Genomic DNA, 57,671 nt, shown 5'->3' with positions numbered 1-57,671 from the left:
GAGTCGTGCGATGCCCTGGGCGAGTACCCCCTCGCCCGCACGCGCGCCGGTCGCGAACATCGAGGGCCGCACGGGAGCAACGGATGACGTCTCGAGGCGCTGCCTCGTGTATCCCGGCGTGGTGGCGTTCGCGATGTTCTGCCCCGTTACCTCCAGGCCGGCACGCGCTGCGGCAAGACCGGAATGGGCTGTGGTGATTCCGCTGAAGGTGCTCATCGTTCGGCTACAGATCCTTGTCGAGGAGGGTCGGATGCCCTCCGCCCAGGGCGGAGGCGCCGTCGGCTGCGTAGGTTCCGGCACCCACGTCGATCCCCGCCAGGGTTTCCTGGGTGGAGCGGCTGGCCGCCTTCAGGAAGAGCTGGTTACTGTCCCGCAGGGCGACGATCTGCGCCACGAGGGCCGTCATGGCCTGCAGGTGTGCGCCGAGGAGTTCCCCCCACGGCCCCTCGGGAGCGGAGAGCACCAGTTCGCGCAGCGTGGCGCCCTCGTCGACTCCCCACTCGGTGGCTACGGCGGAGCCGTGGACGGCTCGGGCGAGACCGGTGTCCCGGAGGCGTTGGAGTACCTGTTCCACCTCCCGGGTGGCATGGTGGAGCCACCGCGTAGTGCCGGAGGTCAGCAGGAGCTGTTCCTCCTCGAGTTTGAAGACGAGGAGTTCGAGGAGTTCGCGCTCCTGCCAGAGCAGCGTCGACAGGTCCTGGGCGCTCACGGTGCCACCTCCTCTCCGGAACGACGAATGGGTGGAATCGGATGAACTATCGGCACCGGGACGCGCAATGTAAGTGATGCTCTGATTCCAGCGACGCGGTATCCCCAGATACTGTCCTAAGGACAGCATCTGGGCTAGGCTGGTGGTTCAAGGACGAAGGGGGTGACCAGCGATGGACTCCGCAGCGGATCCGGTTACGGGTGCTCCGCTCGGTTATCGCTCTGCGGGCCTCGCCGCAATGCTCGAGGTGTTCGCCCTGTGGGGCTCGAGTGACTTCATCACGACGATCACCCGCGACACCGCCCCGGGCCTCGACGCCACATCGGTCACGGCGTTGACGCTGCTCGGCAGGCACGGGGCCATGCGCCCGTCAGTGCTGGCCCAGAAGCTCCGCGTGGGCGCCTCCAACGTCAGCAAGGTCACCAGGCGGCTGAGTGAGGACGGCTTCGTCGAGCGGGGTACGGACACCGCCGACGGACGCGCCGGACTCCTCCAGCTGACAGGCAGAGGGAACGAGGTCGTGGCCGGGTTCGTCGACGCCGGGGATCGCATGATGCGTGCCATCCAGGCGGACTGGACCCAGGCGGACCGCGACCGGTTCACCGAGCTGCTCACCACATTCCACACCGACGCCCTGCACTTCAGCATGGCGCAGTATCGCAAGGGAGAATCATCATGACCCGCACCTATGTAGTCACCGGAGCCGGCTCAGGCATCGGCGAGGCCACCGCCACCCGTCTGCGCGAGGACGGTCACACCGTCATCGGCGTCGATCTCCGCGGCGCGGACATCACCGCCGATCTCAGTACCGAGGAAGGCCGTGCCACCATGGCGCAGGAGGTCGAGGAGCGCAGCAACGGCTCCATCGACGCAGTCCTCGCCGTGGCCGGGATGAATGCACCCGTTCCCGCGACGGTCCTGGTGAACTACTTCGGCGCTGTCGCGACACTGGAATCCCTCCGACCCCTGATGAAGGGTTCTCCCGCGCCCCGCGCCGTGGCGGTAGCGTCCATGGCATCGCTGCAGCCCCACGACAGTGCCCTGCTCGAGGCCTGCCTCACCGGAGACGAAGCGGCCGCGTTGACCCGCGCCCAGGAACTCGCCGACGACGACAACGGCTACCAGATCTACTCCACCAGCAAGCAGGCCCTTGCCCGGTGGATCCGCCTCAACGCCCCGACCGATGAGTGGGCCGGCGCGGACATCCCTCTGAACGCGATTGCGCCGGCGGTGGTCCTGACCCCCATGACGGCAGAGCTGGTCAGTACCGAGGCCGGACGCGAACAGCTCAACAAGCAGGTGCCCATGCCGCTCAACGGTCCCTTCCCGGCGGAGACCGCGGCGTCACTGCTCACCTGGCTGACCGGTGAGGAGAACACCCACCTGTGCGGGCAGGTCATCTTCCTCGACGGCGGGTACGACGCCGTCACGCGTCAGGACAGCACCTGGTGAGGCTCCACCGATGAAGGAAGGGCGCGTCGATCGTACCGATCGGCGCGCCCTTCCCGTCCCGTCGTCACGAGTGAGCAGGGTTCCTCCGGAAAAACTTTCACCGATTCCTAACACCCACTCCGAGAACTCCGATAGCTCCTGGTGCCGGCCCATGGATGGACCGGCGCAAGCAGCCCTTTCACGGAGGAATACATCATGGGTTTCCAGATCAACACCAACACCGCGGCCAACACCGCGTACCGCAACCTCTCCAACACCCAGAACGACATCTCGAAGTCCCTCGAGAAGCTCTCCAGCGGCCTGCGCATCAACCGCGCAGCCGACGACGCCGCCGGCCTGGCGATCTCCGAGGGTCTGCGCTCGCAGATCGGCGGTCTGGGCGTTGCAGCACGCAACGCCCAGGACGGCATCAGCGTGGTGCAGACCGCGGAAGGATCGCTGACCGAGGTCCACAATATCCTGCAGCGCGTCCGTGATTTGGCGGTCCAGTCGGGCAACGACTCGAACAACGCCGAGGCCCGTTCGGCCATCAAGACCGAGGTCACGGCGCTTGCCACCGAGCTCACCCGCATCGGCAATTCGACCAACTTCAATGGCACGAAGCTCCTGGACGGCAGCGCGAACCTCACGTTCCAGGTCGGCGCAGGGAGCGATGTGGACAACGACCAGATCGCTGTGGACCTCACGGCGGCAGACATCGCCGGCCTCGGAGCCACGGTCGCGGCAATGAGCTTCGGATCGGCTGGGGACGCTCTGACGACCATCGCGGCGGTGGACGGTCAGATCTCCGCGGTCTCCCAGGCGCGCTCGGCGCTCGGTGCCGTGCAGAACCGCTTCGAGTCGGCGATCAACAGCATCAACGTCTCGCAGGAGAATCTCTCGGCGGCCAAGTCCCGCATCTCGGACACCGACATGGCGAAGGAGATGGCGGACTTCACCCGTTCGAACATCCTCTCGCAGGCCGGTACCGCGATGCTCGCCCAGGCCAACCAGATGAACCAGGGTGTCCTTCAGCTCCTCCGCTAGACGGTGAGTATGTAGGCGAAAGGTGCACGGTGGCGGGATTGATCCTGGACCGACGGTCCCGCCACCGCGCATTCGCCCATCCATGACACCCCCGCTGATCAGCCCGATCCGAGAGGTAGTTCCATGGCATTCTCCATCGACGGCATCGCCAGCGGGCTGAAGACCAAGGAGCTGATCAGCCAGCTCATGCAGGTCGAGGCCCGGCCGCAGACCCTGCTCAAGGCCAAGGCCGCCACCACCCAGGGCTTCATCACCTCGCTCCAGCAGCTCAACACCCGCCTCGGCTCCCTCACCGAGCTCGCCACGAAGACCGCGAAGCCGCAGGCGCTCGACCTCTTCACCGCCACGAGCAGCAGCGACGCCGCGAGCGTAACCGCCGCCTCCTCCGCCAGGGCAGGATCCCTCGACTTCACGGTACGCCGGCTCGCGCAGTCGCAGAGCTCGGTCACCGGTAGCATGACCAGCTTCTCCACCGAAGCCTCCACGATCACCCTGCAAGCCGCTGACGGCAGCACCACCGAGGTGCGGACCACCGGCACCCTCGACGACGTCGTCGCGGCCGTCAACAGGGCCGACGCCGGCATCACGGCCACGAAGGTGGCTGCCGGCAAGGACGCCGACGGCGCGCAGCAGTACCGCCTGCAGTTCACAGCCAGGGAATCCGGCGCGGAGAACGGCTTCAGCGTCTTCCGCGGAACAGCAGCCGAGGCAGTGGCGGGTACTGCGACGGATCTCTTCGCCGAACCGGGCGCCGCGACGGTGCGCACCGGCCAGGACGCCGAGCTCGTGCTCTGGGGTGGATCGAACGCCGAGCAGGTCGTGACGTCGTCGTCCAACACCTTCGCCGACCTCCTTCCCGGCGTGAGCGTGACCGCAGCGAAGGTGAGTGCGGAGCCGGTCTCGATCACTGTCGGTTCGGACGCCGAGGGCACCACGAAAGTGGCCAGGGAGCTCGTGGACTCGCTGCAGAGCGTGCTCTCCTTCGTGGCCGCCAATACGAAGGTGACCCCCGGTGCCACGGCGAGCGCTGCGCCCACCCCGGGCAGATTCACCGGTGACAGTGCAGTGCGAGGTATTGCACAGTCCGTGGTGACCGCCGCGACGGGGCCGATCAACGGCCGGTCCACCGCCGAGCTGGGCATCAATCTCACCCGCTCAGGCGCGGTCGAGTTCGACGAGAAGAAGTTCACGGCCGCTCTCGCCGCGGCTCCGGCGCAGGTCAGGGACTCACTGACCCAGCTCTCGGCACGCGTCGCGGACGCCGGCAGGGCTGCCTCCGACAAGTTCGACGGCGATCTCACGCGCCGTATCCAGAGCCAGGAATCGAGCGTCCGTTCCATGAACGACCGCGTGGCCTCGTGGGAGCTGTCCCTCGACAAGCGCCGCGCCACCCTCGAGCGCACCTATGCCGCGCTCGAGGTGCAGTTGTCCAGGCTGCAGTCCCAGGGCGACTGGCTGTCCTCCCAACTCGCGAACATCCCGTCCAGGAGCAACTGATACTGCAGATGAACAACGATCACCAGGCCAAGCGGTCCCACTACATGCAGGATGCGGTGCTCTCGGCCACCCCGGCGGGCCTGCTCACCATGCTCTACGATCGGCTGATGCTCGATCTGGCGCGGGCCGGGACAGCGCAGGAGGTGAGGGAGTGGGCGGTGGCATCGGAGAATCTGCTGCACGCCCAGGAGATCCTCGGCGAACTCATGTCATCGCTCAGAACAGACGTGTGGGACGGCGCCGACGGGCTCATGTCGCTCTACGCCTACGTGCGCCAGGGACTCGTCGAGGCGAACATCGGACATGATCGGTCCAGGACCGCCGAGTGTGCCGAGATTCTCGAGCCGTTGCGCCAGGCGTGGCACGAGGCCGCCCGCGTCGGCCAGCTCCGACCAGCCGGGCCGGTGGGGTCACCGGAGCAGGGTGAATCCCGGTCCCTGGGAGTGCTCGGCGTTGGCTGAACACGTGGTTGCCGTCTGGACCTCGGCGCTGGACGCGCTCGAGGCGGCTCTCGACGAGGGAGAGTCGGCGTCCCCCGGCAGCTGGACCCCGCCACCGGTCGACGCTCCCATCCCGGCAGAGCTCGTGGCGCGGGCACGGTCCATCCAGGGGCGTCAGCGCAGTGCTCTGGCGCTCGTGGGCGCCGAACTCGGCGCGCTCCGTCGCCACCGCTCTGCCGTCGGCTCGGTACGTGCTGCGACACTCCCTGCGCAGGCGTCCGTCTATATCGACACCACGGGCTGAAACTCGTGCCGGCAGCGGCTAACAGCGCCCTGCCAACCGCCCGATAGTCACCGGTGAGCATGGATCGCTCACCCCCAGGCCATGGATCGGCCGCTCAGCCTTGCATGAAGAAGGTTCTGCCGCCGTGCTCGATTCCGTACACTCGCTCGCCCTGCGCAGCGCTCTCGATGGGCTCGCTCTGCGCCAGCGCGTCACAGCGAACAACATCGCCAATGTCAACACTCCCGGCTTCCACGCCCAGCGGGTGAGTTTCGAGGAAGCCCTGGCGCGCTCGGTCGCACTGGGCGGAGGCAGTGTGCAGGCCACCACGGAGACCTCACTCGAACCGACGCGACTCAACGGCAGCAACGTCAATCTGGACACCGAGACCCTCTCCAACATCGACACGGTGCTCCGCTTCCAGTTCGCGGCGCGCGCCATCGAGGGTCCTTTCTCCGGCATCCGCTCCGCCCTCAGGACCTCCTGATGACATTCGACGCCATCGGGATCTCCGGTACGGGCCTGACCCTGCACCGCAAGTGGCTCGACGCCGTGGCCGACAACATGGCCAACGCGAACACCGTCACCGCCAGCGACGGCGCCGCCTTCCAGCAGCGCTACATCACCGCCCGCGCGGACGGCAACGGCGAGGGGGCGTATGTGGCAGGAGCCGAGTTCGGCAGCGCCGAGGGCCGGTTGGTCCACGAGCCCGCCCATCCCCTCGCGGACGAGGACGGCTACGTACGCTACCCCGACATCGACATGAGTGCCCAGATGGGCCAGCTCATCATGGCCCAGCGTGGCTACCAGGCCAATGCCGCCGTGGTCGACCGGGCGAAAGCCACCTACGAGGCCGCTCTCCAGATAGGACGATCCTGATGCCCATCCCCGCACTCGGAGCCATCCAGCCCGCTGCCACTTCCTATCTACCGGCGGCCGGTGCCGTACCCGGCGGCGGCGGCGAGGGCTTCGCGACCTCGCTCACCTCGGCCGTGGACAACCTGCAGTCCGTGCAGTCGTCCTCGAACCAGCTCGCCATCCAGGCCGTCACGGGGGATCTGAGCGACATCCACAACGCCACGATCGCCTCGACGCGGGCCCAGGTGACCCTCGAGCTCGTCGCCGCCGTCCGGAACAAGGGTGTTGATGCCTTCAACGAGATCATGAGGATGCAGGCCTGATGCCCAGCCCCATGTCGACCGCAGCGACCCGCCTCACGGACGCCGTCAGGAGCTTCACCATCGCCCAGCGCACCATCGCGATCATCGGTGTCGCCGTGCTGGTCCTCGGCGGGATCGCCCTGACCTCCTGGCTGTCCAAGCCCTCCTACACGCCCCTGTTCTCGGGGCTCAGCGGCGAGGACGCGAGCACCATCGTGGACCAGCTGCAGACCGACGGCGTCCCGTACGAGCTCACCAACGGGGGCGGGACCATCCTCGTCCCCGAGAGCAACGTGTACGACCAGCGGATCAAGGCGGCCTCGGCCGGGCTGCCGTCGTCCTCCACCGCCGGGTACTCCCTGCTCGACGACATGGGCGTCACGTCCTCGGAGTTCCAGCAGTCCACCACGTACAAGCGCGCGCTCGAGGGCGAGCTCGCGGCCACGGTCTCGGCAATCGACGGCGTCAAGACCGCCACGGTCCGCCTGGCGATCCCCGAGGACACCGTCTTCGTCTCGGAGCAGGGCACACCGACGGCCTCGGTCTTCGTCGAGACCACGCCCGGGACCACGCTCTCGAGCAGCCAGGTCCAGGCCATCACCCACCTGACGTCCGCCTCGATCGACAAGATGGATCCTAATGACGTCGCGGTGATCGACGCCGCGGGTACGGTGCTCTCCGCCGTCGGCGTCGGTGCGACCGGGGGCACCGACCAGCAGGCGTCCGACTACGAGAAGCGTGTCGGAGCCTCCCTGCAGGCCATGCTCGATCGCGTGGTCGGGGTGGGCAACGCGACGGTCGCGGTGGCGGCGGACATGGCGCGTGAGAGCGGTGAGCGCGTCGAGGAGACCTTCACGACGCCGGAGAATGCCCCAGCGCTCAACGAATCCATCACCACCGAGGCGTACGAGGGTGCGGGCGGGGCGAATGCGGGCGTCCTCGGCCCGGACAACATCGCCGTGCCCGAGGGTGGCGGGAACGGGGAGGGAACGTTCAACTCCGAGACCAGTACGCGCAACAACGCCGTGAACAAGATCACGGAGTCGACCACGGTCCCGGCCGGCGGGATCAACCGCCAGACCATCTCCGTCGCCGTCAACCAGGCTGCCACGGCCAATCTGGACGTCGCGGCACTGACGGACCTGGTCTCCAGCGCCGCCGGCATCGACGCAGCGCGCGGTGATGTCGTCACCGTCGAGGAGCTGCGCTTCAACGACGCCGATGCCGCAGCTGCAGAGGATGCACTCGCAGAGGCCGAGGCGGCGCAGGCCGAACAGGAGCGGGCAGAGCTGATCCGCACCCTGTCGATCGTGGCAGCCATCCTGTTCGCGGCGATCGTGGTACTCATCGTCTATGCCCGCCGCTCCCGCCGCCAGCGGCGCGAACCGCTCGACCTCGGTGAACTGCAGGGGGTCTACCCGGCCATTCCTGCGCCGAGCACGCCCGCCATCGATCCTGCGGTGGCGCTCATCAGCCCCGTCGAACCCGCGCCGAACACCACGTCGATCGACGTCGGCGCGGTGCAGAACGCCCTGCAGGAGGCAGCGGCGGACACCGAGCTGCAGCGCATGCGCTCGGACATCGACCAGCTCGCCGCGCAGGATCCCGCAAGGACGGCGGAGTTCCTGCGCAGCATGATGGACGACAGGCAGAGCGTATGAGCACCATGGTGCGCGCTGCGGTGACAGGCACGCAGAAGGCCGCGATGGTGCTCATGCAACTGGACCAGGGCCGCGCGGCCGAGGTCCTCCGGCAGATGTCCGAGTCCGAGGCCGAGCAGATCGTCGCGGAGATCGTGCGCCTGCAGCGCGTGGAGCCGGGCGCCGCCGAGGAGGCGCTCGCGGAATTCCACGAGCTCACCACCAGCGGTCGACGCCGGACCCGCGGGGGCATGGAGATCGCCATCGGCCTCCTCGAGTCCTCCTTCGGTGCCGAGCGGGCGGCAGGCGTGGTGGGACGCCTCGCCTCGACGGCCGCGGGGAAGTCCTTCGAGTTCCTCGAAACGGTGGAGGCCGGCCAGATCCAGAGCGTCCTCGAGGGCGAGCTGCCCCAGACCATAGCCCTGGTCCTGGCGCACCTGAAGCCCGAACACGCCTCGACCGTCCTGGCCGGTCTCCTCCCGGGGACCCGTACTGATGTCGCCCAGTGCATCGCCACCATGGGATCGGCGACGCCCGAGGCCGTGTCCGTCGTCGCGGACAGCATCAGGGTCAGGGCCGGAGCCGTGGCCGCACCGCATCAGGGTGCGACGGCGATCGGCGGCATCCAGCCCCTCGTGGACATCATCAACCGGGCCGATGTCAGTACCGAGCGCGAGTTGCTCGACGGCCTCGAGAACCGCGACCCGGCGCTGGCCGAGCAGGTGCGGGCCAGGATGCTGACCTTCGCGGACATCGTGAATCTCGAGCGCCGCGACGTCCAGCAGGTGCTGCGCGGCATCGATTCCGCGGTACTCGCGCTCGCGATGAAGGGCGCCGCCGAGACCGTGGTGAGTGTGATCCGGGCGAATGTCTCCGAACGCAACCGGGAGATCCTCGACGACGAGCTCAGGGCCGTCGGAGCCGTGCGCGTGTCGCAGGTGGAGGAGGCGCGCGCGGAGGTGGTGCGTGCCATCAGGGACCTGGAGGCGCAGGGCGTCATCACCATCCAGCGCGGGGACGAGGACGAGTATGTCGACTGAGTCACTCCTGCCCATCTCGTTCCCCCTGCTCGGTGCCGGCTCGGACACTGCGGCACGGGACACCGCTGCCGCGCGCGGACACGCCGCCGGATACGCGGACGGTCTTGCGCTCGCGCGCGCCGAACTCGCCGAGCAACGGACGCGGCTCGACGCCGAACGTGCAGCCGAGCGCCGTCACGCCGACCAGCGCGCCGCCCAGCGGATGAGGGTGCTCGACGCCGCTGTCCGTGCTCTCGAACGGCAGAGCGCGCCCGTGCTCGCGGAGGCCAGGACCCGGATCCTCGACGCCGCCCTCGAGATCGCGGAGGCGCTGCTCGGGCAGGAGCTGCAGGACGGACCGTCCTCGGCCCGGGCCGCCGTCGCGCGTGCCCTCTCGGGGATCGACGGCGAGGACGTGCGCACCGTCCGCCTCCACCCCGCCGATCTCGCCGACCTCTCTGCTACCGACGTTCCCGCGGGCCTGCAGCTGTCCCCCGATCCATCGCTGCAGCGCGGGGACGCCGTGGCGGAGTGCGAGAACGGACAGCTCGACGCCCGGCTCGGAAGCGCACTCGCCCGCGTCCGCGACGTGCTCACCGGCGGCGCCCCGGAATGAGCCTGGCACCCGAGCGGACCCTCGACGACGTCATCCGGCTCGCCCGTGCTGCCGCCGCACCGCAGCAGGTGGGCCAGGTGGCGTCCGTGGTGGGCCTCGGCGTCGACGTCGTGGGCCTCGACTGCGCGATCGGCGATGTCGTCACCATCGGCGACGCGTCGCCGGTGGAGGCCGAGGTGGTCGCGGCGTCCCTGACGGGCCTGCGCTGCATGCCCTTCGCCCCCCTCTCCGGCATCCAGGCAGGCGCACCCGTCCGCTCGAACGGTTCGCCCCTGCTGGTCCCGGTGGGGCCCGGCCTGCTCGGCAGGGTCCTCGACGGCGTGGGCCGCCCCATCGACGGACGAGGTCCACTGGACGACGTCGCCTGGGTGTCGCTGAACAACACGCCTCCCGGGGCGCTCGAGCGCTCCCGCATCACCGAACCCCTGCAGCTGGGGGTCCGCGTGATGGACACCCTCACCACGGTGGGGCGCGGCCAGCGCATGGGTCTGTTCGCCGGATCCGGTGTGGGCAAGTCCTCGCTGCTGTCGATGATCGCGCGCGGCACGGACGCAGCGGTGTCGGTGATCGCCCTGGTGGGGGAGCGGGGGCGCGAGGTCCGCGACTTCCTCGAGGACGATCTCGGCTCCGAGGGCCTCGAACGCTCCATCGTGGTGGTCTCGACGTCGGACGAACCCGCGCTGCTCAGACTCCGCGCGGCGTTCGTGGCCACCCGGATCGCCGAGGGCTTCCGCGACGGAGGCGCCGACGTCATGCTCATGATGGACTCGCTCACTCGCGTGGCCATGGCCCAGCGCGAGATCGGCCTCAGCGTCGGAGAGCCTCCGGCAACACGCGGCTATCCGCCGTCGACCTTCTCGCTGCTCGCCCGCCTGCTCGAGCGGGCAGGGACGGCGGCCACCGGATCGGTCACCGGCATGTACACCGTGCTCGTGGACGGCGACGACCACAACGAGCCGGTCGCCGATGCCGCGCGGTCCATCCTCGACGGCCATATCGTCCTCGACCGCAAGCTGGCGGTCGCCGGGCACTTCCCGTCCATCGATCCGCTCGCGTCCATCTCCAGGGTCGCCTCCCGGGTCACGACGCGCGAGCAGGCAGCGACGGCCGGTCTGCTGCGGAGGACGATGGCCGCGCGGAAGGCCGCGCAGGATCTGATCGACGTCGGCGCCTACCATCGTGGCTCCAATCCGCTGGTCGACGCGGCAATGGACCACGAACCGGCGATCACCGCCTTTCTCCAGCAGCGCATGGACGAGCGGACTCCGTTCGGCGACGCCTGGAACCGGATCACCCTTCTCACCCGAACCATGGGAGTCACCTGATGACACGTCACTTTTCCCTCGCAGGTCTGCTGAGGCTGCGCCAGCTCCGTGAGGACCAGGCGGCAGGTTCCCTGGCCCAGGCGAACGAGCGCCTCCGGGACTCGCGCGCCCGTTCAGAGGCTGTCGCCGAATCGCTCGACGGGACGGATCTCAGCCCCTCCGGGTCGGCGTCGCTGTATGCGGTGGCGGCAGCCAGGGCGTCTGTGCGGAGCATGCTCGTCGACCTGCAGGCGCTGGAGGCCACGCTGCAGTCCGAGCAGGGCCGCGCGCAGGACCAGTACCGTGCTGCCCGCGTTGCCACCATGGGCCTGGAGAAGCTCGAGGAGCGCCACCGCGACACCGAGACCGCGGCGGTGATCGGCGCGGAGCAGCGGGTTCTGGACGAACTCGCCACCACTGGCCGGCGTCGCACCGGTTCGGAGGTACGGCCATGATGGGCGTCGACGCCGTGGGCCGGGTCCAGCAGATCCAGTCCACCCTCACCCTGCTCGCCGCTCCGTCGGTACGTGCTGCGGCCGTCAACTCCACCACCACGCAGGCCGGCGGATCCAGTGCGCCCAGGACCGCCTCGAGCGAGACGTCCCGGCCCGCTGCCTCTCCGACGGCGACCACCGCCACCGCGACGGCCGCTCCGGCGACGTCGGGCACGTCGGTCGGCGGGACGCAGGGCGGCGCGGTGGACACGGCGGAGCTCTTCGCCGATGCACTCGAGGAGGCGACCGCCCCCGCCGTCCTGGCCGCCGATCCTGTGCCCGCGCCGGAGCCGGTGGTACCGGCCGAGCCGGTGAGCGACGTCGTTCCCGCGCCGGCGTCCTCCGACGCGGAACGGGTGATCGAGGCGGCCATGGCCTACGTGGGCATCCCCTATGTCTGGGGAGGCACCGATCCGGCGGTGGGCCTCGACTGTTCGGGATTCCTGCAGCGGGCCTACGCCGACATCGGCATCCAGATCCCGCGTGTGACCTGGGACCAGATGAACGCGGGCACGCACGTGCCCTCACTCTCCCAGGCGCAGCCCGGGGATCTCCTGTTCAGCTTCGACGGCGGGCACGTTTCCATGTATCTCGGTGACGGCAAGGCGATCGACGCTCCGCAGCCGGGTTCCAACGTGGCAGTACGGGACATGTGGGAGACCGACGCGAATATCACCACGATCCGTCGCATCCTGCCGGAGGGGTCGGCGAGTGTGGCCCCCGTGGTTCCTGAAGCAGAGGTTGTGCTTCCCGACGCCGGGATTGCTGCACCGGCGTTCGACCCCGCCGTGGACGAGGCGCTCGCGACGCAGGCCGCATTCCTCGCAAGCATGGCGCGATGACTCCCCTCCAGGGCCTTTCCGCTGCGCCCACGCCCAGGGACGTACTGCGGACGGCGGGTCTGCCTGTGGGAGACAGCGGCGCGACAGCCGGTCTCTCCTCCTTCGGTGAGCTGTTCCGCGGCCACACTGCGTCCGGAGCAGGCCGATCACCCGTGCCCGGAGCATCGGAGGGATCGGTTCCTCCTTTTTTCGCCGAGGAGGCAGCGAGCCCGTCGGTGCCCATCGCTTTCGCGGGGCGGGCCCTGCAGACTCCTTCCTCCGGTTCGTGCGACCGATGGAGCGGCGGTGGGGAAGGCGCCGGAGCAGCCGCCGAAGCGGCTGTTCCCGGGGCAGAGGAGGGACGGCAGGAAACCGGGGGATCCGATCGTGACATCGAAGCGTCACCGGCGGTGCGCGAAGGGTCTGAGACGCCCGAGGAGCCTGAGATGCCTGCTGCCGGCTCCGGGCCGGCCCATCACAGCGCGACGACCGTCGACGTGGCGACGGAACTGCGTCGGGCAGTACACGACGGCGGGCACGTGTCGAGACCGCAGACCGATGACATGACGTCCGACCGCTCGTCGTGTCCTGTGACGACGGCGTCCTGGACGACTGCTCGGGAATCACCGAGCGGGCTGTCGACATCCGATGCACCACAGACCGGGACGCAACCTTCCGGTGAGCCGCCGGTCCAGGCACCTCCGACCACGGCGCCCCCTACCCACGAGTCACCCGCCCTGACCCCATCGGCTGCGGGGGATCACTCCCGAGGCACAACCGCGTCACCGGTAGCCCGGACGGCGGCGGAGTCCCCGGTGCTGTCCCCGGTGCCGTCCCCGCCCGTACCCTCTGCGACCGTACGGTCCGTCCCGACGGCCGATGCCGGGCAGGGCACCTCGGGGAGGACCATCCCGGACGCAGAAGCAGCCACGGCCCCCCGTCCGACCGAGATCGTGGTGCCCCCTGCACCGGAGCCGTCCGAGGCCCGGGTCGCCTCCATTGTCCGGACTGAGCTCTCCGTGCCCGCGGTGCACCAGACCGCCGGGACGACTGCCGCGGTGGACGCTGCATCGACACCCACGGCGCCCACGGCGCACACCGCATCCCGGCAAGTCGCTCCGCTACCCCACCAGCTGGGCAGCCCGGTCCTCGCCCTCGCCCGGGCCGTTGCAGACGCACCGGGTGGTACCAGCGTCATCACGGTCACCGTCGCCCCGGACGACCTGGGGCCGATCACGATTCGTGCAAGTCTCTCCGCCGAGGGAACGAGGATCGAATTCTTCTCCACCACGGACGGCGGGCGGGAGGCACTACGGCAATCGATGCCCGAACTCCGACGCGAGGCGTCCTCGTCCGGACTGTCCGCCTCGCTCGACCTCGGCTCGGGGACACCCGGGGACCGGCAGGACACTCCACGAGCCGAGAGTCGGCTACCTGCACGACCAGCTGCCCTCGTCGCCGTTCTCGACGCCGACCGGGAGTCGGCCCGGGCACGGGACCATCCGACGTCGGCCCTCACCACCCTCGATCTCTTCGCCTGATCCGAAAGGACTTCAATGCCCATCGACCCGGTCGCGTCCGCGACCTTCGCACCCACGGTGACACCAGCTGCCGGAACCCGGAAGCAGGCCATGGACTCAGAGGTCTTCATGTCGCTGCTGGTGAACCAGCTCCGCAACCAGGACCCCAGTGCGCCCATGGACACCAACCAGATGATCTCCCAGACCACGGAGCTGGCCATGATGGAGAAGATCACCCGGATGACCGCTCTCAGCGAGGAGAACTTCCACCTCCAGATGCGGTCCTCCGCTGCCGCCCTCATCGGCAACGAGATCTCCTACACGGGTGCGGACGGCGTCGAGGCGCAGGGCCTCGCAACCGCCGTCTCCTACAGTGGCCCGGTTCCCACCGTGATGATCGGTGGCAAGAGCATCCCCCTCGATCTCGTCTCCGGCGTCGGAGCCCCCATGCCACCGACCTGAATCGTCTGACACCACGTTCCTCACCCGATCCCGCTCCATCCCTCCCGCACCGAAAGGCATCATCATGCTTCGCTCGCTCTACTCCGGCATCTCGGGTCTGCGCTCCCACCAGACCATGCTCGATGTCACCGGCAACAACATCGCCAACGTCAACACCACGGGCTTCAAGGCCTCCGCCACACAGTTCCAGGACACGCTGTCGCAACTGACCCAGGGCGCGGGGGCACCGCAGGAGGCTCTGGGCGGGACGAACCCCGCCCAGGTGGGTCTCGGCGTGCAGGTCGCCGGTGTGGTCACCAACTTCTCCCAGGGCTCGGCCCAGGCCACCGGTCGCGCCACCGACATGAGGATCGCCGGCGACGGGTTCTTCATCACACGCCAGGGGGGACAAACCCTCTACACGAGGGCCGGGGCCTTCTCGTCCGACGCCGATGGTCGCCTCGTCACACCTGACGGCGCCCTCGTGCAGGGCTGGCCGGCCGTCAACGGAGTGGTCCAGCAGGGTGCGGCCGTGGGAGATCTGCGCACACCCAGGGGTGCTCTCTCTCCGGCGCAGGCCACGACGACGGCCCGCGTGACCGGCAACCTGCCCTCCGACGTCGCCGTCGGCACCCAGATCCTGCAGGAGACGGAGGTGTACGGCGCCGATGGCACCGCTCGTGATCTGACGCTGACCTTCACGCGCACGGGCGCGGGCTGGAACGTCGCCGCGCGCGACGCGAACGGCGCGGCCGGTACCACGGTGCTCGTGCTGCCGAACGGCCGGGCCGCCGCAGGATCCTCGGTCACGGTAGGGGGGATCGCGGTGGACCTCTCGGGCGTCACGGGGTTCGCCGAGCTGAGGACCGTATCCATCTCCGAACGCAACGGCCGCACGGCCGGGACGCTGGAGTCCTTCACGGTCGGCGCGGACGGCACCCTGATCGGCGCCTTCAGCAACGGTGGCCGTCAGGACCTGGGGCGCGTCGCGCTCGCCGGGTTCGTGAATCCGGCCGGTCTGGAGAAGGCCGGTGGATCGTCCTATCGGGCCACAGGGAACTCGGGAGCCGCCGACGTGGGTTCCGCAGGTTCCAACGGGCTGGGATCGCTCGACGGCGGCACACTCGAGATGTCCAACGTGGACCTCTCGCAGGAGTTCACGAACCTGATCGTGGCGCAGCGCGGCTTCCAGGCCAACGCGCGCATCATCACCACGTCGGACGAGGTGCTGCAGGAGCTCGCCAACCTCAAGCGCTGATCCGGCCTCGAGGGCCCCTGTCCCGCCGGGACAGGGGCCAACCCGCGCCGCCGGCCCTTACGAACCGGCACTCACCGGCCGACAGTCAGGGGAAGACGCCCCGCCGGGGCGTCCCGACTCCAGGATGTCCGATGATCGTGGTGACCCGGCTCAACGAAAGCCAGTTCGCGGTGAATCCCGATCTCATCGAACGCATCCATGAGAATCCGGACACCACCCTGGTCATGGCCGACGGTGCGAAATACATCGTCACCGAGTCCCTTCACGAGGTGATCGACCTGATCGCGGCCTATCGCGCACGCATCGTCTCCCTCGCCCGCTTCGTGGCTCCGGACGATACGGGCGATCCGGCCGCTACCGGGGACCACACGGCCCAGCGTTCCCTCGGTGTGGTCCGTGGCGCCGGTCCGGATCAAGCCTCCGCTGAGCCACCCGATGATCGCGGTGCCACCGCACCCGTCCCGTTTCGACCGAGGAACACCTGATGGATCCCGCAACTCTCGCCGGCATACTCATCGCGTTCGGCGCCCTCTACGCGATGATCACCCTGGAGGGTGCGCACGTCGGGGCACTGCTCCTGCCGGCACCCATGGTGCTGGTGTTCGGGGCAACACTGGCCGTCGGTATCGCGGGCGGCACCCTGAAGGACTTCCTCGTGGCTGCCAAGTCCGTACTCCCGGCACTGCTGGGCAGGAGCACTCCTCCCCAGGACACGATCGACAGCGTCGTGGTCCTTGCCGAGAAGGCCCGGAGCGAGGGTCTGCTCGCGCTCGAGGAAGAGGCCAACACCGTGAGCGACCCGTTCCTGCGCGGCGCCCTGCAGAACATCGCCGATGGCACCGACGGCGAGGAACTGCGGGAGATGCTGGAGGACGAGATCGAGTCCTCTGCCCAGACCAACCGGACGGCCTCGAAGTTCTTCGCCGGCCTCGGCGGTTATGCGCCCACCGTCGGCATCATCGGTACCGTCGTCTCGCTGACCCACGTCCTCGAGAACCTCTCCAGCCCCGACGAACTCGGACCCATGATCGCGACGGCGTTCGTGGCGACCCTCTGGGGGCTGCTCTCGGCGAACTTCCTCTGGCTGCCCCTCGGGACCCGCATCAAGCGTCTCGGTGAGCTGGAGACCGCCAGAATGACCCTGCTCATGGAGGGTGTCCTCGCTGTGCAGGCGGGCAGTCAGCCGCGCCTGCTCGGCGAGCGGCTGAAGGCCATGGTGCCGCAGCACGCGCAGGGCAAGGGCGGCAAATCGGCCAAGGAGGGCAAGGCGAAAGGCACAGGGGACGACGTCGCCGAGGACCCCGGCTCCCAGGGCCGGGCCGCAGCGTGAGCCGGAGACCGCGTCGTAAGCGCGGCGGCGAGGATCACGGGGAGGACCACCCGGACGAACGCTGGATGGCGTCCTACATGGACATGGTGACCGTCCTGATGTGCATGTTCATCGTGCTCTACGCCATGTCCTCGGTGGATCAGCAGAAGTTCGAGAAGCTGCGCGTCTCGCTCGCCACCGGTTTCGGCTCAGTGCAGTCGGCCACGGTCGACACGGCGGAAGGAACCGTCGTCCCGGCGCAGCACATCAATGAGGAGGGCGAGTCGTTCACCGGTGGAGCCGCTCTCGTCGACGCGGACGCCGAGACGCAGAAGGAGGAGCCGGGCGCCGCCGAGGTCGCTGCACCGACGCCGTCACCCTCGCCGTCCACGGGGGGCGACGCGGCAGAGCAGGCTACAGACCGCGAGCGGGCGGTCGCCGAGGTCGAGTCGCTGCGCGCGCTGCAGGAGCGGCTCGACCGCGAGCTGAGCTCTCGTGAGCTCGACGAGGCGGTCCGCTACGTCATCGACGAACGGGGTCTGACCATTCGCCTGGTGAGCTCCGAGACCTTCTTCCTGCCGGACAGCGCCCAGCTGACCGAGCAGACCCTCCGTGTCCTCGAGGTGGTGGGACCCATCCTGGCCTCCATCCCCAACGAGGTGGGGGTCGAGGGCCACACCGCGCGCCTGCCCGAGTCCGTCCCGAGACCGCTGGACTGGGAACTGTCCACCGAGCGGGCGGTGAACGTCGTCCGGCACCTGATTGACTCCGGAGGAGTCCCGGCTCCACGCCTGTCGGCCATCGGCTACGGCGAATCGAGGCCGCTGGCCCCGGGCGACACCGAGGCCGAGCTCGAGCTCAACCGGCGCGTCGACATCGTGATCCACTCCGACGAGCCCGAGAGCGTCCGTTCGCTGATCCCGGACATCGCCGGCGGCACGTGATCCACTAACACCGGTGCGGCGTCGTCCGATAGTCGACTGCGTGACGGTCCAGGAACAACTTTCTCCTGGCGCGCCCTCGGGCGCCGCCAGGACGGTGGATGTCTACGATTTCCGCCGGCCCACCACTCTTGCTCGTGAGCACTCGCGCGTCCTCGAACTGGCGTTCGAGACGTTCGCGCGCCAGTGGGGTACGCAACTGACCGCGAAGGTCCGCGTGATCTCCCAGGTGACGAGCGAGCAGGTCCTCATGCACACCTACGACGAGTACGCAGCCTCCCTGCCACCGACGACGGCGATGGTCCTGTGCGCCATCCCCGACCAGTCGAACAAGGCCGTGATCCAGTTCCCGGCCTCAGCAGCCCTGTTCTGGGTGGACTCGATGCTCGGCGGTCACGGCACGGTTCCACCGGGCGAGCGTAAATTCACCCAGATAGAGCAGGCGCTCATCCGGCGCCTCATGGACGATGCCCTGGAGGGGCTGCACTATTCGCTGGGGTCGGTGCTGACGCAGCAGCTGAGCATCGATTCGATCCAGTACAACTCCCAGTTCGCGCAGGCTGCGGCGACCACCGAGCTCATGATCGTGGGCACCTTCGACATCCGCGTCGGCGAGCGCTCCTGTCCCGCCACCGTCGCCATTCCCGCGCAACTGCTGCTCGGTCAGCTCGGCGACGCGAACCCCACGGCCATCGGGGACGACGCCCGCGAACGGATCGAGCAGCAGGTGGCGCACGTCCCGGTCGACGTCGCCGTCCAGCTCGCCGCCCTGACGATCCTGCCCTCGCGCATCCTCGATCTGGAGGTGGGCGATGTGCTGAAGCTGCCGCACCCGCAGCACCGGCCCTTCGAGCTCGCCGTCAACGGGCAGCGACTCGGTGAGGCGGCCCTGGGCCAGAACGGGTCCCGTCTCGCCTGTGTAGTAGTGACCACCGAGGAGAACACCGCATCATGAACACCACCACCGCCGAGCACGAGGCCGCAGCAGCCCTCGCAGCACGCCTGCCGCTTGCCGGACCCGTGACGGCCGAGTCGGGCAGCTCCGCGGAACTGCCCGAAGGACGAGTGTCCGAGGCCGTCGTGGCCTCCTTCGTGGGAGCCGTATCGGCGGACCTCGCCGTCGTCCTGCTCGACACCCAGCCCCTTGCAGCAGCCGCCGGGACGCCGTCCTCCCTGGTCTCACCCGCTGATGTGCTGATGCCGGCGCTCGAAGCCGCGTCGGCCGCACTCGGGGACGGCGTGCTCGGCAGCCCCGCGGTCCAGGACGCGGCCGGCCTCTTCCATGACGCGGAAACCTCGGTGTTCCGGCTGGCAGGACACTCCGGCACGGTCGGCTGGTTCGCGGTACGTCTGCGCGGAGCCCGGCCAGGGGCGGCACCGCGACGGTCCTCCGGCTCCTCCGGTGCTGCCAATCTCGGGCGCATCAGCAACGTGGAGATGGCCATGACGGTGGAGATCGGCCGCACGCGGATGTCCGTTCGCGATGTTCTCGACCTCGAACCGGGTGCGGTGATCGAACTCGACCGTTCCGCCGGGGCCCCCGCGGACGTGCTGCTCAACGGCCGCGTCGTCGCACACGGCGAGGTCGTCGTCGTCGACCAGGACTACGCCGTGCGTATCACCCAGATCCTCGACGTCCCCGACGGCGCACTGTAGTGGACGCCGTGGTCCTCGCACTGAGGGTGCTCCTGTCCCTCGGCGTGGTCCTCGCGCTGCTCTTCGTCCTGCACCGCAGGCTCTCGAAGCTGAACGGGAACCGGGCGGGCGCGGGGATCATGTCGGTGGTCGCGCGGCAGGGGATCGGGGCGAAGGCCTCGGTGGTGGTGCTCGACGCCGAGGGGACCCGCTTCTATCTGGGCGTCACCGACCAGTCCGTCGCGGTGCTGCATTCGGCGGCGGCTCCGCGGGCCCTGCAGGCGGTCGGAGAGCAGGACGGCGTCGTGGCCGCACTTCCGGTTGCCTCCGGTCCTCCGGTTCCGGCCGCCGCCAGGGCGGCAGGAGAGTCCGCCGACTTCGCGGCCTCGCTGCGCGTGGCCCTCGAGGAGGAGCCGCAGTACGCCACGCGCCGTGCCGCGCGTACCGCCCGGGCGACCGAGGCCACGCGGGCCTCCCGGACAGCGCCGCTGCAGGGTTCGATCCTCTCGCCGGCCACCTGGAAGCAGACCGCTCGTTTCCTGCGCGGACGAGCCGGGTGAGCACGACGTCGTCCCGATCGCCCCTGCGCCGGGCAGCCGCAACCCAGCGGGCGCTCCTCGTCCTGGCCGCGGCCGTCCTCCTCGCCGTCGTCGTGCTGCTCCTCGGCGCTGCCACAGGCCAGGCCGGCGAAGTGGATCCGGCCGTCCCCGGACCGTCAGCGCCGTCGGCACCGGCCGAACCCTCGGCCCCGGCCGAACCCGGCAGCGACGAGGGCCTGTCCGTGGAGATCAACGGCGTCAACGGTGAGCCGAGCTCGGCCGTCCTGACCCTGATCGGCATCACGCTGCTGTCCGTGGCGCCGGCACTGCTGCTGATGATGACCTCGTTCACGAAGATCTTCGTGGTGCTGGCCATGACCCGCAACGCACTCTCCCTGCCGTCCATCCCGCCCAATCAGGTGCTCGCCGGACTGGCGCTGTTCCTCTCGCTGTTCATCATGGCGCCGGTCCTGACCGAGATGAACGATCTCGCCGTCCAGCCGTACCTGAACGGCGCGACCACGTTCACCGAGGCGCTCGAGGACGGCTCCGGGCCACTGCAGACCTTCATGCTGGCGCACACGCGCGAGGAGGATCTGGCACTCATGACGCGCGCCGCCGGGCAACCGAACCCGCAGGACGCCGCGAGCGTCCCGCTGACCACCCTCATCCCGTCCTTCATGATCTCCGAGCTGCGGGCCGCGTTCATCATCGGCTTCGTGATCTTCGTGCCGTTCCTCGTGATCGACCTCGTGGTGTCCGCGGCCCTGATGTCCATGGGCATGATGATGCTCCCGCCCGTCATGATCTCGCTGCCCTTCAAGATCCTCCTGTTCGTCCTCGTGGACGGCTGGGGACTGATCATCACCTCGCTCATCACCAGCTACCGGGGCGGTTGACGTGGATACGAATGCCGTCCTGGACATCGGCGTCGCAGGGATCTGGATCGCCGCGAAGCTCGCCGCTCCCGTGCTGCTGACCGCACTCGTGGTGGGCTTCGCCATCTCGCTGCTGCAGTCCATCACGCAGATCCAGGAGGTCACGCTCTCCTTCGTGCCGAAGGCCGCCGCCGTGTGCATCGCACTGCTCGTCTGCGGCCACTGGATGATCGCGGAGATGATCGCCTTCACGCACGAGATCTTCGAACGCATCCCCGGTCTGCTCGGGGGCGGTTGACATGGACATCACCCTCGACCAGTCCCGCATCGAAGCCGTCATGCTCGCCGGTGTGCGGATCGTCGCCTTCCTCGTGATCGCCCCGCCGTTCTCCTACCGAGCCATCCCTGCCCGCGTGAAGGCGATGCTCGGCGTCGGACTCGCGCTCGCGGTGTCCCCGCAGGTGGCGGACGGCTACGAGCCGGGAAGCACGGGGCAGTACATCGGGGCACTGGTCCTCGAGCTCGTCGTCGGTGCCGCCCTCGGCTTCCTGGTGCTGGTGGTCTTCTCCGCCGTCCAGTCCGCCGGAAGCCTCATCGATCTCTTCGGTGGGTTCTCCCTGGCGCAGGGCTTCGATCCGCAGTCCATGGTCAACGGCGCCCAGTTCGCCCGCCTGTTCCAGCTGACCGCGCTGACCCTGCTGTTCACCTCCGACGGCTACCAGCTGATCATCGGAGGTCTGGTCCGCACGTTCACCGCCCTGCCCCTCGGTGGCGGGCTCGACCTCGGTGAACCCGTCGACGCCATCGCCACAGCGATCACCGGGCTCTTCCTCGCCTCCGTCCAGATCGCCGGGCCACTGATCGTGGTCCTGTTCCTGGCCGACGTCGGACTCGGGCTCCTCACGCGCGTGGCACCCGCGCTCAACGCGTTCGCGCTGGGGTTCCCGCTGAAGATCTTCATCACGCTCAGTCTGGGCGGTACCGTGTTCGTCGCCCTGCCGCGCGTGGTGTCCACCCTCACCGACAACGCCGTGGCACTTCTGCTGGGGGTCCGCTGACATGGCGGCGGATTCCGGGGAGAAGACCGAACAGGCCACCGACAAGCGGATGAAGGAGGTCCGCTCCAAGGGCCAGCTCTCCAGGTCCGAGGACTTCACCGCGTGGATCGGCGTGGGCACGGCGGCGATCATGCTGCCGTCGCTGATCTCCCGCTCGGCCGATGCCGCCACGGAGCAGCTCATCCGCGTGGCAGGGGCCATAGCGGACCCCGATCCCGCGACGGCTCTCGACGCCCTGGCGGATGCCGGCGCCTCGCTCGCGTCGACGCTCGGGCCCTTCCTCGTGGTGCTGCTCGTGGCGGTCCTGGGCACAGCCGCCGTGCAGGGCGGCATCCGGGTGAAGAAGTTCTCCGGCAGATTCGAGCAGTTCAACGTGCTCAACGGCCTCAAGCGGATCCTCGGCGGGCAGGCACTGTGGCAGGGCGCCAAGGCCCTGCTCAAGACCACCGTCGTGGCCCTCGTGCTCGTCGTCGTGATCCGCGGTCTCATGCCGCTGCTGATGGCCGCGGGCGGGCTCTCGGTCGCCGCCCTGCTGAACACCGCGGGTGGAGGGACGGCCGCGCTGCTGCAGTCCGCCGTCGCCGCCGGCCTCGCGCTGGCCGCCCTCGACGTCGTCGTGGTCATGCGCCGCAACCGCAAGAAGACCCGCATGACCAAGAAGGAGGTCAAGGACGAGAACAAGAGCTCCGACGGCGACCCCCTGATCAAGTCCCAGCGGCGCTCACGCCAGCTGGCCATGAGCCGCAACCGCATGATCGCCGCCGTGGGCGGGGCCGACGTCGTCCTGGTCAACCCGACGCACGTCGCCGTGGCGCTGAAGTACGAGCCGGGGCGCTCGGCGCCCCGCGTCGTCGCAAAGGGTGCCGGCGTCATCGCGGCGAGGATCCGCGAGGAGGCGGAGGCCAGGCACGTGCCGATGGTCTCCGACATCCCGCTGGCCCGCGCGCTGCACGCCGCATGTGAGCTCGGCCAGGAGATCCCGTTCGAGAACTACGACCAGGTGGCCCGCATCCTGGCGTTCGTCATGTCCCTCAGGACCAGGGGGGCCGCACGCGGTCTGCACTCCCTGCCCGTCCGATCCGCAGCAGCCGGAGGCTTCTAGAGAATGCGCTCATCCATGCCCAAGTTCCTGGTCCCCGTCGGCGTCGTGGGTATCATCCTGCTCCTCGTGGTCCCGGTCCCCTCGGTGCTGCTCGACGTCCTGATCATCGTGAACATCCTGCTCGCGCTCGTGATCCTGCTGAACACCATGTTCATCCGCAAGCCGCTGGACTTCTCGGTGTTCCCGTCCCTGCTGCTCGTCGCCACCCTGTTCCGGCTGGGGCTCAATGTCGCCTCCACCCGGCTCGTCCTCGGTGACGGTTTCGCGGGCGAGGTCATCGCGGCCTTCGGGCATGTGGCGGTCGGCGGCTCCATCATCATCGGCGCGGTCGTGTTCCTGATCCTCGTGGTCATCCAGTTCGTCGTCGTCACGAAGGGGGCCGAGCGCGTGGCCGAGGTGGGGGCGCGCTTCACCCTCGACGCCATGCCGGGCAAGCAGATGGCCATCGACGCCGACCTGAACGCCGGGCTGATCACCGATACCCAGGCGCGCGAGCGGCGGGCCGAGGTGTCGGCGGAGGCGGATTTCTACGGGGCCATGGACGGCGCGTCGAAGTTCGTGAAGGGCGACGCGATCGCCGGGATCATCATCATCATCATCAATCTGGTCGGCGGCATCGCGATCGGCATGCTGCAGGACGGCCTGCCCGTCGCGGAGGCGCTGAGCACCTACGGTCTGCTCACCATCGGCGACGGCCTCGTCACGCAGATCCCGGCCCTGCTCATGGCGGTCTCCACCGGCATGATCGTCACGCGGTCCAATGCCGAGGCGGACATGGGCTCGACGGCGACGCAGCAGCTCGGTCAGTCGCAGAACGCCCTGCGGATCGCCGGTGCCGCGGCGATCGTCATGGCGCTGATCCCGGGCATGCCGAAACTGCCCTTCATCGTGGTCGGTGGTGCGCTGATCCTGATCGCCCAGCGACTCAGGAAGTCCGACGAGGAGGCCCGTACGGCCGCCGCGGCCCTGGAACTGGATGCAGCTGCTCCCACCACGGACAGCACCGACGAGCTACTCGAGGAGATGAGGGTCCACTCCCTGGAGATCCTGCTCGCACCGGATCTCGTGGATGTCGTCACCGGCGCGGCGGACGATCTCCTCGGCCGCGTGCGGGCGCTGCGCCGGAAGATCGCCCTGGAACTCGGCGTCGTGGTGCCGCCTGTCCGGACGCGGGACAGCATCGATCTGCCGCCGGCCACCTACGTCATCAAGATCGCCGGTGTCGAGGCCGGGCGGGGTGAGGCTCCGCGCGGGCGGGTCCTCGCCCTCGGCGACCACCTCGACCACCTGCCGGGCACCGCCGTCGTCGAACCGGTGTTCGGGCTCGCCGGGAAGTGGGTGCCGTCCGAACTCCGTCACAACGCCGAACTCTCCGGGGCCACCGTGATCGACCGCGTGTCGGTCCTCGTGACGCATCTGTCCTCGGTCATCACCGCCAACGCGGCACGACTGCTCTCCCGCGAGGACGTCCGGGTGCTGACGGACGGGGTGCGGCAGGTCAACCCCTCCGCCGTGGAGGAACTGGTGCCGGGTCTGCTCTCCCTCGCCGAAGTACAGCGGGTACTGCAGGGACTGCTGGCCGAACAGGTGCCCATCAACGATCTCGGACGGATCCTCGAGGCGCTGACACTCAGGGCGAAGGCGTCCGTGGAGTCGGAGGGACTCATCGAGGCGGCGAGGCTGGCGCTCGGGCCCGCGGTGACGCAGCAGTACCTGGACGGGAACCTGCTGCGGGTCATCATGATCGATCCGCAGCTCGAACAATCCATGCTCGAGGGGCTCCGGCCGTCGGACCAGGGCACGCAGATCCTCCTCGATCCTGCCCGCTCCGAGGCCGTCATGTCCTCGGTCCGGGCCACGTTCGCCGAGGTCGAGGCCGCCGGCCACAGCGCCGCGCTCGTCTGCGCCCCGGCGCTCCGGCCGGCGCTCAGACGACTCGTCGGGCCGCAGGCCGCCGGTCTGCCCGTGGTCTCCTACCAGGAGGTCACGAGCGCCAATGTTGCCATCGAGACCGTAGGAGTGGTTCGTGCCACAGCAGCTGTTTCATCTTGAGGGCCCGGATCTCAAGGATCTGAAGGCCCAGGCAGCGGCCCGCTACGGCCCGCGCGCGCTCATCGTCTCGGCGGAGCTCGTCACGGTGGGCGGCATCAACGGCATGTTCGGGCGCAAGCACTACGAGATCGTGGTGGAGGTCCCGGAGCGCGACGACGGTGCGGTGGATCCCGGAGCAACGGCAGGCGCGGCAGGAGCTGCAGCTCCGGCAGGTGCGGCGACCGCAGCGGGTTCGCGGCCGCATGGCCGACGGCGTGCGGCCACTGCCGCCGGGGCGATCGACGTCCTGCTCGAGCAGGCGGAACTGGACGAGGTGCGGTTCGCGAGCGGGACGGAGGTGCCGAGCGGTCCCCGCGAGTCTGCGGACGAACCGGCGTCGCTGGTCTCGACCGACTCGAATCTCTTCGCCGCGCTCATGGACAATCTCACGTTCGCCACCGATGGGGCCACAGCAGTTCCCGCCGGTGCGGAGCCCGCCGAGTCCGGGACCCCGGTGCTGGTCCCGTCGGCGGTCCTCCCTGCCGCTGCAGGCGCCGAGGCACAGCCGGCCGGGACCACCGACCACCTCGGCGAGGAGTCCGCGGATCCCGCCGCGCTACCCCGGCTCGCCGGCCCGGTCGTGAGGGTGCCTGCCGCCGGGCCTCCGGTTCCCACGGCGCTCCGGGCTGCGGGCGATCTCGTCGTCGTCATCGGCTCCCCGGCTGTCAGCTGGGACGTGGTCCACTCGATGGCGATGGTTCTCGGGGGCGGTCATCCCGCGGCGCTCGCTGTCAGCGGGCCACCGGGGCGGTTTCCGCGGGACGTGCGCGCGATCGCCGACCGGCTCGACGCCAATGCGGCCCGGGCCGCAGGAGTGGATGGCGGGCACGCGGTCTTCGTGGCCCTGACCTCGTCCGACGTGGTCGCGGACGGCCGGTTCCTGCTCGCGCTGCGTCCGGACCAGGTCTGGCTCGCGGTCGACGCCGGGCGCAAGGAGGCCGACACCGCCGCGTGGGTCGGCGCCCAGGCCAGGAGCATGGAGCGGGCGGGGCTGCGGCCGGCCGGTCTCGCCGTCGTCGGATCGAAGGAGACCTCCACGCCGGAGACGGTCCTCACGCTCGGACTCCCCGTCGGCTGGCTGGACGGGAGGCCCGCAGGAGCGGCCTCGGATGCCACGTCCATGATGGGCGCGGGCGCTCCGTCCATGGCTGACCCGGCTCGACGACCGCTGGGCAGTGGTCGCCGTCGTGCCGAGCCCGCCGGGATAGAGTGACACCGTGCTTGTACTAACGCGAAAGGTCGGCGAGCAGATCCTGATCGGCGACGACATCGTCATCACGGTGCTCGATTCCCGCGGTGACGGCATCCGGATCGGTATCGACGCACCGCGCGGGGTGAGGATCCAGCGCGAGGAGGTGCTGCGAGCCGTCGTGGAGGCGAATCTGGCTGCCGCGGCGGCTGACTCCGAGGGAGCCGATGCGCTCAGGGCCCTGCTGCAGTCCGGCGCGGTGGTTTCCACGGAGGATTCCACTGGGGCCACACCGCCGGACGCGTCCCAGTAGGGCGCAGGCGTAGCGAGCGCCTGACCTGGCAGACATGAACAGACCCCGGCAGCACGCTGTCCGGGGCCCTGTTGAGCCTCCTGCCAGAGTCGAACTGGCGACCTTCTCATTACGAGTGAGACGCTCTACCGACTGAGCTAAGGAGGCAATGCTTCCCGGCCGGGCTGTACCCGGGCCGATCCACAGCTCACGACTTTATCGGAGCCCCGGCCCGGGGTCAAAGCGACCGGTGACCGACCGGGATCCGCTCCGTGACACGCCCGGTGCGCGGCGACCCGCGCCTCAGCAGGTCGTCCCGTCCTCCGGCACCGTGCCGTCGATGAAGTAGTCGTCCACCAGATCCTGGATGCAGGCATTCGACCGGCCGTACGCGGTGTGGCCCTCGCCCTCCCAGGTCACCCGGACGCCCGATTCGAGCTGCTCGGCGAGCGCCGTCGACCACGCGTAGGGCGTTGCGGGATCCCCGGTGGTGCCGATGACGACGATCGGAGCAGCTCCCGCTGCCGTCAGGGGGGCAGGTTCGAGGACGGGCGGGTAGGCCCACGGCGCGCACGTCAGCCCGCCGTAGGCCAGGAAGCTGCCGAAGGTGGGTGAGGCCGCGACGAGCTCCTCCTCCTCGGCGCGCAACTGTACCGGGTCGCTCGCCATCGGGTAGTCGAGGCAGTTCACGGCGAGGAAGGCCGACGTCGAATTGGTGGCATAGGTGCCGTCCGGATCGCGCTCGGCGGAGAGGTCGGCCAGGTAGAGCATCGACGTGGGATCCCCCTCGAGTGCGTCCTCGACCGCCTGCGTCAGGACGGGCCAGTTCGAGTTGTCGTAGAGGGGCAGGATGAAGCCCTGGACGAACGTCGAGACGGGCACCTCGCGGCCGTCGGCCGCCGTCATGGGTTCGCGCTCAACGGAGGCGAACAGTTCCTGGATCCGGCCGACGCCGTCGTCGACCGTGCCCGCGTACGGGCAGTCCTGCTCCTGCTGGCAATCGGCCACGTAGGCGCGGACGGCGCGCTCGAACCCGACGGCCTGACCGAGGGTGATCTCCTCGTTGCTCAGGGACGGATCGATGGCGCCGTCGAGGACCAGGCGCCCCACGCGCTCGGGGAACAGGTCGGCGTAGGTCGCACCGAGCTGGGTCCCGTAGGAGAAGCCGAGGTAGTTCAGCGAGCTGTCGCCGACGAGGGCACGCAGGATGTCCATGTCGCGTGCGGCGGACCGGGTGTCCACGAAGCCGAGCAGCTCACCCGTGCGGTCGGCGCACATTGACGCGAACTCCTCGGCGTCCGCGCTGATGAGCGCGAGCAGTTCCTCCTCGGAGGCGTCCGCCGGGTAGGACTCCTGCCGGGCCTCGTCCTGTTCGGCATCGGTGTAGCACTGGATCGGGCTGGAGCGGTTCACGCCGCGGGGATCGAAGCCGAGGACGTCGTAGTTCTCGCGCAGGCGATCGCTCGTCACGTACTCGATGGAGTCCCTCACGATGTTGAATCCCGATCCTCCCGGACCGCCGGGATTGACCAGGACGGTGCCCTGGGAATCCCCCGTCGCAGCCGAGCGGATGGCCGTGATCTCGATGCTCTCGCGGCCGGGATCGTCGTAGTCCAGCGGCACCTCGATGGTGGTGCAGGAGAACACCTCCTCGCAGTCCTCCCAGCGCACCTCCTGGGTGTAGAAGTCGCGCAGGTCCTCGTCGATGTCCCCGATGACGGCGGGATCGGCGGTCCCCGCCGCGTCGCCCTGGCCGGCCGGGACCTCTTCGGCGGAGTTCCCGGGGGAGAACAGGGTGCACCCGGAGGCACCGAGCACGACGGCGGCCGATGCGGCCATGGCCGCCAGTGCCCGACGTCGTCGGCTGCTTCTCCGACTCGGCGAACTGTCAGGGGGTGTACCAGTGCTCATCGGTCGAGGTCCTTCCGGGACAGCAGGCTCACGGTCATGGCTTCGATCGCGAGGAGGGGCGAGACGTTGGTGCTGACGAGTCTGGTGCGGACCTCGTTGATCGATTCGAGGCGCAGGAGTGTCTCCTCGGCGCTCTCCCGCCGTGCGAAGTCCTCGAGTTCGGCGCGCATGGGTTCGTTGACGAGCGACTGGCCGCTCGAGACCTGGAGCATGAGCACATCGCGGTAGAAGGAGATGAGGTCGGTCAGAGCGCGGTCGAAGTAGTCGTTCTTCGACCGTTTTGCCCGCCGCGTCTGGTCCTCCTCCAGTCGTTTGAGTTGCGCCCGCATGGACGGCGGCAGGGCGCCCGTCTCCGGAGCGCCGAGAGTCGCCAGGAGCGCTGCGCGCTCCTGGGCATCACGCTGCTCGAACGAACTCTGCGCTTCGGCCTCGGCCAGCTTGACGAGATCGGCGGCGGCACGCATCGCACCGGACACCGAGCGCAGGGTCAGTGGCAGCCGGACGATCTCGTTGCGCCGCTCCCTGGCGCCGTCGTCGGTGGCCAGGCGCCTGGCCACGCCGATATGGCTCTGGGCCGCACGGGCGGCCGCTTCCGCCGTGATCGGGTCGATGCCGTCGCGCGTCACGAGCAGATCGGCGACGTCCTGGACGGGAGGCAGGCGCAGGGCCACGGATCGGCAGCGCGAACGGATGGTCACGAGGACATCACCCGGGCTCGGCGCGCACAGGAGCCAGATGGTGCGCGGTGGCGGTTCCTCGATGGCCTTGAGCAGTACGTTCGTGCTGCGTTCCTGCATGCGGTCGGCGTCCTCGACGATGATGATGCGCCAGCGGCCGGTGGAGGGCTTGTCCTGGGCCTTCCGCACGAGCTCGCGGGCCTCGTCGATGGTGATCGTCACCTTCTCCGTGGTGACGTTGGTCAGATCCGCGTGCGTACCGGCCAGGACGGTACGGCATGCCTTGCAGGCACCGCAGCCGCGTTCGTCGAGGGCCACGCGGTCGCACAGCAGGGCCGCCGCGAAGGCACGTGCGGCATTGGACCGGCCCGAACCGGGCGGGCCCGTGAAGAGCCAGGCGTGCGTGGGGGTGTCCGACCGGGCAGCACGGCCGAGCTGTTCGACCACCTGCTCCTGGCCGCGGAGCTCGGCCCAGACGCCGGTCGTCGGAAGGCTCTGCGCCACCGGGTTCATGCCGGGATCCTGGTGAGCTGCTCGAGGACTGCGGCGTGGATCTCCTCCGTGCTGGCGGCCGCACTCAGTACGAGATACCTGTCCGGGTCCGCCTGTGCCAGCTCGAGGAAAGCCGCTCGGATCCTCGCATGGAAGCCGTCGGGTTCGGACTCCATCCGATCCTCCCCGGGCCGTCCTGCGGTGCGGCGTGAGCGTCCCTCGGCGGGGTCGACGTCGAGCAGTACCGTCAGATCCGGGCGGAGCCCGTCGGTGGCCCACAGGTTGACGTCGAGGACGGCGCGGGCACCGAGGTCCCGTCCCACGCCCTGATACGCCACGGAGGAATCGATGTAGCGGTCGCAGACGACGACGTCGCCGCGCGTCAGGGCAGGCACGATCACCTGGTGCACATGGGCGGCACGGGACGCTGCGAACAGCAGGGCCTCCGTCCGGGCGTCGATCTCACCGTGCCCGTGCTCGAGGACGAGGGAGCGCAGTGTCTCGCCGATCGGCGTGCCGCCGGGTTCCCGGGTGCGGACGACGTTCCGGCCGTCCTCCTCGAGCGCACGGCACAGGAGCGATACCTGCGTCGACTTGCCGGCACCGTCTCCGCCTTCGAGCGCGATGAACAGGCCCGGCAGCCCGTGGGGGAGGGGATATGTCACGCGCCAAGCCTACCGAGTGGAGTGGACATCGGGCTTCGGCGCGCTCCGGTGTGGGTCATCGGGGTAGTGCAGTAGGCGGGCGGAAGCCGGGCGCGGTGTCCGGGCGACTCACGGAGTTGCGGCTCACCGCCACTGAAGGCTCGCGACGATCGGGGGCTGGCGTGGCAGCGGATGCGGGTTCGGTCTGTACTCGTAGGAGTTATCCACATAGGCCATCCGGTTCCCCGCGATAGTGGTAGGGACTGAGAAACTGAGACATGGATAGCAGGCATGGACTCAGGGGCGGGGGCACGGCGGTGGCGCCGAGGTGCGCGGCTACGAGCCCGTCAGAGGGCATCGTCTCCGGCCTTTCTCCTGAGCGTTCCACTGCTCGTGGGGGTCACGCCTTCACGTATCCGGATGGCGCTGCATCGCATTCCATGGTGGGCTCCCTGACCCAAGAAGTGTCCTCGCTGGCCATCGGCAACGACAGGGCGGGGTTGATCGATCAGTTGCGTCAGCTCGAGGATCTCAAGTGTGCGATTGCCGGCGCGCAGGCGAGGGTCTCCGTCGCCTTCGATCTCGCGGAGCGTCGTGCCCAGGCCGCAGCGGGGACTCCTCGGTCGGAGCAGGGATATGGAGTCGCCGCGCAGATCGCTCTTGCTCGAGGTGAAGCCCCGGCCAGGGGTAACCGCCTGCTCGGACTGGCGAGAGCGCTGGTCACCGAGATGCCGCGTACCCTGGCCGCTTTGGAGAATGGGCAGCTCAACGAGTGGCGAGCGACGGTCCTGGTGCGTGAAACCGCCTGCCTGACCGCGGCGGACAGATGCGGAGTCGACGAAGAGCTCGCTCCGGACACAGGTACGTTCGCCGGTGCTGGTGACCGGGCGATCACCGCGGCGGTTCGGGCTGCGGCGTACCGCAGGGATCCGGCATCCGTGGCTCGCCGTGCACGTCATGCCGCCTCCGAGCGGTGTGTGAGTCTGCGCCCGGCACCGGACACCATGATCTATCTGACGGCACTCCTTCCCGTCACGCAGGGAGTGGGTGTGTACGCCGCCCTGACCAGGCAGGCGGACTCCCTGCGAGCAAAGGGCGATACGCGCAGTCGCGGTCAGATCATGGCCGATGAGCTGGTCGAACGGACCACTGGATCACGTGCAGGGTTCTGCGGCGTGGACCTCCAACTGGTCATGACGGACCGCACCCTCCTCCAGGGCGATAGCGAACCAGCGCATCTCACCGGGTACGGCATCGTCCCCGCCGGGTGGGCACGCGCTGTAGTGGGTTCAGGACAGGACCAGGATGCAGGACGAGCCCAGGACGCAGGTCGAGACCACGGCTCTGGTCAGGCACCACTCCAGGCCAATCCCACCGAGCCCGATCATTCCCTCACCTCCGGCCCGGACCTCGAATCCGATCGGTCCTTCTTCAGACCGGACCTCGAGCCCGATCATTCCTTCACCTCCGGCCCGGAGTTCAAGGTCTGGCTGCGCAGACTGTACACGGCGCCCGGCACCGGAGAACTGCTGGCCGTCGAATCGCGGTCACGGCTCTTCACCGCCGGGCAACGCCGCTTCATCCAGATCCGCGACCGATCCTGCCGGACTCCCTATTGCGACGCACCGATCCGGCACTACGACCACATAGTTCCCTGGCAGGACGCCGGTCCCACGAGCCTCCAGAACGGTGCAGGGCTCTGCGAGGCGTGCAATCACACCAAGGAGATCAGGGGCTGGAGAGCCGGCACCCGCGCCGGTCCGACCCACACCATCGACCTCCGTACACCGACGGGCCACATCTACACCTCCACGGCGCCGCCGAGCCTCGGCAGCGAACCTGACACGCGGCTGCGCAGGGAGCGAGGAGTACCGAATCTCGACGACGGTCTGCCCGGCGGCCACGACGAGCCCGTCCACGCGACAGCTATCGGCCGCAACGCGATGGCCGAGGAATTTGGGGGCGTTACAGCCGAGGCGACCGTCGACACGACGGCGGAGGAATCCGTCGGCGCTACAGCCGAGGCAACCGCCGAAATGACGGCCGAGGAATCCGTCGGAGCCACGGCCGAGGTGACCGTCGGCGCGACAGCCGTCGTCAGGGGCGACGCGAGGTGTGCAGCGATGCCGTCGTCGTAGCTGCAGGGACTCCTCGGTCCTGCGTTCGAAGTCCTGCAGGTGAAAACCCAGCGTGTGGTCCAAAGGATGGAACTTGTCTGCCACCCTGCTGAATGGAGGGGTTGCCGAAAGGAGGAGCCCACATGGTTCCTCTCGGCACGCTGTGCAGCGACTGCACGAACGGCGGAGGGATCGACTCCGCACTACGACACTGCACTCATCGACTCCGCACTACGACTCCGCACGACGACTCCGCACTCACCGCTCGATCTCGTCGACCGCATCCTGGGAGAAGGGCGCAGTCCCATCGGTCGGGGTCAGCGTGAACCATTCGCCGTCCTGCACCGTGGCGAAGACGAGGAGAGGTTCGGAGGTGTCCATCCGGATCGCCCTTCAGGACCTCGTCCGCTCGCACCTCGTACGCGTGGGCGTCGACGCCGAACATGGGTGCTGTTCCATCCCGTGACGTCGACGACGTCACGACCACCAGCTCCGCGGCATCGTACTTGTCCTGCAGTGTCGGATACCCTGCCCAACTGGGGCACGAGGCCATCTGCGACCCGTACCCGCACGCAGTGACCCCGCACGCGATGAGAGCAGCCAGGACGAACCCGGCATTACGACCCTTCATCCGCCGAGGGTACCGCGACTCCGGCCCGTCGAGCCGGAGTCGTGGGAACGTGGCCCGGCCCAACTAGGGTGAGGTCCATGATCGAGCAGCACGAGCCGACCGGGGACCTCGCACCAGACACCCTCACGGTTGCGGCAGGACGACCCCCACGGGAGCACGACTCCCCCGTCAACACGCCCATCGTGCTCTCCTCGACGTTCCATGAGACCCGGACGCCCGAAGCCGGCGACCGCGTCTACGCCCGCGGGTCCAATCCCACCTGGGACCCGTTCGAGGAGGCACTCGGCGTCCTCGAAGGCTCCGATCTGCCGGCGCTGGTCTTCGGTTCCGGCCTCGGTGCTGCAGCAGCGGCGCTGTCCCTCGTACCCACAGGCGGAGCGGTGGTCATGCCCAATCACGCCTATGCCGGATCACTCATGCTCGCCGCCGATCTTGCCGCCCAGGGCCGCTTCGAGCTGCACACCGTCGACATCGCCGATACGCCGTCGGTGCTCGCACGGCTGGAGGCGCTCGCAGCGCGCTTCAGCCGGGGTGCCCTCATGCTGTGGCTCGAGAGTCCGACGAATCCGATGCTCGAGGTCGCCGAACTCGCCGTGCTGACCGAGGCGGCCCATGCCACCGGTGCACTCGTCGTCGCCGACAACACCTTCAACACGCCTCTCGTGCATCGTCCCCTCGAATCCGGTGTCGACGTCGTGCTCCACTCGGTGACCAAGTGGCTGGCCGGGCACTCCGACGTCGTCCTCGGCGCCCTGGTCACGAGGGATCCGGAACCGCGCGCGCGGCTGCTCGCTCACCGGACCCTGCACGGCGCCATCGCGGGGCCCTTCGAGGTGTGGCTCGCATTGCGCGGCCTGCGGACGCTCGCCCTGCGCGTAGAACGGAGCCAGACCACCGCCGGGATCCTCGCTCGTCGCCTGACCGGGCATCCGGCGGTCCGGCGCGTCCGCTATCCGGGGCTGCCGCAGGATCCGGGTCACGAGCGCGCCGCTGCCCAGTTCGAGGGCTTCGGCGGGATCATCAGCATCGAGCTCGACGACGTCGCAACCGCCGACGCCCTCGTGGCGGCCGTGCGCCTGTGGCTGCCCGCGACATCGCTCGGCGGTGTCGAATCGCTGATCGAACGACGACGGCGTCAACCGGCCGAACCGTCGACGGTGCCCGAGCACCTGGTGCGCCTGTCCGTGGGCATCGAGAACGTCGAGGATCTCTGGGCGGACCTCGACCGGGCGCTCCGCAGCGCACAGGCCAGCTAAGCTGAAGGCGTGTCCCTCGTCTTCGATATCCAGCAATCCCTGTATCTCGTGCTCGGCCTGCTGGCTCTGGGCATCGAGATCTGGGCTCTGGCCGACTGCCTCCGGCGTCCCTCGGCTGCCTTCGAGGCGGCATTCAAGCGGACCAAGGGTTTCTGGCTGGCCCTGACCATCGGCGCCGTCGTGGTCGGTCTGCTCTCGGTGCTCGGTCGTAGCGGCGGCTTCAATCTGTTCCAGCTCATCGCGATCATCGCCGCGTGCGTCTATCTGGCCGACGTGAAGCCCGCCGTCAGTCAGACCTCCGGTCGGGGCGGGAACAGCGGTCCCTACGGTCCCTGGTAGGAAACTTCAGCAAGGGACTCAGCGCGGGCGCACGGCGTCCCAGGCAACGGTGATCTCGCCCAGCCGCCAGCGGGCGGCACCGTCCAGCAGCGGCCAGCCATCAGCTCTGAGCGCGGCACACGTCGCGACCCAGCGCTGCTGAGTGCCGAAGGACGCCAGAGCCGCCGCACCGAGCCACGCCCGATCCAGCGCCTGGAGATAGGCGTGGATCCGCTCGCCCGCCACATTCCTGTGGATCAGGGCCTTCGGGAGCCGTTCGGCGACGTCGGACGGACGAGTGAAGGTACCGAAGCGCAGGGAGACGGTGAGGGACAGCGGGCCTGTCGTCTCCAGGGCCACCCAGGCCGAGCGCCGCCCGATCTCGTCACACGTGCCGTCCACGAACAGCCCGCCCGGCGCCAGCCGTTCGCGAACCTGTTCCCAGTGCGCCTCGTACTCGTCCTCCCCGTACTGTCGCAGCACGTTGAAGGCGCGCACGACGACGGGCCGACGGCCCTCGAGCGGCAACTCGAACCCGCCCTGCCGGAAGGACAAACCCGGTCTCGCCAGCGGCTCCGCGGCGGCGACCCGTACCGGATCGATCTCGATACCGACCACCTCGACGTCGTCGCGCACCGTCCGCAGACGCGAGAACAGCTCGACGGCGGTGACCGGCGCCGCGCCGTACCCGAGATCCACCACGAGGGGTTTGCCGGCCCGGCGCAGACGATACCGCTGCGGTCCGGTAAGCCAGCGATCGACACGGCGCAGGCGGTTCGGGTTCGTGGTGCCGCGGGTGATGCTTCCCACGCTCTGTGGGGATCGTTGTCGCAGCGGCACCGGACAAGGCTAGGTCACCGGCGGTGCGGCGACGAAACAGGGGTGTCGTGGACATGACCTCTGCGTGCGTGATGCGGCAGACTGGCAGCATGACCTACACACTGATCCTGCTGCGCCACGGGCAGAGCGAATGGAACGAGAAGAACCTCTTCACGGGCTGGGTGGACGTCGCGCTGACGCCCAGGGGCCGTGAGGAAGCCGTCCGAAGCGGACACCTTCTGGCCGAGGCCGGGATTCTTCCCGATATCGTCTACACCTCCCGGCTGAAGCGCGCCATCATCACGGCCGAACTCGCGCTCGAGGCCGCCGACCGCAGCTGGATCGACGTCAAGCGCAACTGGCGCCTCAACGAGCGCCACTACGGAGCGCTGCAGGGCAAGGACAAGGCACAGACCCTCGCGGAATTCGGTGAGGAGCAGTTCATGGAGTGGCGCCGCTCCTACGACACCCCGCCGCCGCCCATCGAGGATTCCAGCGAGTTCTCGCAGGCGAACGACCCGCGCTACGCGGATCTCGGCGATGACCTCCCGCGCACCGAGTGCCTCAGGGACGTCCTGGAACGTTTCCTGCCGTACTGGGAATCGGACATCACCGCCGATATCAGAGCCGGCAGGACCGTTCTCCTCGCGGCGCACGGCAACTCGCTACGGTCCCTCGTCAAGCACCTCGACGGCATCAGCGACACGGACATCGCGGCTCTGAACATCCCCACGGGTATCCCGCTGGTGTACGAGCTCGACGAGGACCTCGCACCGGTCAAGGCCGGTGGCACCTACCTGGATCCTGAAGCGGCGGCCGCGTCCATCAAGGCGGTTGCGAACCAGGGCAAGCACTAGTCGGACGGCGTACCCACATCAGCGGTCGCCCTACATCAGGGGCGCGGTGGGCTGCCATTCGCCCGTGACGAGATAGGTGACCTTGCTGGCGACCGAGACCCCGTGGTCGGCGAAGCGCTCGTAGTAGCGGCTCGCCAGCGTGACATCGACGGTCGTCGGCGCGCTCTCGTCCCAGTCCTGTGCCGCGACGGCCTTGAACACGCCGGCGTGCAGGGCGCTCACCCGTGCCTTGGCCGCATTGATCTCGTTGGTGAGCTCCAGGTTCCGGGTCTCGAGGAGTTCGGTGACCTTCGAGGCGATCTGTTCGTCCAGTTCGGCGAGCTCGTCGAACGTCCCGCGGACGCCTTCCGGGATGACGTTGGCGGGAAAGCGCAGACGTGCGAGCTGCGCGATGTGACGTGCGAGATCCCCCATCCGCTCGAGGGAGGCGCTCATCCGCAGTGCCCCCACGATCATGCGCAGATCCGAGGCCACGGGACCCTGACGGGCCAGGATGTCGATCGCCCGTTCGTCCAGATCGTTCTGCAGGAAGTCGATGCGCGCATCGGCGGCGATGACCTCCTGCGCGAGTTCGGTGTCGGCACCCTTGAAAGCAGTGTTGGACTTCACGATCGCAGCGGACACCAGCTGCGAGATCTCGATGAGCCCCTCGCCGATCTGGTGGAGTTCGGCCTGGAAAACCTTGCGCACGTGGAGTCCTTCCCTGGACGTTTCGACCGCGACCGTGTCCACAGTTCCGCCGACGACCATTCCAGCCAGCGGTGAACTGCCACTCCGCTCTGGGTGAACGTTAGTTGAACCCCCTGGCGATTGCCACCGGAAGAGGCGGACCCCACGACGGCAGAGCATAAGCTGGATCGATGGACCCCCTTCTCCTGACGCTCGTGGCCGGGCTGGTGGGGCTCGCGCTGGGCGTCGGCGGGATGGTGGCGTTCCGGGCGAGCGAGGCCCAGCGGCTCCGGCTACTCTACGAGGACGAGCCCTCCCTGCCCGACGGTGCCGCGGAGGTCCTGTCGGTCATCGGACGTGCATACGTCATCGTGGATGCGATCGACGGCGTCGTCCGCGCCAGTCCTGCCGCCTACGCCTTCGGCCTCGTGCGTGGGCACACCGTGGTCCACGCGGAACTGCTGGAGCTGACGGCGCGGGTCCGGCGCGACGGCGTGATCGAGCAGCAGCAGCTCGAGCTCCCGCGCGGGCCCCTCGGTCAGAGCACCATCGTGGTGCAGGTGCGCGTCGCGGCCCTCGGCTCCGAGTACATCCTGATCCTCGCCGACGACCGCACGGAGATCACCCGCAGCCAGGAGATCCGCAACGACTTCGTCGCCAATGTGTCGCATGAGCTGAAAACGCCCGTGGGTGCCATCTCCCTGCTCGCGGAAGCCATCGACGACGCCGCCGAGGACGAGGTTGCCGTACGCCGTTTCGCCCAGCGCATGCACAAGGAGTCCGGACGCCTGTCGGCCCTCGTGCAGGACATCATCGAGCTCTCCCGGCTGCAGGGCACCGACGTGGTACGGCGTGGCAGGCCCGTGGACCTCAACGCCGTCATCAGTGAGGCCGTGGATCGCAACAAGCTCCCCGCCGAGAGCAAGCAGATCGAGATCGTGGTGGGCGGCGTCGCTCCCGCCCCGGTGTACGGGGACAGCGACCTGCTGATGACCGCGTTCCGCAACCTCATCGACAATGCCATCCGCTATGCGCCGGACGGCACGCGGGTGGGAGTCGGACTCCGCTCCAGGGACGGTCTCGTGCAGGTGTCGGTGACGGATCAGGGGCCCGGCATCACGGTCGAGGAGCAGGAGCGCATCTTCGAGCGGTTCTACCGTATCGACGCCGCACGCTCGCGTCAGACGGGCGGAACGGGTCTCGGTCTCAGCATCGTCAAGCATGTCGTCTCCAACCACGGCGGCGAGGTCACGGTCTGGTCCCAGGCGGGGCAGGGAAGCACGTTCACCGTCAGGTTGCCGCAGATGGAGGTGGGGCCCGACGGCGATGCCGCGCTGGGTGCCGGGACGCCGGGCGCCGAGGTGCCCGGCGGCGGTGCCGGGTCGAGGCCGACCAGGACAGGAAGCACCGCGGTCGAGGAAAGGGGAGTGGCATCATGATCCGCATCCTGATCGTCGAGGACGAGGAGTCCTTCAGCGACCCGCTGGCCTATCTGCTCGGCAAGGAGGGGTTCGAGGTCTCCGTCGTGGGCGACGGGCTCGAGGCGATCGCCGAGTTCGATCGATCCGGCGCGGATCTGGTCCTGCTCGACCTGCAGTTGCCGGGACTCTCCGGCACGGAGGTCTGCAGACAGCTGCGTGAGCGCTCACGTGTCCCGGTGATCATGCTGACCGCCAAGGACACCGAACTCGACAAGGTACTGGGGTTGGAGCTGGGCGCGGACGACTACGTGACCAAGCCCTACTCCTCGCGTGAACTCATCGCCCGTATCCGCGCAGTCCTCCGGCGGCGGGGCGATTCCCAGGAGCTCGTGCCCAATACCGTCCAGGCCGGCCGGATCCGCATGGACGTCGAGCGGCACGTGGTGAGCGTGGACGGGGAGCAGATCTCCCTCCCGCTGAAGGAGTTCGAGCTGCTCGAGCTGCTCCTGCGGAACTCCGGGATCGTCCTGACCCGCGATCGGCTGATCGAGCGCGTGTGGGGTTCCGACTACACGGGGGACACGAAGACTCTCGACGTCCACGTCAACCGACTCCGCGGGAAGATCGAACCCGATCCGTCGCAGCCCCGCCATCTCGTCACGATCCGGGGGCTCGGTTACAAGTACGAGCCCTGAGCAGCTCTACTCGCCTTCTTCGTCGCCTCCTTCAGGAGCGGCGGGTTCGCTCGGAGGTGCTGTGTACCCTCCGGGAACGTAGTCGCGGTATTCCTCGAGCGCTCCGTCGAGCACCGGCACCGCGTAGGTGGCCTGATCGCCGTCCACCTGGAATTCCACGTCCACCAGGGAACCGGGGACCTCCTCGACCCCGGCAAGGGTCGCGTCGTCGAACGTCTCGTCCTCGAACCTGAGTTCACTGCCACCCTCGATCGTGACCGTGGTGGTGGCACCGCCTGCGCGGATGGACAGATCGACGTCGTCGTCGCTGGGGTTGAAGGCCGTCCCTACGAGCCGCCCGTCGCTCTCGTCGTCGGTGCCGATGATGAGGATGTTGCGCAGGAGGACCGGGCCGACGTCCTCCACGATGCCGTCGGACGGGGCGTACACCGCGGTGGTCGACTGCGGAGCGGTGAAATTGCAGCCTGAGACGGCCAGCATCGCCAGTGCGGCGCCGGCAGCGACGAGAGGCTGCGCTCGGTTCTTCGGTGCGACATTCACGGCACGAACTCCTGGGATTCAGCAGGGGACAGGACGTGATCCGGAGCGGATCCTCCGACCACACTATCGGCAACTCCAGCGCTTCGTGGTGTCCGCCTCGACCGCGAAATGAGCGGAATCACCGGATCCCCTCGCCGTCAGGAGGCGAACGGTCATCGAGCACCCCGGATTCAGCCGCCTGACCTGCACGGACACGTGGGCCGCGTGGTGCGCCCGTGATAAACTCACCTTCGGGAAAGGGGAATGTCCACATGGTGTTTGAGGTCGGCGAAACAGTTGTTTATCCTCACCACGGCGCGGCGAAGATCGAAGAGATCAAGATGCGTGTCGTGAAGGGCGAAGAGAAAATGTATCTCAAGCTCAAGGTGGCGCAGGGAGACCTGACAATAGAAGTACCAGCAGAGAACGTCGATCTCGTAGGTGTGCGCGACGTGGTCGGCAAGGAAGGCCTCGAGCACGTGTTCGATGTCCTCCGCGCCGAATTCACCGAGGAGCCCACCAACTGGTCGCGCCGTTACAAGGCGAATCTCGAGAAGCTCGCATCCGGTGACGTCATCAAGGTCGCCGAGGTGGTCCGCGATCTCTGGCGCCGCGACCATGATCGTGGTCTGTCGGCCGGTGAGAAGAGGATGCTCGCCAAGGCGCGCCAGATCCTCATCTCGGAACTGGCGTTGGCGGAGAAGACGGACGAGGAGAAGGCGGCGACCGTCCTCGACGAGGTCCTCGCCTCCTAGGAGACGGTCCGTAGCACCACAGCAGTACCCGGCGAACGAGGGGCCTTCGGGTCCCTCGTTCGCTGTGCCCTGTCATAGGGTGGCTCAGTGCCCCTGAACAAGCCCCAGCAGCCCGGCCGCACCGGCGTGGCCGTGATCGTCGTCGCCGCCGGATCAGGACAGCGCCTGGGCCACGGTATCCCGAAAGCACGTGTCCTGTGCGGGGGGCTCACGCTCCTCGAGCACTCGCTGCGGGCGGTCGTCGCCTCGAAGGTGGCGGAGCACGTCGTCGTCGTCCTCCCCGCCCACGACGACGTCCTGCCGGACGTGGTTGCGCGGGTGGCCGCGGATGGTCCGGGCACACCCCGGATCCTCACCGTCACGGGCGGGGCGACACGCACCAGCTCGGTCAGCGCCGGCCTCCGGGCGCTCCCGGACTCGATCGGCACCGTCCTGGTGCACGACGCCGCGCGGGCACTCACTCCGCCCGGGGTGTTCGCACGCGTAGCGGCCGCGGTCAGTACAGACGCCGGGGCGGTGATCCCGGTGCTCCCCGTGGCGGACACCATCAAGATGATCGAGGGGGACCTCGTCACGCGCACTCCCGACCGGGCTGCACTCAGGGCGGTGCAGACCCCGCAGGGATTCGACGCCGTGGCGCTGATCGACGCGCACGCGAGCACGGCGGCGGGTGGTCCCGCGATCACGGACGACGCCATGCTGATGGAGGCACTCGGCATCCCCGTGCACGTGGTCGACGGCGATCCCCTCGCGTTCAAGGTGACCACGCCCCTGGATCTTGTGATCGCCGAGGCGGTCCTGGCCCGGGCCGGGGCGCCGATCGGATCACCGGCCACCGACTGAGAACCAGGCCCGTTCCCCGAGCACCAGGAGCACCGATGTATGCCAGCGAGCACCTACGCCTTCCCCGCACCGGGATCGGCACCGATGTCCACGCCTACGCCGCCCCCGACGATCCGGCGCCACTGTGGCTCGCCGGCCTGTTCTGGGGAGGCGAGCGCGGACTCTCGGGTCACTCGGACGGCGACGTCGTGGCGCACGCGGCCTGTGATGCGCTCTTCTCCGCAGCGGGCATCGGCGATCTCGGAGTGCACTTCGGGACGGACCGCCCCGAGTACGCCGGTGCGTCAGGACGGCGGCTGCTCGCCGCGGCTGCAGGCATCGTGCGAGGCGCCGGATTCGAGATCGGCAGCGTCGCCGTCCAGCTGATCGGCAACAGACCCGTCTTCGGCCCCCGCCGGAGAGAGGCCGAGGACGCATTGTCCGACGCCGCGCAGGCTCCGGTCAGTGTCTCGGCCACCACCACCGACGGCCTGGGGCTGACCGGTCGGGGTGAGGGCGTCGCCGCCATCGCGACGGCCGTCGTCGTGCGCTCCGACCGCGCAGGCCGAGGACCCCACGGGTAATCTGGTCCGGTGAGCCTGCGATTCTATGACACTGCCCGCGCCGAGGTGCGACCCTTCGAGCCGCTCGAAGCGGGCAGAGTGAGCCTGTACTACTGCGGCGCCACGGTACAGGGCATGCCGCACGTGGGCCACGTGCGCTCCGCGATCGTCTTCGACCAGCTCACCCGGTGGCTGGAGGCGAACGGTCTGCGGGTCACCGTGGTACGGAACGTGACCGACATCGACGACAAGATCCTCGAGAAGTCCCGCGCATCCTTCGGTGAGGCGGCCACGACCGACCCCACCGTGGTCGCCGACGAGCCGTGGTGGGCGCTGGCCTATCGCTTCGAGCAGGAGTTCGACCGCGCCTACTCCGCGCTCGGGGTCCGGCCGCCCACCTACGAGCCGCGTGCCACCGGACACATCCCGGAGATGCACGCGCTCATCGAGCGCCTCATCGGGCGCGGGCACGCCTATCCTGCACCGGACGGTTCGGGTGACGTGTACTTCGACGTCCGTTCCTGGCCGCCCTACGGCAGTCTCACCCACCAGGAGCTGGACGACATGCAGGCCGCTCCCGACGCCGATCCCCGCGGGAAGCGCGACCCGCGGGACTTCGCGCTGTGGAAGGGCTCCAAGGACACCGACCCCGAAACCGCGTCCTGGGCGAGTCCCTGGGGTGCAGGGCGTCCTGGCTGGCACCTGGAATGCTCGAGCATGGTCACCAAGTACCTCGGCGCCCAGTTCGACATCCACGGAGGGGGCCTGGACCTGCGGTTCCCCCACCACGAGAACGAGATGGCCCAGTCGCAGGCCGCAGGCCACGCCTTCGCACGCTTCTGGATGCACAACGGCATGGTGACCTATCGCGGCGAGAAGATGTCGAAGTCCATCGGCAACACCGTCGGCCCGCAGGAGATGATCGACGCCGCCGGGGCCCGGGTGGTCCGCTACTACCTCGGCCAGGCCCATTACCGCTCGGTTCTGGACTACCGCGAGACCTCGCTGCAGGAAGCGGCCGCGGCGGTATCGCGGATCGACGGCTTCATCGCGAAGGCGAGCGCGCGTGTCGGCGCCCCGGCACGCGTCGAGGTCCGTGCGGGGGATCTGCCCGCGGCATTCGTCGCGGCCATGGACGACGACCTCAACGTTCCGCAGGCGCTCGCCGTGCTCCACACGACGGTACGGAGTGCCAACACGGCCCTGGCCGCAGGGGAGGACGACGTCGTCAGCGCAGCTCTCGCCGCCGTCGTCGCGATGACCGGTGTCCTCGGGCTCGACGACGCGGGTGCGCCGGTCGCGGCAGCGGACGCAGCCGAGGAACGCGCACTCGATGCCCTCGTCGCGGAGCGCATCGCGGAGCGTGCCGAGGCCCGCGCGGCCCGCGACTGGGCGCGGGCGGACGCCATCCGCGATGCCCTGACCAGAGCGGGGATCACCATCGAGGATTCCTCGCACGGTGCCGATTGGTCACTGGCCGACCGGTAGGAAGCCGCCCGGATCCGTGGACCCCACCGGGCCCGCGTAAACTGAGGTGATTCTTCTTCCAGGTAAAGGTGTTCTTCCATGGCCAGTCACGGGCGTCCAGGCGCGGTTCGCAAAACGAAAAAGGGTCCTGTCGTCGGCACCGGTGGGCACGGCCGGAAGTCCCTCGAGGGCAAGGGCCCCACTCCCAAGGCGGAGGACCGCCCGTACCACAAGGCCTACAAGAACAAGGAGCTGGCGGAGCGTTCGGCCGCCAAGCGTGCCGGCGGCAGGAGTGCGGGTACCGGTCGCACCAAGGGCAAGGCGGCGGAGGAGGTCGTGACCGGCCGTAACTCCGTCATCGAGGCGCTCCGCGCGGGCATCCCGGCGAAGGCTCTGCATGTGGCCATCCGCATCGAGATGGACGACCGCGTGCGTGACTCGCTCAAGCTCGCGAACGACCGCGGGATCCCCGTGATGGAGACCGGCAAGCCGGAGCTCGACCGCATGACCGACGGCGCCGTCCACCAGGGGCTCATGCTGCAGATCCCACCCTACGAGTACGCCGACGCCCTCGATCTCGTCGACGAGACCATCGAGCGGTACCGGCGCGGCCACGTGGGCAACGCCCCGCTCTTCGTGGCACTGGACGGTATCACCGACCCCCGGAATCTCGGCGCCATCATCCGCTCCGCGTCGGCCTTCAGCAGCCACGGCGTCATCGTGCCCGAACGCCGCGCCGTCGGCGTGACGGCGTCGGCCTGGAAGACCAGTGCCGGAGCCGCCGTGCGGGTTCCGGTGGCGCGCGTCGGCAATCTCAACTCGGCGCTGAAGTCCTTCAAGAGCAAGGGCATCTTCGTCCTCGGACTGGATGGTGACGGCGACGTATCACTGCCCGAGCTCTCACTGGGGCGTGAGCCCATCTGCATCGTGGTCGGTTCCGAGGGCAAGGGGCTCTCACGGCTGGTCCGCGAGAACTGCGATCAGATCGTGTCCATTCCCATCGACTCCGCCATGGAGTCGCTCAACGCGTCGATGGCGGTGGGAATCACGCTCTACGAGGTGTCCCGCCAGCGCTCGGCCTGATCGGGACATGATGACGCAATCGGTACTGCTGCCCTCGCGAGTCTCCCGCGAGTTCCCCCTCGGGCTCCATGCCATCGAGAAGGGCCGCGCCACGCACGTGAACGCCGCGGTGTGGGCGCCCGGAATCGCATCCATGGACGTGCACTGGCGCAGGCCGGACGGCACCTGGACCTCGGACACACTGGTGGGGCTCGACGGCGGTGTGCATCACGGCGTGGTCGGTCCCGTGGATCAGGGAGCTCTCTATGCGTTCTGGCCCACGGGCGAGGAACTTCCCGGCGCTCCCGGTGAGACCCAGCTGCTCCTCGACCCGTATTCCCGGGCGCTCGAGACGATCGTGACCGACGCCGCGTCGCCGTCCTACTACTCGGTGTTCCTCGAGCATGCCTTCGACTGGGGCACCAGCGAGCGGCCCGGCACCGCATGGCGGGACACCGTGATCTACGAGGCCCACGTGAAGGGGCTGACGAAGCTGCATCCCGAGGTACCCCGGGAGCTGCGGGGCACCTACGCGGGGTTGGCCCATCCCGCGATGGTCTCCTACCTGCGTGAGCTCGGTGTCACCGCCGTCGAACTCCTTCCGATCCAGTTCCACATCGACGAACCGCACCTGGCGCCCCTGGGCCTGAGCAACTACTGGGGCTACAACACCCTGGGATTCTTCTCCGCCCACACCTCCTACGCGACCGAGGCGGCCCGTGCGGCAGGACCGGCCGCAGTGCTCACCGAGTTCAAGGACATGGTCCGCGCACTCCACGAGGCCGGGCTCGAAGTCATCCTCGACGTCGTCTACAACCACACCGCCGAGGGCGACCAGGGCAGGCCGGCCCTGAGCTGGCGCGGCCTGGGAGATTTCGACTACTACCGGAACCACGATGGCCGCTACGTCGACACCACCGGGTGCGGCAACAGTCTGGACTTCTCCCGGCCCCACGTCATGGAGTTCGCACTCGACTCACTGCGCTACTGGGTGGAGGAATGCCGGATCGACGGCTTCCGCTTCGACCTGGCGGTGACGATGGCCCGTGACGAGCACAACGCATTCTCGACGAGGCATCCGTTCCTGGTCGCCGCCAAGGCATCGAAGGCGCTGCGTGGAACCAAGCTCATCACCGAACCCTGGGACCTCGGTCACGACGGCTGGCAGACCGGGCGATTCCCCGTCGGCTGGGCGGACTGGAACGACGGCTTCCGGGACACCGTACGCGATTTCTGGCTGCACGACGCAGCCACGGTCGCCGACGGCGGTTCGGGCACCTCGATCGGACGCCTCGCCGGCTGCCTCTCCGGTTCCTCCCACGCCTTCGCAGCCTCCGGCCGCAGCCCGCTGGGCTCGGTCAACTTCGTGACAGCACACGACGGCTTCACCCTCGCCGATCTCACCGCGTACGAGCGCAAGCACAACGAGGACAACGGCGAGGACAACCGCGACGGACACGATCACAACCACAGCTACAACCATGGAGTGGAGGGCCCCACGGACGACCCACGGATCCTCGCCGCCCGGGAACAGAGCGCCCGCAACCTGATGGCGTCGTTGCTCATCTCCCTCGGCGTACCCATGCTGACGGCAGGGGACGAGTTCGGACGGACGCAGCGCGGCAACAACAACGCCTACTGCCAGGACAACGAGACCGCCTGGGTGCACTGGCCCGACGACGACGCCGCCCGGCGGATGCTGGAGACCACGCGCGCGCTGCTGGCGATCCGCCGGGACTTCCTCTCTCGGCAGCCATGCAGTTTCCCGTCCCGTGCGGACCAGTCCACGCTGCTGTGGTTCAGTGGCGCGGGACTGCCGATGACGGCGCACGAGTGGGAGGATCCGAAGGCCACGACACTCCAGTTCCTCCTCGGATCGGTGGGAGGCTCTGTCAGCGGCCTCGTCGTGATCAATGGTTCCGCCGTCCCGGCTCCCGTCCGGTTCCCCGCTTCCGACCTGGTGCAGGGGAAGGGCGATCGATCGGAGCAGCACCGCTCGTTCAGCCTGGTCTTCGACTCGGCAGTCGCCGGGACCCCGTGCCCCGGCGGACGCGTGCGCCCCGGGGACGTGGAGACGCTCGTACCGAACTCGCTGCGTATCTACCGCTACTGAAGCAGGATGCGGAAAAGCCCGGGACCGCTGGTCCCGGGCTTTTCCGTGTCCGTCCGGGCGTTCTGTCCGGGCAGCGCGCGGTCAGGCGTTCACGACCAGGCCCATCTCCGCCTTCGAGACGAGGGTCGAGTTCTGCGGAAGTACCCGAACCGTGTAGCCGAAGGAGCCGGAGTGATCGATCCTGATGGCACCGGTGAACAGGTGGCGCCCACTGCCGAGATCGTCGCCCGCCTCGAGCTGGTTCACTGAGATCCCGCTCAACTCGTCGTTGTCGAGGGCCCGTCCGTAGGCCACCTCGACGGTGACGTCCTCCGGGTCCAGTCCGCCCAGGGCGACGTAGGCGCTGATGGTCAGTTCATCGCCGATCTGGGGTTCGTCGGACACGCCGGAGGAGTCCACGTGCTCCACCTGCACAGCAGGCCAGTTGCCGTGGACGCGTGAGCGCCACGCGGCGGTCCGTCGGGCGAGCGCGAAGTGATCGGCGGCGACGTCACGACCGGCACGGGCGGCCGGCCGGTACAGCTTCTCGACGTAGTCCTGCAGCATGCGTTCTGCCGAGACCGCAGGGCCCAGTGTCGCCATGGTGTGCTTGATCATCGCGATCCACTGATGTGGAACGCCGTCCTGCGACGGTTCGGACGGGCCTGCGGCTCCGGCGCCCTCGGCAGGCACCTTGGCGTAGAAGCGGGGACCCACCTGGGTCTCGAGGAGGTCGTACAGCGCCGCGGCCTCGAGGTCGTCGCGCTCCTCCGCCGTCGCGCCGTCGTCCGCCGTGGGGATGGCCCATCCGTTGTCGCCGTCGTACATCTCGTCCCACCAGCCATCGAGGATCGAGAGATTCAGGCCCCCGTTCAGGGCGGACTTCATTCCCGAGGTGCCACACGCCTCCAGCGGACGCAACGGATTGTTCAGCCAGACGTCACAGCCAGGGAAGAGCGTGCGCGCCATCGCGATGTCGTAGTTGGGGAGGAAGACGATCCGGTGCCGTACCTCGGGATCGTCGGTGAAGCGCACGAGATCCTGGATCATGCGCTTGCCCTGCTCGTCGGCCGGGTGGGACTTCCCGGCGATCACGAGCTGGATGGGATGCTCCGGATGCAGGAGCAGGGCCTTGAGACGGGCCGGCTCGCGCAGCATGAGGGTGAGCCTCTTGTAGGTCGGTACGCGGCGCGCGAAGCCGATGGTCAGCACGTCCGGATCGAGCACGGAGTCGGTCCACGCCACGTCCGCTCCGCCGGCACCGCGCTTCGTCCAGGAGGACCGCAGCCGCTTGCGGACGTCGTCGACCAGATTGGAGCGCAGCCTCCGCCGCAGCGCCCAGATGTCGGTGTCCGGTACGTCGTAGACCCTGGTCCACTCGGGATCGAGGATGGACTCGGCGCCGAACGTCGAGCGTGCGAAATCGGCGATCTGCGGATCGACCCAGGTGGGCACGTGGACGCCGTTGGTGACCGAGGTGATCGGGACCTCCTGCGTGTCGAAGCCCGGCCAGAGGCCCGAGAACATGCTGCGGGAGACCTGGCCGTGCAGCTTCGCCACGCCGTTGGCGCGCTGAGCCAGGCGCAGTCCCATCACGGCCATGTTGAACTTGTCCGGGTCGCCGCCGACGTAGTTCTCGGAGCCGAGAGCCAGGACGCGGTCGGTGGGCACACACGGTGCGAGTCCGGCGTGGAAGAAGTGCTCGATCTGCGAGCGCTCGAAACGATCGATACCCGCCGGGACCGGCGTGTGCGTGGTGAACACGGTCGACGCCCGTCCTGCCGTCAGGGCCTCCTCCCAGGTCATGGGCGACTCGTTGGCGGGATCCATGAGCTCGCGGATGCGCTCGATGCCGAGGAACCCGGCGTGACCCTCGTTGGTGTGGAAGACCTCGGGTGCGGGAGTGCCGGTGAGGCGCTCGAAGATGCGCAGGGCCTTGACGCCACCCATGCCGAGCAGCAGTTCCTGCTGGAGGCGCTGATCCCCACCACCGCCGTACAGGCGGTCCGTGACGTTGCGCGCTGCGTCGTCGTTCTCGGCGACATTGGAATCGAGGAGCAGAAGCGGGACGCGGCCGACGTCGGCGCGCCAGATGTGGGCGGCGAGCCGGCGTCCGTTGGGCAGCGGCAGGACCACCTTGGCGGCGGAGCCGTCCGCTTCGCGCAGGAGCGTCAGCGGCAGGCCGTCGGGGTCGAGGACCGGGTAGGTCTCCTGCTGCCACGCATCACGGGAGAGCGACTGCTTGAAGTAGCCGGCCTGGTAGAGCAGGCCGACGCCGATCAGGGGAACGCCGAGATCCGAGGCCGACTTCAGGTGGTCACCGGCGAGGATGCCCAGGCCGCCGGAGTACTGGGGGAGCACGGCGCTGATGCCGTACTCGGGGGAGAAGTAGGCGATGCTGCGGGGAGCGTCGTCGCCGAGTCCCTGGTACCAGCGGTCTCCTGTCAGGTACTCCTCGAGATCTGCGTCGAGGTCCCTGATGCGCTGGACGAGCGAGTCGTCGGCGGCGAGCTGCTGAAGCTTGTCGCGCGTGACCGAGCCGAGGAAGGACACCGGGTCGTGACCGCTGGCCGCCCAGGCGGCGGGATCGATCTCCTCGAACAGGCGTGAGGTCGGAAGATGCCACGACCAGCGCAGGTTGCCTGCAAGTTTTCCGAGTGGAGCAATGCTCTCGGGGAGGACGGTTCGGACGGTAAATCTGCGTATTGCCTTCACCCCGTTCACGCTAGCGCACTTGTACGCGGGGGAAGAGAATCGGAGCGTAATCACCGGGACAAGACGAGACAGTCCGACAGCGGGGCGATCCCCTTAGGAAATCGGGCCGACAATCGCTAACGTCTTCAGGGTGAGAACCACCAGTGACGAGAACCCTGACGCCCCCTATCCCGAGGGACTGCGCTTCGGCCGTATCCCCATCACCGCGGTGAGTCCGGTGGTGGAGGACGGGCGGTTCCCGGCGAAGGCCATTCCCGGTTCGGACATCACCGTCGGTGCCACCGTCTTCAGGGAAGGTCATGACCAGCTGGGGGTCTCCGCCGTTCTCTACGACCCGGAGGGCAAGGAGGTCCAGCGTGTGCGCCTGGCACCGGTGGGTTCGGGTCTCGATCGCTGGGCAGGAACCCTGAGGCCCTCCGCCAGGGGACGGCACACCTTCACCATCGAGGGCTGGTCCGACGTCTTCGGGACCTGGGAGCACGACGCGACGATCAAGATCGCGGCCGACGTCGACACCGAGCTCATGCTCGCCGAGGGCGCTGCCCTCTTCGACCGCGCGGCCGACGAGCGATCCGGGGCCGATGCCGCGCTCTTCCGGGCCACGGCGCGTGCGCTGGCGGATCAGGAGGCGGGTGTCGAGGCACGACTGGCTGCCGGGCTCTCTCCCGAGGTCCACGAGGCCATCGGGCGCGCGCCCGTCCGCTCGCTGGTCACGGCGTCCCGCCACTATCCGATCGAGGTCGAACGCGAGCTGGCAGGGCGGGCCGCCTGGTACGAGTTCTTCCCCCGATCCGAGGGTGCCCGCTACGACCCCGAGAGCGCCGAGTGGATCTCCGGGACGTTCCGCGCTGCCGCCGGGCGCCTCGATGCGGTCGCGGCCATGAACTTCGACGTCGTGTACCTTCCCCCGATCCATCCGATCGGCCGCGTGCACCGGAAGGGGCCGAACAACACCCTCACGGCCGGCCCCGACGATCCCGGGTCACCCTGGGCCATCGGCTCGGAGGAGGGTGGTCACGATGCCATTCACCCCGATCTGGGGACGTTCGAGGATTTCGACGCTTTCGTCGCCCGGGCCGACGAGCTCGATCTCGAGGTGGCACTCGATCTGGCGCTGCAGGCGGCGCCGGACCACCCATGGGTCACCAGCCACCCCGAATGGTTCACCACGCGCGTCGACGGTTCGATCGCCTACGCCGAGAACCCCCCGAAGAAGTACCAGGACATCTATCCGATCAACTTCGACAACGACCCCCAGGGGATCGCGGAGGAGGTCCTGCGGGTCGTGACGCTGTGGATCGGGCACGGCGTGAAGATCTTCCGGGTGGACAATCCGCACACCAAGCCGGTGCAGTTCTGGGAATGGCTGATCTCGCGCGTCAACGCCGAGCACCCCGACGTCATCTTCCTCGCGGAGGCCTTCACCAGGCCGCCGATGATGCACGCCCTGGGCCGTGCGGGCTTTCAGCAGTCCTACTCGTACTTCACCTGGCGCAACACGAAGACGGAGCTCGAGGAGTACTTCACCGAGATCAGCAAGGTCTCACCCGCGTACTTCCGGCCGAACTTCTTCGTCAATACTCCCGACATCCTGACCGAGTACCTGCAGTACGGGGGGCCGGCGGCGTTCAGGATCCGTGCGGTCCTCGCGTCCATGGCCAGCCCGCTGTGGGGCGTCTACTCGGGCTACGAGCTCTTCGAGCACGTGGCCCGGCCGGGCGCCGAGGAGTACATCGACAACGAGAAGTTCCAGTACCGTCCGAGGGACTACGAGAGAGCGGAGGCCGAGGGCAGATCCCTCGCCCCCTTCATCACGCGGCTCAACGCCATCCGGCGTTCCCACCCGGCGCTCGGGGACCTCGAGAACCTGAGTATCCACTCGAGCACGGACCCGGCGACACTCGTCTTCTCCAAGCACAAGCGGACAAACGAGGGCAAGGACACGATCATCGTCGTCGTGAACGTCGATCCTCACAGCACACGGGAGAGCACCGTGTGGCTCGACCTGTCGCAGCTGGAGCTCGATGCGGCCGACCTCGACGGGAACGGCCTGTTCCTCGTCGACGACCTCGTCACGGGCCAGACCTTCAGCTGGGGCGAGAGCAACTACGTACGGCTCGACCCCCATGTCGAACCCGCCCATATTCTTTCGATCAGGAGACAGCGCTAGTGGTCAACCCCTTCCAGCTGAACGCACCCGGACTGGCCCATGATCCGCACTGGTATCGCAAGGCGGTCTTCTACGAAGTACTGGTGCGGGGCTTCGCGGACGCGAACGGAGACGGCTCGGGGGACCTGTCGGGGCTGATCGAGAAGCTCGACTACCTGCAGTGGCTCGGGATCGACTGCCTCTGGCTGCCCCCGTTCTTCGAGTCCCCGCTGCGCGACGGCGGATACGACATCTCCGACTACTACGACGTGCTCGACGAGTTCGGGTCCCTGAGCGACTTCAAGCGTCTGGTGGCCGAGGCGCACGCGCGCGGGGTCCGGGTCATCATCGACCTGCCGGTGAACCACACCTCGGACCAGCACCACTGGTTCCAGGAGTCGCGCAGCAATCCCGACGGGCCGTACGGCGACTTCTACGTCTGGAGTGACACCGACGAGAAGTACGAGGACGCACGCATCATCTTCGTGGACACGGAGGAGTCCAACTGGACGTTCGACCCGGTGCGCCGGCAGTTCTTCTGGCACCGGTTCTTCAGCCACCAGCCGGATCTGAACTTCGAGAACCCGGCGGTCCAGGAGGCCATCTTCGACGTCGTCAGGTTCTGGCTCGACCAGGGCATCGACGGCTTCCGTGCGGACGCGATCCCGTACCTCTTCGAGGAGGAGGGCACGAACTGCGAGAACCTCCCCAAGACGCACGAGTTCCTCAAGCGACTGCGTGCCATGGTGGACGAGAACTATCCCGGGCGCGTGATCATCGCCGAAGCGAACCAGATGCCCGACGAGGTGGTCGAGTACTTCGGTGACGAGGACGGCCCGGAGTGCCACATGTCCTTCCACTTCCCGATCATGCCGCGGCTGTTCTACGCACTGCGCGACCAGAAGGCGGCACCCATCATCGAGACCATGAGGGACACCCCGGACATTCCCGCCGGAGCCCAGTGGGGCACCTTCCTGCGCAACCACGACGAGCTCACCCTGGAGATGGTCACGAACGAGGAGCGCGAGGCCATGCTCGGCTGGTACGCGCCGGATCCCCGCATGCGCGCCAACGTGGGCATCCGCCGTCGCCTCTCCCCCCTGCTCGACAACTCACGGGCCGAGGTGGAGCTCATCCACGCCCTCCTGCTCTCCCTGCCCGGCAGCCCGTTCCTGTACTACGGGGACGAGATCGGCATGGGTGACAACATCTGGCTCGAGGACCGCGATGCCTCCCGCACCCCGATGCAGTGGAACCCCGACCGCAACGCGGGCTTCTCCCCGGTCGACCCGGGCAAGCTCTACCTCCCTGTGGTGCAGTCGCTGGTCTACCACTTCAACCACGTGAACGTGGAAGCGCAGATGGCGACGTCGAGTTCCCTCCTGCACTGGGTCCGTCAGATGCTCGCCGTGCGCAAGGCACACCCCGCCTTCGGCCTCGGCTCCTACAGCAATGTGCCGGTCGAATCCGAGAACGTCCTGGCCTTCCTCCGTGAGGTCCCCGAGACCAACGCCGAGAACGAGCAGGCGGAGTCGGTGCTGTGCATCTTCAACCTCTCGCAGCACCCGGTGGCGGCCCGGATGCAGCTGCCGCAATTCGCCGGTCGCGGTCTTCGGGACCTGTTCGGAGGGGCGGTCTTCCCGGCATTCGCCGACGACGGCGAGATCACCCTGACCCTGGGCAGCCACGACTTCTTCTGGCTGCGGGTCCGCTCGGCGAACTCGAACACCTCATCCCCGCACACCCAGGCGATGCCCGTCATCGCCCTCCCGGAGGCCATCAGCCAGTGACCACCCACACTCCGTTCATCCCCGAGGTCCTCGACGAGTGGCTGCCCTCCCAGCGGTGGTTCCCGGCGAGGGGGCGCTCCGTGGCGCTGACCGTCGTCGGCGGAACCGTCCTGGAGGATCCCGCCGGCGTCGCCGGCTTCGAGGTGCACTTCCTCGCCGTCGAGTCCGGACGGCGCACGGATGTCGTCAGCGTCCCCATCAGTTACCGGAGTGAGCCGCTCGAGGCCGCGGACGCCGCGCTGATCGGGCGCGTCGAGCATCCTGCGCTGGGTACGCGCTGGGCCTACGACGCCACGCACGACGCCGACTTCGTGCGGTTCTGGGTCAGGTTCATCCTCACGGGTCAGAGCTCGCCGGACGGGAACCTGACCGGCGTCGTCATCAAGGAACCGGAACATCAGGAAGCTGCCGAGTCCCAGCCCGTGAAGATCCTGCAGGGTGAGCAGTCCAACACCTCGGTGGTCTACGGGACCGGGCCCGGGTCCATGATCGTCAAGTTCTTCCGCGTCCTCGCCTCGGGGGAGAGCCCCGACGTCGAGATCAGCGCGGGTCTCACCGCCCAAGGCTCGACCGACACGCCCGACACCTTCGGCTGGGTGACCGGGTCGTGGCAGGAGGCGCACGGGCGCCCCGGCACGCTCGTCACCGGGCACGTGAGCGTCCTGCGCGATTTCGTCGAGGGAAGCACCGACGCGTGGCGCACGGCGACGCTCGCGGCAGCCACCGCGACCGACTTCACAGCCGAGGCGCGCGGACTCGGAGGGGCAGTCGCACGGATCCACCGGCAGCTCGAGGGCGCGTTCGGCAGCAGGACGGCGACCGCCGCCGAGAAGAAGGAGTTCAGACAGGCTCTGACGCAGCGGATCCGGTGGGCGTGGGACGAGGCGGGGGACACCGTGGGGCCGCTCGGCGCCGAGGTGGACCAGATCATCCGCGACGTGGAGCAGCTCGAGGAGATTCCGCCTCTGCAGCGCATCCACGCCGATCTGCACCTCGGCCAGATCCTGCAGGCTCCCGACGGCGGTTGGCTCGTGATCGACTTCGAGGGCGAACCGCTCAGGCCCACCGCCGAACGAAGTGTTCCCGATGTCCCGGTCCGCGACGTCGTCGGCATGGTCCGCTCCCTCGAGTACGCCGCAGCCTCCCGCGGTGCGGCAGACGTCGGATCCGCCGAGGCCGCGGCGACCGAGCAGTGGTCCTCCGCCGTGCGGGCGGCGTTCCTCGCGGGGTACGCCGCCGATGCCGGTGCCCCCGTCGACACCCAGGGACCGCTCTTCCGGGCGCTGTGGCTCGACAAGGCGCTCTACGAAGTCGTGTATGAGATCCGCAACAGGCCGGACTGGGTCGAAATGCCAGTCCGGGACGTCCGACGCGCTCTGGGTGGACAGCCCGGGGCGGACGCTACGAAAGCAGCTGAGATGAACTCCTCGAAGAACGCCGTGCCGGACAAGGGCGCGGACGATGAAAGCGTCGCGAAGAAGACCGCCAAGACGGCGAAGGCCGTGGCCGGGAAGACGAAGGCCGCTGCATCGAAGGCCAGGGGCGCAGCGTCTGCCCTGGCCGACAGTGTCACGGAGACCGTGAAGGAGACGGTCGGTGAGGCCTCCGACGATCGGACCACCTCCGTCTCGGCCCAGCCCGCTCCGGGCCGGCCCACTCCCATGAAGGTCGAGCAGTCACTGCTGCAGCAGGTGTCCGACGGTGTCTACAGCCAGCCCCACGCCGTCCTCGGCGCGCACCTGGCGGACAACGACGTCGTCACGATCAGGACGTTGCGGCGGCTGGCGCGCTCCGTCGTCGTCGTGACCGGCTCCGGACGTACGGAACTGCGTCACGAGCACAACGGCATCTGGGTCGGGGCCCTCGAGGCGGAGACGCCCGGGCACGTTCCCGACTACCGTCTGGAGGTGACCTACGACGGCGAACCGATCGTCGTCGACGATCCCTACCGCTTCCTGCCCACGCTCGGGGAGATCGACCTGCACCTGATCGGCGAGGGTCGGCACGAGACGCTGTGGACCGCGCTCGGAGCGCATGTCCGCCACTACTCCTCCGTCCTCGGCGACATCGAGGGCGTGTCCTTCGCGGTATGGGCGCCGAATGCGCGCGCTGTGCGGGTCATGGGCGACTTCAACGGGTGGGACGGCAGCGTGAATGCGATGCGCGTGCTCGGCTCCACGGGAGTCTGGGAGATCTTCATTCCCGATGCCGGTGCAGGCACCCGCTACAAGTTCGAGATCCAGGGCAGTGACGGCCAGTGGCGCGAGAAGGCCGACCCCATGGCCCGGGGGACCGAGGTCCCCCCGCTGACCGGGTCCATGGTAGTGGAGTCCACCCACGTGTTCGGCGACGAGGCGTGGATGGAAGCGCGGTCGCAGACCGATCCGCACAACGCACCCATGAGCGTCTACGAGGTGCACCTGGGGTCCTGGCGCCAGGGCCTCGGCTATCGAGAGCTCGCCGAGCAGCTCGTCGAGTACGTCTCCTGGCAGGGTTTCACGCACGTCGAACTCATGCCCGTGGCGGAGCACCCGTTCGGGGGGTCCTGGGGCTACCAGGTCACCTCCTACTTCGCACCGACGTCGCGCTTCGGCTCACCGGACGATTTCAAGTACCTGATCGACCGTCTGCACCAGGCCGGTATCGGCGTCATCATGGACTGGGTTCCGGCCCACTTCCCGAAGGACGAATGGGCGCTGGCGAAGTTCGACGGCGGCACGCTCTACGAGCACGGCGATCCGTTCCTCGGTGAGCACCAGGACTGGGGCACGCTCATCTTCGACTTCGGCCGCCGTGAGGTACGCAACTTCCTCGTGGCCAATGCGCTCTACTGGCTTGAGGAGTTCCACATCGACGGACTCCGCGTCGACGCCGTCGCGTCGATGCTCTACCTCGACTACTCGCGCGAGGAGGGCCAGTGGCGGCCCAACCGGTTCGGTGGCAGGGAGAACCTCGAAGCCATCTCCTTCCTGCAGGAAGTCAATGCGACCGCCTACCGGCGGGCCCCGGGCATCGTCATGATCGCCGAGGAATCCACCGCGTTCGACGGCGTCACCAGGCCCACCAGCAGTGGTGGTCTGGGGTTCGGCATCAAGTGGAACATGGGGTGGATGCACGACACCCTGGAGTACGTCGCTGAGGATCCGATCAACCGGGTGTATCACCACAGCAAGGCGACCTTCTCGATGGTCTATGCCTACACGGAGAACTTCCTGCTTCCGATCAGTCACGACGAGGTGGTTCACGGCAAGGGGTCCCTGCTGCGGAAGATGCCCGGCGATCGGTGGCAGCAGCTGGCCAACGTGCGCGCCTATCTCGCGTTCCAGTGGGCGCACCCGGGCAAGCAGCTCATCTTCATGGGCACGGAGTTCGCGCAGGAGTCCGAGTGGGCGGAGCAACGCAGCCTGGACTGGTGGCTGACGGACACCCCCTCCCACAAGGGTGTCCAGGAACTCGTACGATCCCTGAACTCGGTGTACCGGCAGACCCCCGCCCTGTACGAGCGGGACAACGAGCCTGCAGGCTTCCAGTGGATCGATGACAACGACGGCGAGCACAACACGCTGTCCTTCATCCGCTGGGACCACCAGGGCAACCCCGTGGTGTGCATCGCCAACTTCGCGGGGGGTCCCCACGAAGGGTTCCGTGTCGGCTTCCCCTGGGCAGGGGAGTGGGCCGAGGCCCTCAACACCGACGCGGAACAGTTCGGCGGCTCGGGAGTAGGCAACGGCGGACGCATCACGGCCGTCGAGGGCGCCCACCACGGGCAGCCCGCTCACAGCGACGTCCGTGTGCCACCTCTCGGTATGCTCTACTTCACGCCGGCGTCCTGATCCACGCTGTCCCTCCTGATCCTCGGGAGGGACAGCGATCCCGGACGACGGCCGCGAGGTACCCGTCCACCGTGGAGGATGCATCGCCTTTGCATACTGGAAACGCCGGTGCTATCGTTTAGATCCGCGCCGACGCCACTCAGCACCCGGCCGAACCTCTCGACAAGGAGTTCCTCCTGATCCTCGGATCGGAGATCCACCGGAGGGGTTGGACCGGATTTGCGTGGTGGTGTTGGTGGGGGTAGGTTTGGGAAGTTGCTTCGGAGCGATGATGTGGCTGGTTTGGCTGTGTCGGGTGCCGGTGGTTTCTGTTGTTTGAGAACTCAATAGTGTGCCAAGTTTTTTGATACCGATTGTTTGTTGATTGGTTGGATTTGCTGGTTGCCATGTGTGTTGTGGTGGCTGGTTTTTTTGGCTGGTTTCGAATTTTGTGCAGCATTGCCGCTTGTTTTCCCGGGTGGTGGTGTTGTGTTCGTAGTTTTTTACGGAGAGTTTGATCCTGGCTCAGGATGAACGCTGGCGGCGTGCTTAACACATGCAAGTCGAACGATGAGCCCTCACTTGTGGGGGGGGATTAGTGGCGAACGGGTGAGTAACACGTGAGTAACCTGCCCTTGACTCTGGGATAAGCCTGAGAAATTGGGTCTAATACTGGATACGACCTTCTGGCGCATGCCATGTTG

The 57,671-nt window shown here is 68.4% G+C and carries 55 protein-coding genes, 1 tRNA gene, 1 rRNA gene and 1 pseudogene (1 of these 58 running past the window's edge); 47 read left to right on the top strand and 11 right to left on the bottom strand.

The features are described 5' to 3' along the window. Both flgK and E8P82_RS13090 read right to left on the bottom strand, forming a co-directional pair. On the bottom strand, positions 1–216 hold the start of the coding sequence (flgK, locus tag E8P82_RS13095; protein WP_136455497.1) for a flagellar hook-associated protein FlgK. Its footprint begins 1,188 nt before the window's first position; only the first 216 of its 1,404 coding nucleotides appear in the window; the start codon lies at positions 214–216; its stop codon lies off the left edge, out of view. Between the two features lie 7 nt (positions 217–223). Then, positions 224–709, bottom strand: coding sequence for a flagellar protein FlgN (locus E8P82_RS13090; protein WP_136455496.1), 486 nt, complete (start codon positions 707–709; stop codon positions 224–226). A 172-nt stretch (positions 710–881) separates the two neighbouring features. Here E8P82_RS13090 and E8P82_RS13085 point away from each other — a divergent pair, with 172 nt between their 5' ends. The 31 genes from E8P82_RS13085 to csrA all read left to right on the top strand — a co-directional run bounded on the left by E8P82_RS13085 (position 882) and on the right by csrA (position 26,735). Beyond that, positions 882–1,388 carry a MarR family transcriptional regulator gene (locus E8P82_RS13085; protein ID WP_136455495.1) on the top strand — a complete coding sequence of 169 codons (507 nt, stop codon included), beginning with the start codon at positions 882–884 and terminating at the stop codon, positions 1,386–1,388. Further along, positions 1,385–2,161: an SDR family oxidoreductase gene (locus E8P82_RS13080; RefSeq protein WP_136455494.1), complete on the top strand. Its 777-nt coding sequence runs from the start codon at positions 1,385–1,387 to the stop codon at positions 2,159–2,161. Before E8P82_RS13085 ends, E8P82_RS13080 begins: the two co-directional genes overlap by 4 nt. A 195-nt stretch (positions 2,162–2,356) precedes the next feature. Then, positions 2,357–3,187: a flagellin N-terminal helical domain-containing protein gene (locus E8P82_RS13075; RefSeq protein ID WP_136455493.1), complete on the top strand. Its 831-nt coding sequence runs from the start codon at positions 2,357–2,359 to the stop codon at positions 3,185–3,187. Positions 3,188–3,310: 123 nt separating this feature from the next. Then, on the top strand, positions 3,311–4,684 hold the full coding sequence (gene fliD, locus E8P82_RS13070; RefSeq protein ID WP_136455492.1) for a flagellar filament capping protein FliD: 1,374 nt from the start codon (positions 3,311–3,313) through the stop codon (positions 4,682–4,684). Positions 4,685–4,692: 8 nt separating this feature from the next. Continuing rightward, positions 4,693–5,145 carry a flagellar export chaperone FliS gene (gene fliS / locus E8P82_RS13065; RefSeq protein WP_136455491.1) on the top strand — a complete coding sequence of 151 codons (453 nt, stop codon included), beginning with the start codon at positions 4,693–4,695 and terminating at the stop codon, positions 5,143–5,145. After that, entirely contained in the window at positions 5,138–5,428 is a 291-nt protein-coding gene (locus E8P82_RS13060; RefSeq protein ID WP_136455490.1) for a hypothetical protein, read from the top strand. Before fliS ends, E8P82_RS13060 begins: the two co-directional genes overlap by 8 nt. Positions 5,429–5,552: 124 nt before the next feature. Next, the gene (locus tag E8P82_RS13055) at positions 5,553–5,894 is read left to right on the top strand and encodes a flagellar basal body rod protein FlgB (protein WP_136455489.1); all 342 of its coding nucleotides are present in this window, start codon (positions 5,553–5,555) and stop codon (positions 5,892–5,894) included. Beyond that, on the top strand, positions 5,894–6,286 hold the full coding sequence (locus E8P82_RS13050) for a flagellar basal body rod protein FlgC (protein ID WP_136455488.1): 393 nt from the start codon (positions 5,894–5,896) through the stop codon (positions 6,284–6,286). Before E8P82_RS13055 ends, E8P82_RS13050 begins: the two co-directional genes overlap by 1 nt. Next, positions 6,286–6,588 carry a flagellar hook-basal body complex protein FliE gene (gene fliE / locus E8P82_RS13045; RefSeq protein ID WP_136455487.1) on the top strand — a complete coding sequence of 101 codons (303 nt, stop codon included), beginning with the start codon at positions 6,286–6,288 and terminating at the stop codon, positions 6,586–6,588. Before E8P82_RS13050 ends, fliE begins: the two co-directional genes overlap by 1 nt. After that, positions 6,588–8,228, top strand: coding sequence for a flagellar basal-body MS-ring/collar protein FliF (gene fliF / locus E8P82_RS13040; RefSeq protein WP_136455486.1), 1,641 nt, complete (start codon positions 6,588–6,590; stop codon positions 8,226–8,228). Before fliE ends, fliF begins: the two co-directional genes overlap by 1 nt. Continuing rightward, positions 8,225–9,247 (top strand): flagellar motor switch protein FliG, encoded by a 1,023-nt coding sequence (fliG, locus tag E8P82_RS13035; protein WP_211096882.1) that lies wholly within the window; start codon positions 8,225–8,227, stop codon positions 9,245–9,247. The genes fliF and fliG overlap by 4 nt, the downstream gene beginning before the upstream one ends. Next, positions 9,237–9,842 (top strand): FliH/SctL family protein, encoded by a 606-nt coding sequence (locus E8P82_RS13030; RefSeq protein ID WP_136455485.1) that lies wholly within the window; start codon positions 9,237–9,239, stop codon positions 9,840–9,842. The genes fliG and E8P82_RS13030 overlap by 11 nt, the downstream gene beginning before the upstream one ends. Beyond that, positions 9,839–11,167 carry a FliI/YscN family ATPase gene (locus tag E8P82_RS13025; protein WP_136455484.1) on the top strand — a complete coding sequence of 443 codons (1,329 nt, stop codon included), beginning with the start codon at positions 9,839–9,841 and terminating at the stop codon, positions 11,165–11,167. Before E8P82_RS13030 ends, E8P82_RS13025 begins: the two co-directional genes overlap by 4 nt. Then, a complete protein-coding gene (locus E8P82_RS13020) occupies positions 11,167–11,601 on the top strand; it encodes a flagellar export protein FliJ (RefSeq protein WP_136455483.1) in 435 nt (144 codons plus the stop codon). The genes E8P82_RS13025 and E8P82_RS13020 overlap by 1 nt, the downstream gene beginning before the upstream one ends. Then, on the top strand, positions 11,598–12,482 hold the full coding sequence (locus E8P82_RS15335; protein WP_246021361.1) for a C40 family peptidase: 885 nt from the start codon (positions 11,598–11,600) through the stop codon (positions 12,480–12,482). Before E8P82_RS13020 ends, E8P82_RS15335 begins: the two co-directional genes overlap by 4 nt. Positions 12,483–13,276: 794 nt before the next feature. After that, a complete protein-coding gene (locus tag E8P82_RS15060; RefSeq protein WP_168796574.1) occupies positions 13,277–14,002 on the top strand; it encodes a flagellar hook-length control protein FliK in 726 nt (241 codons plus the stop codon). A gap of 15 nt (positions 14,003–14,017) precedes the next feature. Further along, the gene (locus E8P82_RS13005; protein WP_136455481.1) at positions 14,018–14,443 is read left to right on the top strand and encodes a flagellar hook assembly protein FlgD; all 426 of its coding nucleotides are present in this window, start codon (positions 14,018–14,020) and stop codon (positions 14,441–14,443) included. Between the two features lie 64 nt (positions 14,444–14,507). Further along, positions 14,508–15,680: a flagellar hook protein FlgE gene (locus tag E8P82_RS13000; RefSeq protein WP_136455480.1), complete on the top strand. Its 1,173-nt coding sequence runs from the start codon at positions 14,508–14,510 to the stop codon at positions 15,678–15,680. Between the two features lie 131 nt (positions 15,681–15,811). Continuing rightward, positions 15,812–16,165 carry a flagellar FlbD family protein gene (locus E8P82_RS12995; protein WP_136455479.1) on the top strand — a complete coding sequence of 118 codons (354 nt, stop codon included), beginning with the start codon at positions 15,812–15,814 and terminating at the stop codon, positions 16,163–16,165. Continuing rightward, entirely contained in the window at positions 16,165–17,010 is an 846-nt protein-coding gene (locus E8P82_RS12990; protein WP_136455478.1) for a motility protein A, read from the top strand. Before E8P82_RS12995 ends, E8P82_RS12990 begins: the two co-directional genes overlap by 1 nt. Next, on the top strand, positions 17,007–17,933 hold the full coding sequence (locus E8P82_RS12985; protein WP_136455477.1) for an OmpA/MotB family protein: 927 nt from the start codon (positions 17,007–17,009) through the stop codon (positions 17,931–17,933). The genes E8P82_RS12990 and E8P82_RS12985 overlap by 4 nt, the downstream gene beginning before the upstream one ends. A 40-nt stretch (positions 17,934–17,973) precedes the next feature. Further along, on the top strand, positions 17,974–18,885 hold the full coding sequence (locus tag E8P82_RS12980) for a flagellar motor switch protein FliM (protein WP_211096881.1): 912 nt from the start codon (positions 17,974–17,976) through the stop codon (positions 18,883–18,885). Further along, positions 18,882–19,586, top strand: coding sequence for a flagellar motor switch protein FliN (gene fliN / locus E8P82_RS12975; RefSeq protein ID WP_136455476.1), 705 nt, complete (start codon positions 18,882–18,884; stop codon positions 19,584–19,586). The genes E8P82_RS12980 and fliN overlap by 4 nt, the downstream gene beginning before the upstream one ends. Beyond that, positions 19,586–20,125 (top strand): FliO/MopB family protein, encoded by a 540-nt coding sequence (locus tag E8P82_RS12970; protein WP_136455475.1) that lies wholly within the window; start codon positions 19,586–19,588, stop codon positions 20,123–20,125. Before fliN ends, E8P82_RS12970 begins: the two co-directional genes overlap by 1 nt. Further along, positions 20,122–21,003: a flagellar type III secretion system pore protein FliP gene (gene fliP / locus E8P82_RS12965; protein WP_246021360.1), complete on the top strand. Its 882-nt coding sequence runs from the start codon at positions 20,122–20,124 to the stop codon at positions 21,001–21,003. Before E8P82_RS12970 ends, fliP begins: the two co-directional genes overlap by 4 nt. 1 nt (position 21,004) lies before the next feature. Next, positions 21,005–21,280 carry a flagellar biosynthesis protein FliQ gene (gene fliQ / locus E8P82_RS12960; protein ID WP_136455474.1) on the top strand — a complete coding sequence of 92 codons (276 nt, stop codon included), beginning with the start codon at positions 21,005–21,007 and terminating at the stop codon, positions 21,278–21,280. 1 nt (position 21,281) lies between these two features. Beyond that, positions 21,282–22,040 (top strand): flagellar biosynthetic protein FliR, encoded by a 759-nt coding sequence (locus tag E8P82_RS12955; protein ID WP_136455473.1) that lies wholly within the window; start codon positions 21,282–21,284, stop codon positions 22,038–22,040. 1 nt (position 22,041) lies between these two features. Continuing rightward, the gene (locus E8P82_RS12950) at positions 22,042–23,142 is read left to right on the top strand and encodes an EscU/YscU/HrcU family type III secretion system export apparatus switch protein (protein WP_136455472.1); all 1,101 of its coding nucleotides are present in this window, start codon (positions 22,042–22,044) and stop codon (positions 23,140–23,142) included. A gap of 15 nt (positions 23,143–23,157) precedes the next feature. Next, entirely contained in the window at positions 23,158–25,194 is a 2,037-nt protein-coding gene (locus E8P82_RS12945; RefSeq protein WP_246021358.1) for a flagellar biosynthesis protein FlhA, read from the top strand. After that, positions 25,169–26,446, top strand: coding sequence for a hypothetical protein (locus E8P82_RS12940; RefSeq protein ID WP_136455468.1), 1,278 nt, complete (start codon positions 25,169–25,171; stop codon positions 26,444–26,446). Before E8P82_RS12945 ends, E8P82_RS12940 begins: the two co-directional genes overlap by 26 nt. Before the next feature lie 4 nt (positions 26,447–26,450). After that, positions 26,451–26,735 carry a carbon storage regulator CsrA gene (csrA, locus tag E8P82_RS12935; protein WP_136455466.1) on the top strand — a complete coding sequence of 95 codons (285 nt, stop codon included), beginning with the start codon at positions 26,451–26,453 and terminating at the stop codon, positions 26,733–26,735. Between the two features lie 74 nt (positions 26,736–26,809). Here csrA and E8P82_RS12930 read toward each other — a convergent pair. The 4 genes from E8P82_RS12930 to tmk form a co-directional block, all read right to left on the bottom strand. After that, positions 26,810–26,882 (bottom strand) — tRNA-Thr (locus E8P82_RS12930). Between the two features lie 135 nt (positions 26,883–27,017). Further along, entirely contained in the window at positions 27,018–28,625 is a 1,608-nt protein-coding gene (locus tag E8P82_RS12925; RefSeq protein ID WP_246021357.1) for an alpha/beta hydrolase, read from the bottom strand. Then, positions 28,622–29,815 carry a DNA polymerase III subunit delta' gene (locus E8P82_RS12920; protein WP_136455465.1) on the bottom strand — a complete coding sequence of 398 codons (1,194 nt, stop codon included), beginning with the start codon at positions 29,813–29,815 and terminating at the stop codon, positions 28,622–28,624. Before E8P82_RS12920 ends, E8P82_RS12925 begins: the two co-directional genes overlap by 4 nt. Beyond that, entirely contained in the window at positions 29,812–30,459 is a 648-nt protein-coding gene (gene tmk / locus E8P82_RS12915) for a dTMP kinase (RefSeq protein ID WP_246021356.1), read from the bottom strand. Before tmk ends, E8P82_RS12920 begins: the two co-directional genes overlap by 4 nt. A 419-nt stretch (positions 30,460–30,878) precedes the next feature. Here tmk and E8P82_RS12910 point away from each other — a divergent pair. After that, positions 30,879–32,183 (top strand): annotated as a pseudogene (locus E8P82_RS12910) (HNH endonuclease); the annotation flags it as partial. Positions 32,184–32,813: 630 nt separating this feature from the next. Here E8P82_RS12910 and E8P82_RS15425 read toward each other — a convergent pair. After that, positions 32,814–32,936, bottom strand: coding sequence for a hypothetical protein (locus E8P82_RS15425; RefSeq protein WP_281275806.1), 123 nt, complete (start codon positions 32,934–32,936; stop codon positions 32,814–32,816). A gap of 327 nt (positions 32,937–33,263) precedes the next feature. Here E8P82_RS15425 and E8P82_RS12905 point away from each other — a divergent pair, with 327 nt between their 5' ends. Both E8P82_RS12905 and E8P82_RS12900 read left to right on the top strand, forming a co-directional pair. Further along, positions 33,264–34,442, top strand: coding sequence for a trans-sulfuration enzyme family protein (locus tag E8P82_RS12905; RefSeq protein WP_136455463.1), 1,179 nt, complete (start codon positions 33,264–33,266; stop codon positions 34,440–34,442). Positions 34,443–34,451: 9 nt separating this feature from the next. Then, complete coding sequence (locus E8P82_RS12900; protein ID WP_136455461.1) at positions 34,452–34,781, top strand: DUF2516 family protein; 330 nt, start codon at positions 34,452–34,454, stop codon at positions 34,779–34,781. An 18-nt stretch (positions 34,782–34,799) separates the two neighbouring features. Here E8P82_RS12900 and E8P82_RS12895 read toward each other — a convergent pair whose 3' ends face one another. Beyond that, positions 34,800–35,570, bottom strand: coding sequence for a class I SAM-dependent methyltransferase (locus E8P82_RS12895; RefSeq protein WP_211096879.1), 771 nt, complete (start codon positions 35,568–35,570; stop codon positions 34,800–34,802). Positions 35,571–35,689: 119 nt separating this feature from the next. Between E8P82_RS12895 and E8P82_RS12890 the strand changes: the two genes are divergently transcribed. Further along, complete coding sequence (locus E8P82_RS12890) at positions 35,690–36,436, top strand: phosphoglyceromutase (RefSeq protein ID WP_136455457.1); 747 nt, start codon at positions 35,690–35,692, stop codon at positions 36,434–36,436. 30 nt (positions 36,437–36,466) lie between these two features. Here the strand turns inward: E8P82_RS12890 and phoU are convergent, their stop codons facing one another. Next, positions 36,467–37,126, bottom strand: a complete 660-nt coding sequence (phoU, locus tag E8P82_RS12885; protein ID WP_136455456.1) for a phosphate signaling complex protein PhoU — start codon at positions 37,124–37,126, stop codon at positions 36,467–36,469. 170 nt (positions 37,127–37,296) lie between these two features. Here phoU and E8P82_RS12880 point away from each other — a divergent pair, with 170 nt between their 5' ends. Then, complete coding sequence (locus E8P82_RS12880; protein WP_136455454.1) at positions 37,297–38,544, top strand: sensor histidine kinase; 1,248 nt, start codon at positions 37,297–37,299, stop codon at positions 38,542–38,544. After that, a complete protein-coding gene (locus E8P82_RS12875) occupies positions 38,541–39,221 on the top strand; it encodes a response regulator transcription factor (protein ID WP_136455452.1) in 681 nt (226 codons plus the stop codon). Before E8P82_RS12880 ends, E8P82_RS12875 begins: the two co-directional genes overlap by 4 nt. A 6-nt stretch (positions 39,222–39,227) precedes the next feature. On the opposite strand, the gene E8P82_RS12870 is transcribed toward E8P82_RS12875, so the two are convergent. Then, on the bottom strand, positions 39,228–39,761 hold the full coding sequence (locus E8P82_RS12870; RefSeq protein WP_136455450.1) for a hypothetical protein: 534 nt from the start codon (positions 39,759–39,761) through the stop codon (positions 39,228–39,230). Positions 39,762–40,012: 251 nt separating this feature from the next. Here E8P82_RS12870 and E8P82_RS12865 point away from each other — a divergent pair, with 251 nt between their 5' ends. The 6 genes from E8P82_RS12865 to glgX all read left to right on the top strand — a co-directional run bounded on the left by E8P82_RS12865 (position 40,013) and on the right by glgX (position 46,522). After that, on the top strand, positions 40,013–40,495 hold the full coding sequence (locus E8P82_RS12865) for a CarD family transcriptional regulator (RefSeq protein ID WP_136455448.1): 483 nt from the start codon (positions 40,013–40,015) through the stop codon (positions 40,493–40,495). Between the two features lie 87 nt (positions 40,496–40,582). Then, on the top strand, positions 40,583–41,338 hold the full coding sequence (ispD, locus tag E8P82_RS12860) for a 2-C-methyl-D-erythritol 4-phosphate cytidylyltransferase (protein WP_246021355.1): 756 nt from the start codon (positions 40,583–40,585) through the stop codon (positions 41,336–41,338). A 35-nt stretch (positions 41,339–41,373) separates the two neighbouring features. Beyond that, on the top strand, positions 41,374–41,901 hold the full coding sequence (gene ispF, locus E8P82_RS12855) for a 2-C-methyl-D-erythritol 2,4-cyclodiphosphate synthase (protein ID WP_136455446.1): 528 nt from the start codon (positions 41,374–41,376) through the stop codon (positions 41,899–41,901). Between the two features lie 9 nt (positions 41,902–41,910). Further along, positions 41,911–43,368, top strand: a complete 1,458-nt coding sequence (gene cysS / locus E8P82_RS12850; protein ID WP_136455444.1) for a cysteine--tRNA ligase — start codon at positions 41,911–41,913, stop codon at positions 43,366–43,368. Positions 43,369–43,446: 78 nt separating this feature from the next. Beyond that, complete coding sequence (gene rlmB, locus E8P82_RS12845; RefSeq protein ID WP_136455443.1) at positions 43,447–44,430, top strand: 23S rRNA (guanosine(2251)-2'-O)-methyltransferase RlmB; 984 nt, start codon at positions 43,447–43,449, stop codon at positions 44,428–44,430. A 7-nt stretch (positions 44,431–44,437) separates the two neighbouring features. Next, a complete protein-coding gene (gene glgX / locus E8P82_RS12840) occupies positions 44,438–46,522 on the top strand; it encodes a glycogen debranching protein GlgX (RefSeq protein ID WP_246021354.1) in 2,085 nt (694 codons plus the stop codon). An 81-nt stretch (positions 46,523–46,603) separates the two neighbouring features. Here glgX and glgP read toward each other — a convergent pair whose 3' ends face one another. Beyond that, positions 46,604–49,216, bottom strand: coding sequence for an alpha-glucan family phosphorylase (gene glgP, locus E8P82_RS12835; RefSeq protein ID WP_211096878.1), 2,613 nt, complete (start codon positions 49,214–49,216; stop codon positions 46,604–46,606). 130 nt (positions 49,217–49,346) lie between these two features. Here glgP and E8P82_RS12830 point away from each other — a divergent pair, with 130 nt between their 5' ends. From E8P82_RS12830 to E8P82_RS12815, 4 genes are all read left to right on the top strand, one after another. Next, a complete protein-coding gene (locus tag E8P82_RS12830) occupies positions 49,347–51,386 on the top strand; it encodes an alpha-1,4-glucan--maltose-1-phosphate maltosyltransferase (RefSeq protein WP_136455440.1) in 2,040 nt (679 codons plus the stop codon). Further along, positions 51,386–53,155, top strand: a complete 1,770-nt coding sequence (treS, locus tag E8P82_RS12825; protein ID WP_136455438.1) for a maltose alpha-D-glucosyltransferase — start codon at positions 51,386–51,388, stop codon at positions 53,153–53,155. The genes E8P82_RS12830 and treS overlap by 1 nt, the downstream gene beginning before the upstream one ends. Beyond that, positions 53,152–56,988 (top strand): 1,4-alpha-glucan branching protein GlgB, encoded by a 3,837-nt coding sequence (gene glgB, locus E8P82_RS12820; RefSeq protein ID WP_136455436.1) that lies wholly within the window; start codon positions 53,152–53,154, stop codon positions 56,986–56,988. Before treS ends, glgB begins: the two co-directional genes overlap by 4 nt. 481 nt (positions 56,989–57,469) lie before the next feature. Further along, positions 57,470–57,671, top strand: a 16S ribosomal RNA gene (locus tag E8P82_RS12815); the annotation flags it as partial.

It is taken from the genome of Arthrobacter echini (assembly GCF_004803505.1).
Taxonomy (GTDB): domain Bacteria; phylum Actinomycetota; class Actinomycetes; order Actinomycetales; family Micrococcaceae; genus Arthrobacter_D; species Arthrobacter_D echini.
This window is presented reverse-complemented; position numbering and strand designations above follow the sequence as displayed.

Coding starts and splice junctions, on each gene's coding strand:
- E8P82_RS12920 (WP_136455465.1), bottom strand. CDS start 29,815: ATGAACCCGGTGGCGCAGAGCCTTCCGACGACCGGCGTCTGGGCCGAG.
- E8P82_RS12925 (WP_246021357.1), bottom strand. CDS start 28,625: ATGAGCACTGGTACACCCCCTGACAGTTCGCCGAGTCGGAGAAGCAGC.
- E8P82_RS12865 (WP_136455448.1), top strand. CDS start 40,013: ATGGTGTTTGAGGTCGGCGAAACAGTTGTTTATCCTCACCACGGCGCG.
- E8P82_RS13075 (WP_136455493.1), top strand. CDS start 2,357: ATGGGTTTCCAGATCAACACCAACACCGCGGCCAACACCGCGTACCGC.
- E8P82_RS13005 (WP_136455481.1), top strand. CDS start 14,018: ATGCCCATCGACCCGGTCGCGTCCGCGACCTTCGCACCCACGGTGACA.
- E8P82_RS12875 (WP_136455452.1), top strand. CDS start 38,541: ATGATCCGCATCCTGATCGTCGAGGACGAGGAGTCCTTCAGCGACCCG.
- E8P82_RS12945 (WP_246021358.1), top strand. CDS start 23,158: ATGCCCAAGTTCCTGGTCCCCGTCGGCGTCGTGGGTATCATCCTGCTC.
- fliN (WP_136455476.1), top strand. CDS start 18,882: ATGAACACCACCACCGCCGAGCACGAGGCCGCAGCAGCCCTCGCAGCA.
- fliG (WP_211096882.1), top strand. CDS start 8,225: ATGAGCACCATGGTGCGCGCTGCGGTGACAGGCACGCAGAAGGCCGCG.
- E8P82_RS12995 (WP_136455479.1), top strand. CDS start 15,812: ATGATCGTGGTGACCCGGCTCAACGAAAGCCAGTTCGCGGTGAATCCC.
- E8P82_RS13000 (WP_136455480.1), top strand. CDS start 14,508: ATGCTTCGCTCGCTCTACTCCGGCATCTCGGGTCTGCGCTCCCACCAG.
- E8P82_RS13020 (WP_136455483.1), top strand. CDS start 11,167: ATGACACGTCACTTTTCCCTCGCAGGTCTGCTGAGGCTGCGCCAGCTC.
- E8P82_RS12990 (WP_136455478.1), top strand. CDS start 16,165: ATGGATCCCGCAACTCTCGCCGGCATACTCATCGCGTTCGGCGCCCTC.
- E8P82_RS12950 (WP_136455472.1), top strand. CDS start 22,042: ATGGCGGCGGATTCCGGGGAGAAGACCGAACAGGCCACCGACAAGCGG.
- E8P82_RS13030 (WP_136455485.1), top strand. CDS start 9,237: ATGTCGACTGAGTCACTCCTGCCCATCTCGTTCCCCCTGCTCGGTGCC.
- E8P82_RS13080 (WP_136455494.1), top strand. CDS start 1,385: ATGACCCGCACCTATGTAGTCACCGGAGCCGGCTCAGGCATCGGCGAG.
- E8P82_RS15335 (WP_246021361.1), top strand. CDS start 11,598: ATGATGGGCGTCGACGCCGTGGGCCGGGTCCAGCAGATCCAGTCCACC.
- E8P82_RS15425 (WP_281275806.1), bottom strand. CDS start 32,936: ATGGACACCTCCGAACCTCTCCTCGTCTTCGCCACGGTGCAGGACGGC.
- E8P82_RS12955 (WP_136455473.1), top strand. CDS start 21,282: ATGGACATCACCCTCGACCAGTCCCGCATCGAAGCCGTCATGCTCGCC.
- fliF (WP_136455486.1), top strand. CDS start 6,588: ATGCCCAGCCCCATGTCGACCGCAGCGACCCGCCTCACGGACGCCGTC.
- E8P82_RS13025 (WP_136455484.1), top strand. CDS start 9,839: ATGAGCCTGGCACCCGAGCGGACCCTCGACGACGTCATCCGGCTCGCC.
- E8P82_RS13085 (WP_136455495.1), top strand. CDS start 882: ATGGACTCCGCAGCGGATCCGGTTACGGGTGCTCCGCTCGGTTATCGC.
- E8P82_RS12890 (WP_136455457.1), top strand. CDS start 35,690: ATGACCTACACACTGATCCTGCTGCGCCACGGGCAGAGCGAATGGAAC.
- fliE (WP_136455487.1), top strand. CDS start 6,286: ATGCCCATCCCCGCACTCGGAGCCATCCAGCCCGCTGCCACTTCCTAT.
- E8P82_RS12905 (WP_136455463.1), top strand. CDS start 33,264: ATGATCGAGCAGCACGAGCCGACCGGGGACCTCGCACCAGACACCCTC.
- fliD (WP_136455492.1), top strand. CDS start 3,311: ATGGCATTCTCCATCGACGGCATCGCCAGCGGGCTGAAGACCAAGGAG.
- rlmB (WP_136455443.1), top strand. CDS start 43,447: ATGGCCAGTCACGGGCGTCCAGGCGCGGTTCGCAAAACGAAAAAGGGT.
- E8P82_RS12880 (WP_136455454.1), top strand. CDS start 37,297: ATGGACCCCCTTCTCCTGACGCTCGTGGCCGGGCTGGTGGGGCTCGCG.
- ispF (WP_136455446.1), top strand. CDS start 41,374: ATGTATGCCAGCGAGCACCTACGCCTTCCCCGCACCGGGATCGGCACC.
- E8P82_RS13050 (WP_136455488.1), top strand. CDS start 5,894: ATGACATTCGACGCCATCGGGATCTCCGGTACGGGCCTGACCCTGCAC.
- fliS (WP_136455491.1), top strand. CDS start 4,693: ATGAACAACGATCACCAGGCCAAGCGGTCCCACTACATGCAGGATGCG.
- glgX (WP_246021354.1), top strand. CDS start 44,438: ATGATGACGCAATCGGTACTGCTGCCCTCGCGAGTCTCCCGCGAGTTC.